The sequence below is a fragment of the Micromonospora endolithica genome, assembly GCF_003626595.1.
GTDB classification, from domain to species: Bacteria; Actinomycetota; Actinomycetes; order Mycobacteriales; family Micromonosporaceae; genus Micromonospora; species Micromonospora endolithica.
The window spans coordinates 1-54,142 of record NZ_RBAK01000022.1; the positions used below are offsets into that span (position 1 = coordinate 1).

A 54,142-nucleotide genomic window follows, 5' to 3' on the forward strand; every position below is an offset into this window, starting at 1 on the left:
CATCGACACCAACCTCGACCAGGTCGCGGTGCAGTCCCCCGCCAACTCCGGACAACTCGCCGCCACCGGCAAGCTCGGCGTCACCGCCGGCACCCACGCCGGCTTCGACATCTACAGCGTCGTGCGCGACGGCCGCACCGTCGCCAACAGGGCCTACGCCGTACTGGCCGGTGCCACCGCCAGTGGCATTCACACCGTGGACCTTCTCACCGGCGACGTCGACCCAGCCGGCGCGTTCCACGCCAACCTCACCGTCGTGGACCTCGCCATTCCCCTCGGCCAACGCTGACTCACACCGGATCCCGAGACCCGGGGCCAGCGGCGCCCCTGATGCGCACGCCAGTGCAGGGGAAGCCAAGTCAGATCAACTTCTCCTGCGCCCGGGTAGACGGGGAGCGAGGCGCCACGTCCTTTCTCTACGGCCTCGCCGTAATCGACCACCGACGCGGCGTCCGACTCGGCGTGTGGGACATCCATTCATCCGCGGTGCCCCACCCGCCGAGGTGGTCGCGGCGCTGCGCCGCGCCATCGCTGCGGTCTCCACCTGACGGATATGGGGTCAACCCGAACCGCGGCCTAAACCCGCACCTACTCCGAGGTCGAGGCGTCCTTACGACGACTCGTCGCGGCAGCGGCGCAGGTCCGACCATCCTAGAAGCCTCGCCACACCTGAGCGGTCACGAAGCGGACCCCCCGGTGCTCACATCCAGGTCGCCCTGGCGAGGCCTGGCGGCCAGCCGCACGAAGAGGACGACATCGCTGACGATTCATGCTCGAGAGGCACCCTCCAGCGACATGCGGACCTTGGCGTGCGACAGCAGCAACGCAGCGCTGGCCCGCACCGCCTCCTTGGCCACCTTTTTGAACACGTAGATGTACGTCTCCGCGGTGGTAACCGGGCTGGCATGACCCATGTCGTGCTGGATCATCTTCAGGTCCACCCCAGCCGCCGACGCCAACCCCGCGGCCGCGTGCCGCAAGTCATGCAACCCCACCGGCGGCAGCGCCAGGTGTTTGACCAATTTCGCGAACCGGCGGGTCAACCAGTCCGGGCTCACCGGCCGCCCGTTCGCGTGAACGAAGACCCTCCCCTTCGGGCCACCCCCGCCGCGGCGGCGCCGCTGCTCATGCCACAACTCCCACAACAGCGTCACCGTGGCCTCGTCAAGGGCCAGCGTCCGCACCCCGGCCGCTAACTTAGGTGGTCCGATGTGCTCCCGCGCACCGATGACGATGACCTGCTCCCGGATCGTCAGCTCGCCCGCGGCCAGGCTGATGTCCTCCCAGCGCAGGCCCGCCATCTCGCCTCGACGCGGGCCGCGCAGCGCAACCAGCCACCACAGCACGAACAGCGGATCGTCGCGCACCGCCTCAAGGAACCGCGCCAGATTGTTCAAGTCCCATACCGAGACCCGTGGACGCACACCGGTCTCCCGCCACACCGCCTCGCGCTCGTCATCCCAGACCACCACATGCGGGCGCGCCCCATTGGGCAGCCGCAGATTCCGGGCGGGATTGTGGCCGACGATGCCCCGCCGCCGCGCCTCCGGCAACGCGCTGCGCAGCACCGCCCGGATCCGGCTCACACTGCCCGCCGAGATCAGCCGCCCGCCCCGCACCACCTGACCGCAGATCACGTCCATGGCCCGCTGAACGGTCTTCACGCGCAGCTTGCTCAACCGATGGAAGCCCAGCTGCGGGATCAGATACCTTTCCACGATGCTGCGTAATTCAGCACCGTCGTGGGCCTCAACCGGCCCGACGGGACTCGAACCCCTAACCTTCTGATCCGTAGCCCCCGAACCGGCGAACGCCTGATAAATCCTCGCACCGGTTGTCGATCCGGGGCCAGGCTGTGCGACGGAAGGGTGCGGGGCCGGAGGGACCGGCCCACGACGCCCGACAGGAGCCCGACATGACGCAGTACATGATCTCGATTTACGAGCGCGAGGCCGAATACGCGACCGTCACGCCCGAGGCGTGAGGCTCGGTGGTCGACGCGCACGGCGCGTTCGTCAAGGCCGTCGCCGACCTCGGCGGCACGATCACCGGCGGCGGCGTCCTGCAGCCCACGACCACGGCCACGTCGATCCGCAGCGGCGAGGTCACCGACGGCCCCTTCGTCGAGACCAAGGAGGCGTTCGGCGGCTTCTACCTCGTCGAGGCCCGCGACCTCGACCACGCCCTCGAGATCGCTAAGCTCACGCCCGCCCCGTTCGGCGGCGTCGAGGTCCGGCCGCTCATGGACGTGAACGCCGGCCCGGCCCAGTGACCCCTGCCGCGAGCCCTCCACCGGGTGGGGTCGCGGACGCACTGGCGGACGCGCACCGTCGCGAGTGGGCCTTCGTGCTCGCCGCGACGGTGCGCGTCGCCGGCGACCTCGACTTGGCCGAGGAGTGCGCCCAGGAGGCCTACGTCGACGCGATGACCGCGTGGACGCGCTCGGGCGTGCCCGAGCGGCCCGGTGCCTGGCTCACGACGACGGCCCGGCGTCGCGCCGTAGACCGGCTGCGGCGGGAGGTCGCCCTGCGCCGCAAGTTGCCCCTGCTCGTCGAACCCGTCGAGGCCGACGCCTCGGGGTCGCCAGCCGGCAGTGACGCGGACGGCGACGAGGCGCTGCCCGACGACCGGCTGCGGCTGCTCTTTACGTGCTGCCACCCGGCGCTCGACCCGGCCGCACGGGTCGCCCTCACCCTGCGGCTCGTCTGCGGTGTGGCCACGCCCGACGTCGCCCGGGCGTTCCTCGTGCCGGAGTCGACGATGGCGGCGCGGATCACCCGGGCGAAGAAGAAGATCACCCAGGCGCGGATCCCCTACCGCACCCCGACGGCCGCGGAGCTGCCCGAGCGGCTGGACAGCGTGCTGGCCGCCGTCCACCTGCTCTTCAGCACCGGCCACACCGCGCCGACCGGCGAGCAACTCGTGCGCGACGACCTCTGCGAGCGCGCCCTCGACCTGGCCCGCACGCTCGTGCAGCTGCTGCCCGCCGAGCGCGAGACCCGCGGGCTGCTCGGGCTGCTGCTGCTCACGCACGCGCGCCGGGCCGCGCGGCTCGACGCGCAGGGCCGGCTCGTGCTGCTCGAGCACCATGACCGGCAGCAGTGGGACCACGTCATGATCGTCGAGGGGCTGCGCTGGACCGTCGAGTCCCTGCAGGCCCCGCGACCCGGGCGGTTCGCCCTGCAGGCCGCGATCGCCGGGGCCCACGCCGTCGCGCCGACGTTCGCGGCCACCGACTGGGCCCGCGTCGTGCACCTCTACGACCTGCTGCTGGCGGTCGAGCCGTCACCGGTCGTCGAACTCAACCGCGCCGCCGCGCTGGCGTTCGCTGAGGGGCCGGCGGCGGCGCTGGGGATCGTCGAGCGGCTCGCCGGCGACGCCCGGTTGCGCTCGTACCCGTACGTGCACGCCGTCCGGGCCGACCTGCTGCGGCGCCTGGGCCGGGGCGGTGAGGCGTCCGCCGCCTACCGCGCGGCGCTAGAACTGACCGCCAACGGGGCCGAGCGCGACTTCCTCCGGCGCCGGATCAGCGACCTCGACCCGGGCGCGGCGACCCAGGCGCCGAACCGGTGACCCTCCACCGCCGAACGCAATTCGGGGTGCAACGCGGCCCCCTGCCCGCCCCGTTGAGGCTCCGTGAAGTTCGAGGAGTACGTCGTAGCACGGGTCAGAGCCCCGGAGCGGTACGCTTACCTGTTGACCGGTGACCTGCACCGGTCAACAGGACCTGGTGCAGACCGCCCTGGTCGAGGCTCTGGTGCGTTGGCGGCGGATCGGCCGGGTCGACCACCCTCAAGGCCCGGCGGCGGCGCCACCTCTCCTCGCCGCGCAAGCTGCCCCGCTGGGGTCGCAACCCGTTCGATGATGTCGTACGGCGTCGACATAATCGCGAGATGCCCAACGGGATCGACGTCACCTTCCGCCTGACGCGCTCCGGCCTTCCTGCCGGGCAGGCAGCCACGTGGCAGACCGTCCTGACGGAGTTTGCCGCCGAGATACCCGACCCCGAGCAGGTCTAGGTGATCATCACCGACGAGTTCGAGAAGTTGGCTGGCGAGTACTGCGTGCAGGCGGTCGACCGGTCCAACGAGTCGGAGACCGCGGAGCAGTTATCGCGCCAGCCGCTCGGACGGTGCTCGCGCCGCCGCGCTCACCGTGCGGCTGCCGCACGACAAGGACGCGTAGTGGTCGGCAGTCCGCTCTACGCCCACGGCGTTCGAAGCATGCGGCACACGCTGCTTCACGAGGCGCCGAACGTGCGGCTGATCCAGCACGGCGACACCGCCAACGCGGTGCACCGTCGAACGTCGTTCACGCTCCCGTCAGACGACATCACCTGGGAGTATCTGTGGATCGCCGAGAGCAGCGTCGACGAGTTCCGGTGCGAACGGACGGACGCGTTCCCGCAGCAGGTCGTGGATGCGCTGGGTGGTCCCGTCCGCCTCCCACTTGGCGTAGTAGTCGTACACCGTCATCGCCGGCGGAAAGTCATGCGGCAGGTGCTCCCACGCGATCCCCGTCCTCGCCACATACGGGATCGCGTTGACGATCTCCCGCCGGTCATGCACCGGCCGGCTGATCCCCAAGCCCACCCGCGCTGCCCGCCACGCGGTCAGGACCGGCTCGATCAACGCCCACCGCTCATCCGACAAGTCCGACCGATACCCACGCCGCTGCACACCCACGCCGCGATCAACAACCCACAGCGGCCCACGCCACGACCGAACGTGAAATAACCGCTACACGGATCAGATGCCCTCTGAAGACTGTGCGCCACGATCCCGGCGGAGCGCGGAGGCGGCCCTTCGACAGAAGGGTGGGCGTCTCACCCGAGAACGCCACCCCGGAACCTGGGCCGTCAGCGACTTACGGCTACGCGGCGAATGGCGGCGGCGAGTGCGGTACGGCCGCCGCCAACGTGTACCCCCGTATTGCGTTCTACGGCGGAGCGGCGGGCGGTCTTCGCGGGCATCGCACAGGTTGTCAACGCCGAGCCCGACCGACGTCCCCCGCGGCGTATCCGATTATGCGCTGGACGTCGTGCTGCCTGGATCAGGGCTTGGGGTTCGGGCCGCAGCGGGGTGACCGGCAGGTGCGCACCGATGGGCGTGATTCACCTAGGTCAGATTTCTGGCAGGCACGGGATTCTGCCACGCGTCTGATTTCGATCGTTCTGGCTGAACCAAGACTCGCCTGACACTGCCGATGCGGTCTGAGAGGCTCAGGAACCGGTTGGCAGTGTCGAGCCGGGGGTCGGTCAGGCCGAGGCAGTTAGGAGGACGACCTCATGTACCACCGCGTTGTCAAGCGCATCGCCGCACGCAACTTCACTCGGGTCAATGCCCAAGACTACGACGCCCTGCTCAAGGACTGCGTGCCGACAGTTCACCATCGATTCGGCGGGGACCACGCCCTCGGCGGGGAGCGGCACAGCCGCGACGCTCTACGCCGGTGGTTCCAGCGGCTCGGGCGGCTCAACCCGACCTTGCGGCTCACTGTCGAAGACGTGTGGGTGTCGGGCACTCCGGCCAACACGACAGTGATCATCCGTTGGTCCGCCACGCAGGACATGCCCGACCACTCTGCCTACCAGAACCACGGCGTCCATATCGTGCAGATGAAATGGTTCAAGATCGTGGCCATTGACGCTAACGAAGACTCTCAGGCCGTAGCAGCCGCCCTGCAGATCATGGCGGCGCACGGCAACAGCGAAGCCCTGGCCGCGCCAATCACTGACTAGCGTGCGGTGGGGTCAGCCGTCTCGGTCGCGAGGGATAGATGTCCCACCAGACCGGCTCGTTGGCCAGCGGCCGTGATGCGCTCCCTGCCGCGGCGCGAGCGGAACTCAACGAGTGAGGTCACGCTGATCGCCCGTGAAACGTCGGGCATGCGTCCGGCTCCGGTCGTCGCGCCCACATCGACGTCGGCTCTTCGGCCTCATCCCGCTCTCTTCGACCTGATGCGAGCGGTCGCTGTCGTGCAGGATGCGCCTTCACGCCACGGGGCTACTGCGACGGCGCGTCCCCGCCGACCTTCAGCATGGGTTACAGTCTGACTGAAGGTTTCCAAGGGAAGGAGCAGGTGACGATGTCAGACGAGGTGCGGACCGCGGTCGTGTATCTGCCCGAGGGCTACAACGCTCTCGAGGCGATCGGGTTCGAGGAGGTGATCAGTCTGGTGCCGGGGTTCCGGACGATCTTCGTGGCGGATCGCGCCGGCCCGGTGGTGTCCGACAGCGGCGACGTGGTGTTGATGGCCGGCTACGGTATCGACGACGTGGACTCCGCTGAGGTTCTGATGGTGCCGGGCGGTCGGGTGGCGGCGTTGCTCAGCGACGAACGGACTCTGGAGTGGGTCCGCCGGATCGATTCGGGCACCCGTTTCACCACGGCGATGTGTGTGGGACGGGCCGTGCTGGCGGCGGCGGGACTGTTGGACGGGGTGCGGGTGGCGGCACAGCCGGTGCCGCTGCCCGCGCACGGGGTCATCGAGGTGCCGATGCGGCTGGTCGCCGACGGGAAGTTCGTCACCGGCGCGAACGCCGTGTCGTCGCTGGACCTGGGCCTGCATGTCGCCGCCCACTACGTGGATACTCCGACGGCCAGGGCGATGCAGGTGTCGTTGGAGTACGACGTCGAGGTGTGGGGTCCGCCCTTCGCGCCGCGAAGCCTGCCGGAGCCGGGTCCGGATGAGTTGGCCGCGCTGTTCGGGCTCGTGTCCACCGGTCCGCGGGCGGAGATCGTGCAGGAACTGTTCGCCCTGTCAGGTCAGCGTCCGCCTGTCTAGTCGGTCCGGGCCGCGCGGCGCATCGAGATGTGCCGCGCGGCAGGACGATTGCTCCGGCCACCACCGGATGCGCCGCTCAGGGCCGCGCGGACGCGGCAATGGTGTGAAGTAGGCGTGCCAGGTCGTCGCGCTTCTGGTCGGTGAGTCCGGCGAGTAGTTCCTGGTCGAGGGCGGCGGCGGTGTCCGCGGCGTGAGCGAGCAGGCGGTGGCCGAGGTCGGTCACCTCCAGTCGTGCGGGATGGCCGTGCCCGGCCAGTTGGCGCTGGACCGCCCCGAGTTCCTCGAGACGGTTGACGGTGGCGTGCATGCTCTGCGCGGTCACGCCGGCCCTGCGCGCGAGGTCGCTGTAGGAGAGGTCCGGGTTGGCGGCGAGGTGACCGAGAGCCCCGATGTGGCGCAGCGTCAGCTTGTGGGCGGCGAGATCGCGCTCGATACGTCGCTGCACCGTGCGGCCCGCCGCGATGAACAGCAGAGCTGTCGACGCCGCCAATCCGCGTGGCGCCGGGCGACCACTGTCCTGCGCGGCCGAGCTTGCCTCTTGCCTCATCGCACCTTCCCGTCGGCTTCCCATGTTCACCCCACCCTACCGTAAGTCAGAGTGTAAGCCTGACTTAAAGTAGCGGAGGGCGTCCGCCCGCCGTGCCTGCCTGCGCGGTCCTGAGCACGATAGACATCGAGGGGAACATGACAAAACTCCTGTTGAGCGTGCACGTCCTGGCGGGGATCATCTTCATCGGGCCGGTCACGGTGGCCGCGAGCCTCTTTCCCCGCCACAGTCGAGCCGCCCTAGGCTCGAGCGACTCCAGCGACGTCGCCGTTGTCCGGCTGCTGCACCGTATCTGCCGTGTCTACGCGGTGTTGGGCCTGGCGGTACCGGCCTTCGGTCTCGCCACCGCCCAGCAGTTGGGCGTACTCACCGATGCGTGGCTGCTCGTGTCGATCGGGTTGACCATCACCGCCGGGCTGCTGCTCGCGCTGCGCATCCTGCCGGGCCAACAACGCATCATGGCAAGCCTGGACGGTCCCCCCGCCCCTGACGCTGCCCGAGGCGATGCGGTCAACGGGGTGCCGGGGCTCGCCATGACGACAGGCGTGTTCTCCTTGCTCTGGGCGGTCGTGGTGGTGCTCATGATCGTGCGTCCCGGCTCCACGACGGGTGCCTGACATGGGCGCTGACCTGTCGCCGCTGCGCATCGCCGCCGCCGTCGAAGCCGGATCCCTGATCGTTCTGGTCGTCAACCGCCTCACCGTGCACCATCCCCTCGTCACCTCGGCCACCGGCCCGGTGCACGGCACCACCTACCTCGCCGTCATCGCACTGGCCCTGCTCGCCTCCACCGCTCCCCGGCGCGCCCGCTACGCCGCCCTCGTGCCGGGAATCGGTGGCTACCTCGCCCTACGCCTGATGGACCGGGTCGGCTCGACGACATCCGCAGCGCCGATGTCAGTGCCCAGCGATCCTGCCGAAGCCCGCCCTGAGGACCTCGGAGGCCTCTGCGCGGGCACCGCCGATCCCGCCGGGTCCGAGACAGACAACGACATGGCCATCACCGTCGACGCTCTGGTGAAGGACTTCGGCCACGGCCGCGTGGTGGGGCCGCTCACCTTCACCGTGCCCTCGGGCAGCATCACCGGGTTCATCGGTCCCAACGGCGCGGGCAAGACCACCACCATCAGGATGCTCCTCGGCTTGATCCGCCCCACCGGCGGCGACGCCACCGTCCTCGGCCAGTCCGTGCGCCAACCAGCCCGCTACCTCGCGTCGGTGGGCGCGCTCGTCGAGGGTCCCGCGAGTTATCCCGGACTGTCCGGACGACAGAACCTGCGGGTGCACGCCCGCCTCGGCGGCATCCCCGCCGCGAGGATCGACGAGGTCCTGGACATGGTCGAACTCACCGACCGGGCAGATGACCGCGTGTCCCGCTATTCCTTCGGCATGCGTCAACGCCTCGGCATCGCCGCCGCGCTGCTGCCACGACCCCGCCTGCTCGTGCTCGACGAACCCGCCAACGGCCTCGACCCCCACGGCATCGCCGAACTGCGCCTGCTACTGCGTCGCCTCGCCGACGACGGCACCACATGTCTGATCTCCAGCCATTTGCTCAACGAGATCGAACACACCTGCGATCATCTCGTGGCCCTGCACCAGGGCAAGATCGTCTTCGCCGGCCCCCGCCGTGACCTCATCACATCCCGCTTACTGCTTCGCCCCGAGGATCCCAGCGCCCTACCCGCCCTCGCCGAGGTCCTGACCGGCCTGGGGTACCAGGCGCACCGTCGGGCAGGTGCCATGGTCATCGACGCGCCGGCCGCAGACGCCCCTGGATGCAACCGGGCCGCCATGGACGCGGGAATCACCCTGGCCGAGCTGCGTCCCGAGGCGACCGGTCTGGAACAGGCGTTCCTCGCCCTCACCGCCGGCCAGCCGCAATCCCTGCCCGTAGGTCTGCGATGATCGGCACGTTCACCGCGACCTGGATCAAGCTCACGCGTCCCTTGCTGCTGCTCGCCGCTACCGGCGCCACGATCGGCTTCGCCGTCATGGTCACCGTCGGCACCTTCCTGACAGCCGCCCGACCCGGCGGTTCCCGCCTCAGCGACCCCCCCATGCTGTTGGCAACCATGGGCGGTGCCACCGTTCCGGGAGATCTGATCAGCCGCATGGTGATGGTCCTCGGCGCGTTGACCCTCACCGTCTGCGCCGCCCATGTCGCCGGCGAATACCGCACCGGGACCCTGAGCATCCAACTGGTCCGCCAGCCGCAGCGGGGCACCTGGCTGGCAGGGACCAGCCTCGCTCTGGCCACGCTCGTGGTAGCGCTCGCCCTGGTCGCGGCAACGGCAGTGCTCGCGACGGCCCACCTCGCCGCGGCCCGCTACAGCGTCGACACCGCCGCCTGGCGCCAGACACGCGGCTGGGCGAGCGTCGCCTCGTCCACCGGGCTGATGACACTGGCCCTGCTCGGCTTCGCCGTCCTCGGCACGGCCCTCGCGCTCGTCCTGCGTTCGGCCATCGCGGCCATCGGCAGCGGGCTCGTCTACGGTCTGGTCGAAGGACTCATCGCGGCCGTCTTCCCCGCCACCAGCGGCATCCTGCCCGGGCAACTCCTGTCCGCAGTCGCGTTCGGCGGCACGGACACCACCACGACCGCCACCGCCGCCCTGTGGGCCGCCGCCGTCACCGCCGCCGCAGCAGCCGCCGCCACCGTCGTCTTCCTCCGAAGGGACGTGACCGAGTGACACCAGTCCTCGTCCCGGCGCCACCCCGCGATGTCGGCAAGAACCTGTTCGCAGGACCCAGCCTGCGGTCGTCGAACCGATCGCTCTGAACGTCGCCGAGGGTCGTGCTGGCCCTGCTGTCGGCGTACGGGCCGCAGCGCAGCGCCGCGTACGTGACCGCGTACACAGCGGCCATCGACATCCGCAAGCTCAGCGGCGAGCTGACGGCCACGCCACCACCAGCACCCAAAAGTCATCGGCTACACATGCAGACGTGGCCGCGCCCCGGGGGAATCCGGATCCGATGTGCTAATGGCGAAGGATCCACCTTCGACGCTCACATCCGTGTACGGGAAGAGGTCAGGCGCGGGACAGCGGGCGCGCGTAGGGTCGACGGGTGGCGCGAGTGTTGGTAACGGGCATGTCGGGCGCGGGCAAGACCACGCTGCTGACGGAGCTGGCCCGTCGCGGTCACGAGACCATCGACACCGACTATGACAGGTGGACGTTGCCGGACGGCGACTGGGACGAGCCGCGCATGGCGGCTTTGCTCGCACAGCGCGCTGCCATTGTCGTCTCGGGGACGGTAGCGAACCAGGGCCGCTTCTACGACCGTTTCGACCACGTCGTCCTGCTGAACGCACCACTCGATGTTCTGCTCGATCGGGCCACGCAGCGGTCGACCAATCCGTACGGGAAGACAGCCGAGCATCGCGCAGAAATCACGCGCTACATGCGTGAGGTGCAACCGTTGCTCCGACGCGGCGCCACGGTCGAACTCGACGGCCAACGCCCGGTGGAAGAGCTGGCCGACATCGTCGAACAGTTACTCAGTCCGGCGTCCTGAACTACTGCGACATGGCTGCCAGCCGATGCCCACCATTTTTCTCTCCGTGAGTCGGATGTGGGTCGTCATAGCCAGCCACCGTCCCGGCGTCCCGAATGCTCCGCGCCCGACCCGCACATCTGCCCTACCCAACTCTGCGCCAAGACCCGATCGCCGACACCCGCCCACCGGAGCTCGGCAGAGCGGATGGTTCGGGTACACCTCGAGGATTGCGCCGACCCACCGTAGGTGTTGTTCTACAGTCGGTGTCGAGCGATCGTGACCCCATACGGCACAGGTTGAACCACGCGCAGATCCCACCCCTCGTCGGTCGTCGCCTACGTCGTTCGAGCGGAGAGGATCCGTCATGAGCGTGGGTTTGCTGGCTCAGATCACGGGATTGGCGCTGCTGGATGCTCTTAACCCGGCGACGATCGCGGGGGTGGCGTTGTTGTTACTGGCGCCCATGAGTCGACCCGTACGCGCGGCGGGGATGTTCGTGGTCGGGGCCTATCTCACGGTCTTCGGTCTGGGCGCCGTCGTCTATCTGGGTGCCGGGGCTGCTGCCCAGGCGGTTGGGGACGGGCTGGTGTGGCTTCGTCGTGGTGCGTTCGCGGCTGCGGCGTTCGCTCTTGTGGTGGCCGGGATACGGCGGCTACGCCCCCGGATCCGCCGGGCTGTCACTGTGCCTACATGGGTGAATTCGGGGACATCCGCCGGCCTCGGTGTTCTGATGACCGGCGCGGATCTTCCCAACGCTTTCCCCTACTTCATCGCCATTGAGCGGGTGGTGCGATCCGGCACCAGTTGGCAGGCGGGTATGGCGCTGCTGGCTGGGTATGCGCTGGTCTATTGTCTGCCCTGTCTGGTGCTGCTGGTTGTCGGCGCGCTGCGCGGAGATCGGTTGCGGGAACGGTTGAGAGGTGTGTACCGGCGACTCGGCGCGGAAAGGCGGCAGCCCCGTAACGTCTGGGTGGCTGCCGCCTACCTGTTGGGTGCCTGCGTCCTCGTTGCCATCGCAGGCACCGCCTGACCGGGGTGAGGGCTGCCCGCTGGTCGGCGGTCGGCGGTCGGCGGTCGGCGGTCGGCGGTCGGCGGTCGGCGGTTCGATCGTGGTGCCGCGCCGTTGGGTGTGCTAGGCAGTCCAGGTGCCGCTCGCGCCCGCGGTGATGTCAAGGACGGCTCCTGAGATGTGGCGGGCGTTGTCGGAGAAGAGGAACATGACCGCCTCGGCAACGTCGTCGACGGCAACGGTGGTGACCGGCAGGGCGTGCGCAGGTGCATGCGGCATCGCATCGCCGTGCGAGGCGGGCAGGTCCGGACTGGGTATCTCCGGTGCAGTGTTGGTGTCGACGAGGGTCGGCGCGACGGCGTTGACGGTGACGCCGTGTGGTCCGAGTTCGAGTGCGGCGCTTTTGACCAGGCCAATGAGGCCCCATTTGCTGGCGGCGTAGTGGGCGAGGTTCTCCATGCCTCGACGGCCGGCCAGTGACGAGATGGCGACGATTCGGCCCTGACCGTTGGTGGTGAGGTAGGGCGTCACGGCGGAGAGCGTGTGGAACGCGCCGGTGAGGTTGACGTCGATGACGGTTTGCCATTGTTGCGGGGTCATGTCAGACAGCGGCACCCATCCGGCGACGCCCGCGTTGATCGCCACGAGGTGCAGGCCGCCAAGGCGATCGACTGCGTCTCGTACGGCTTCTCGCATGGCGTCGGGGTGGCGAACGTCGACGGTGAAGACCGCGGTACGTCGGCCGAGCGCGCTGATCGTGTCGCGGACGGCCGCCAGGTCATCGGGAGTGCTTGGCGTGGCGAATTCGTCGGGGGCGACCGGTGCGGCGATGTCCAGAAGGGCGACGTCTGCTCCTGCCTGGGCGGCGGAGATCGCGATGGCGCGGCCGATACCGCGGGCGGCGCCGGTGATCAGGGCGACTTTCCCGGTGAGGTGCTGTCTCGTCACGTGTGCTCTCCTTCGGGCAGCAGGGTGTTGCTCGGGGGTTGGGTGGTTGTGGAGAGTTCGTCGAGGCGTTGGATGGGTGCCTGTGCGGCGATGAGTCGGTGCATGGTGGCCAGGTGGCGTGGCCGGTTGACGGAGACGGCGCCGACGAGGCGGTCGCCGTGGGCGTACGCGGCGAGAAAGCGGCGACCCGGGAGGGATCCGTCGATGATCGTGACGCTGTCGGCCCGGTCCGGCATGCCGACTGATCGGATCTTGAGGGGGCCGATGTCGGACCAGAACGTCGGCACGTGGGCGTAGGGTAGGCGGTCCGCGGGGGCGGCGAGGAGGTTGTGGGCGGCGTTGTCGGCTTGCTCGCGGGCGTTGCTCCAGTGCCCGACTGCTGTCCTGCGGTGGTCGAAGACAGGGTTGGGCCAGCAGGTGACGTCGCCTGCGGCGACGATGCGGCCGTCGGGGTCCATCCCCGCGACGGCGCTGTACCGGTCGCACAGCAGATGCGGGCGGAGCACAGCGCCGCTGCCACGCAGCCAGGCGGTCGCGGGCAGCATCCCGAGGCCGATGACGGCGAGGTCGGCGGGAATGGTGGTGCCATCTGTGGTGCGGGCGGCGATCAGCCGATGGTGGTTGTCGCCGTCGAAGGCGGCCAGGGTGGTACCGGTGCGGACGGTGACACCGGCGTCGGCGAGGGTGGAGGCGATGCTGTTGCCGACGGGCACGCCGAGTTGCTGGCCGAGTAGCTGCGCCTGTTGTTCCACCAGCGTGACGTGGCAGCCGAGGGTCGCGGCGGCGTGCGCGATCTCGGCGCCGATGAACCCGCCGCCGGCGATCAGGACGCGCTGCTGGTCGGCGGCGGCGATGGCGAGCCGCCGGCGCAGCGCCAGGGCGTCGTCGAGGGTCCGCAGGTAGTGAAGTCCGTCGAGGTGGGAACCGGGACCGTTCCACCGGCGGGCGTGGGCGCCGGTGGCGATGACCAGACCGTCGTAGTCGACGGCGGTGCCGTCGGCGGTGTGGATCCGGCGGTGGCGGGGATCGAGTGCGACGGCGGCGGCTCCGAGGCGCCACCGCAGGTCCATCGACGGCTCGATCGGCAGGGCTACGGCGGGTACGCCGTTGGCGGGGGCGAGGAGTACCTGCTTGCTCAAGGGAGGGCGGTCGTAGGGACGGTGTGTCTCGTCGCCGACCATGGTGATCTCTCCGGTGAAGCCATGTCGACGCAGGGCGTGTGCCGCGTGCAGGCCGGCCAGGGATGCGCCGGCGATGACGACACGGCGCAGTGGCGGGGTCATCGCTAGTCCGCGTCGAGGGTGATGGCCTGGACCGGACACGCGCGGGCGGCGGCGTGCAGCTGCCCGGCATCGACGTCGGTGACGTCGGAGCGGTACTGGAGTTCGCCGTCGTCGTCGAGTTCGAAGACGGTGGGGGCTTCGAAACAGCAGTGGCCGTAGCGTTCGCAGCTGGTCATGTCGACGGTGACCTTCAAGGCAGGGTTCCTCTCGTGCGAGGTGGACGGGGTGTCAGGCCGCCGTAGGGCGGTGTAGCCGCATGGGCACGTCACGGCCGGGCTGCAGGGTGAGCAGCGGCTGCGGAGTGATGACCAGGTCGGGATCCAGGTCCAGGCGGTAGCGTTGCGCGATGGTGGCGAGGATCAGCACGGCCTCGACGAGCGCGAAGCGGTTTCCCAGGCAGACGTGAGGTCCGCCGCCGAAGGGGAACCAGGCGTAGGTGGGCATCGTGGCCAGGTTGTCGCCGAGGAAACGTTCCGGCCGGAACGCGTCAGGGGTGTCGAACCAGCGCGGATCGCGGTGGGTGGCCCACTGGCTCATCCACACGTTGGTGTCTCGGGCGATCGCGTGTCCCCCCAGAGTCACGTCGGCGGCTGCCTTGACCTGGAACAACCAGGCCGGCGGGTAGAGGCGCAGTGTTTCCTTGACCACGGCCTCGGTGTAGCGGAGCGCGACGTAGTCGGACATCTCCGGCGGGCGGTTGCCGACCACCTCGGTGATCTCCTGGATCATCCGCTCGTACACGTGTGGGTTGCGGGCCAGCAGCTGGTACGCCCAGACCAGGGTGTTGCCGGTGGTCTCGTGGCCGGCGATGTACAGGGTCATCGTCTCGTCGCGCAGCTGCTTGTCACTCATAGGCTGCCCGTCGTCATCGCGCGCGTCGATGAGCATGCTCAACATGTCGTCCGGTCGGTCGCCGGTGGCAGCCTTGCGCTCGGCGATGATCCGGTAGAGCACCTGTTCCACCTGGCCGATCGCGGCCTTGAGTCGCCGGCGACCCGGTGTGGGCACGCTCGGGGGGATGAACATGGTGACCCCGCGGAACTCCGCGCCGATCTCGCGGGACGCGACGTCCAGCGCGTCGCCGACGGTGGCCGCGTCACCGGATACGTCCGCTCCGAAGAGGGTCTTCGCCGCGATGCGTTGGGTCAGCGCCAGCATCTCCACTCTGATGTCGCGCGTCTCGCCCGGCCGCCAGCCCTGCAGCATCTGCTCGGTCAGCGTGACCATGGTGTCGGCGTAACCGGCGATGCGACGGGGGTGCATGCCGGGCTGCATCATCTTGCGTTGCCGACGCCAGAACTCCCCGTGGGTGTTGATGATGCCCTGACCGGCGAACAGGGTGAAGGCGTATCCGGAGTCGACGTCCATCGAGAAGGTCTTCTCGACGTTGAGGAACACGCTCTGGATGTCGTCCGGGTGGGCCACGAAGACGCTGTCCATGTTTCCGAGCCGCCACCGCACGATGTCGCCTCGTTCGCGCAGGGCGGTGAAGAAGGACAAAGGGTCTCGGGCGAAGCGCGGCAGGTGCCCGATGCCAGGCAGGCCACCGGGCATGACGGGGATAGGGGGCTTGCCTGGGGCGGAAGTCATCGGAGGACCTTCCTTCCGGGAACGCGATAGGCGGAGTGAACGTTCTGCATCTCATGTGAGACTTCAAAGTCTCACATGAGATGCTGGCGGGTCAAGCGGGTGCGACGATCGTCGCGGTGACACAGGTTGGCCTGCGGCGATCTGGCAGGATCGGCGGACGGCCGGCCGGCGTGGGCGCGCTGCGCGACGCCGAGGCGACAGCGGACGGGATAAGGGAAGAAGCGGTGCGGTGCGGGTCTCGATAGACGCGGTGGTGGATGCGGGAGCGCGCGTGCTGGCGCGGGACCGGGCGGCGCCGTTGAGTGCCGTGGCGCAGGCCGCATCCATCAGCCGTGCGACCTTGCATCGCATGTATCCCAACCGGGATGTCCTGGTGGAGGCGATCGTGGAACGCGCCTGCCGGGAAGCGCGAGCCGTGTTCGACCTGGTCGACATGGCCCACAGCCCCGTGCCGGATGCGATCCGAGACCTGGTGCGGCGGCTGATGCCCATCGCTCACTTGTGGGCGTTGGCCATCAACGAACCGCTCATGGATCAGGTGCCCCGTTTCGCCGAGGACGCCGCGGAACTTGAGCAGCGGCTGGTCGAGCTGATGAGGCGCGGTCAGCGAGACGGGGTCCTTCGCACCGACCAGTCCGCTCGATGGATGACGTTCTTCTTCGGCATGGCTCTCACTGCCGCGCACCACGCGGTGGCGTCGGGCTTCCTTGCCCCTCGTGAGGCACCGGACCTCGTCGTCAGCTCCGTTCTGCACGGCATATCCGGTTCGCCTGCACCCTGATGTGCCCTGCGTGTCACTTACGGCCTGCCGGCTCGGCGCAACGAATGGCGTCGTCGCCACCGTTTCGTGGCCCGCTTGGTCAGGTCGCGGGTGCGAGAAGCCACTGCCATGGCGTGTACCACGGCGTGTTCGGCCCAGGTGAACTCCAGTGCCAACAACGTGAGGCCAACGACGATCACCGGTAACGCGAACTCCAGCAGTGGTACGAGCAGAGCCACGCCAACAGCGGTCAGAGTGCCGCCGGCGACAACGACGACGGCCCGAGCGGCGGCGGGGCGTTGCCGGTGCCGGCGTCGCCGCTGCTGGATACGGGCACGAAGTGCCCGTCGCGCGTCGGCCTGCCGGGCGCCCTCCCGATAGGCGGTGTTCACGTGTCCGCACGCCTGTTCAGGACCACCGGTGTTGCGCCGCGCGGTTGCAGGAGCGGCACGGCCTCCACTTCTATCGGGGTCTCGAAACCGGCCCACATGTCGAGGCGTGGGGCGAGCAACGCCACGATGAGCTCGCCGTGGTCGAGATGGAACATCGCGATCTGACGACTCGGGCCAGTCGGCCAGGCAGTTAGGTCGCCCTGCCGCTGTTGCGGGTTCACCAAAAGCGTCAGCGGGTCGCGGGCGGATGCATCGAGGTCACCAACCACGGGCAACGCTGGCGTACCTGGGAGGCGGTGTTGACCATTTGAGGCCGTGGAGGTTGCGGACATCGTTGCTCCTTCCGGTTCGGCTACCAGCCATCGGGCACTGCATCTGGACGGCACCGGCATCGCCATGGAAGTCCGCCCTGCCGTCGCATCATCGGAGCGCAGCCTGGATGAGCGATGGCGTCGGGGCATCCGCTGTGCTGGATCTGCCGGGCTCATCCCTGGGAGACGACCGGCCCGGTCTCGTCAGTGAGGGCGAGGAGGAGCGCTCGGGTGTCCTCACGTTCGGCCTTCGTCGACGTGTTGCCGAGAAGGTCGCTCATCGTGCATCCGTCGAGCATCCCCATGATTACGGCCGCGCGCTGAGGATGAAGACCGTCGTCAGCGAGGGCCTGGCGCCACATCCGGTCGTGCACCTGGGCGCGTTGCAGGACATCGGGCACGCCGAGTAGGGCGGTAAGGACAGCCGGATTCCGCCACAGTTCGTCGACCATTTCGGGTGAATCATCAAAGGTGGCGCGGATGTGGGCCCGAAACAACCCCCCCGGCCGGTGGTCGTTCGGGTCGAGGTGGCGGCGCACCGCCGCGTCGAAGCGCGCCAGCCACTCCTCGACGAGACCCACAAGCAACGCCTCTTTGCTGCGGAAGTGGTGCAGGAGGCCGCCTTTGGACACTCCGGCCTCCCGCGCGATGACCTCAAGACTCACCGCGGCGCCATGGGTGGCGATCGTCTTGGCGGCCGCGTCCAGCAACGCCCTCCGGGTACGCACAGCATCGCGCTGCAAGGCCTGTGTCATGTCCATCACTCCTTGCCTCGGAACACCTCTTAACGTACCGTCCAGACGGTAGATTAACAACCGTCCAGACGGTCGGCTAAAGCGGGAGTAATCGTGGCAGTTCAGCAGCAGAGCCCTTCACGGGCCACCAGCAGACAGTGGGCCGCCCTGTGCGTCCTCGCCTTGGCGGTGCTGCTGCTGGCCGTCGACGGCACGGTGCTGTCGCTGGCCATTCCCGCCCTGAGTCAACAACTGCAACCCTCAGCAACGCAGCTGCTCTGGATCGGCGACGCCTACTCCTTCGCCCTGGCCGGCCTTCTGGTCACGATGGGCACCCTCGGCGACCGCATCGGCCGCAAGCGGCTACTCCTCATCGGCGCAACGGGCTTCGCAGGCGCCTCCCTGCTCGCCGCGTTCGCACCGTCGCCCGGCTGGCTCATCGCCGCCCGGGTACTGCTCGGTGTCGCCGGCGCGACCCTCATGCCCTCCACGCTGTCCATCATCCGCAACATGTTCACCGACGCCCGCCAACGCACCACCGCCGTCGCGGTCTGGGGCGCGATGGCCACCGCTGGCGCCGCCGCCGGACCACTCGTCGGTGGGTTTCTCCTCGAACACTTCTGGTGGGGCTCGGTCTTCGTCATCAACTTGCCGATCATGGCGCTCCTGCTCATCCTCGGCATCCCCCTGATTCCCGAATCCCGCGACCCTCACCCCGGCCGCTTCGACCCGCTCAGCGCCCTGCTGTCCGTGCTGGGAATCGTTCCCGTGGTCTACGCGGTCAAAGAACTCGCCAGCCACGGCGTCACCCCCACCGCCGGCATCACCGCCGCAGCAGGAATCGCGGCGATCATCATGTTCGTTCGCCGGCAACGCGCGCTCACCACACCGCTGATCGACGTGACCCTCTTCCGCCGGCCCGCCTTCACCGGCGCCGTCAGCGCCAACCTGCTGTCGATCTTCGCCCTCAGCGGGCTGCTGTTCTTCGTCTCCCAGTACCTGCAACTCGTCCAGGGCTACAGCCCGTTGCAGGCCGGAGTGCGGCAGCTACCACTCACCCTGGCCAGCCTCGCCGTCGCCGTGGTGATCGGCGCCCTCGCCGCCCGCATCGGCCACGGCCCCCTGATCGGCATCGGACTCGTCATCGCCGCCGGCGGCCTGGTCCTGCTCGCCGCCGCCGAAGGCACCGGTTCCTACCCGTGGCTCGCCACGGCGTTCGTGGCCATCGGCCTCGGCGTCGGCGCCGCTCTCACCCTCACCACCGACGCCGTCATCTCCGCCGTCCCACCCAACAAGGCCGGCGCCGCCTCCGCCGTCTCCGAAACCGCCTACGAGTTGGGGGTAGCACTCGGCATCGCCATCCTCGGCTCCCTGCACACGGCCCTCTACCGCACACACCTCACCGTGCCGGCAGACGTCCCGGACCCCACCGCCGAAGCCGCCCGAGAGTCCCTCGCCTCCGCCACAGCCGTGCCCTCGACGCCGCTTCTCGATCTAGCCCGCGACGCCTTCGTCAGCGCTATGCAGGCGACATCGCTCATCGCAGCCCTGCTACTGGCAGCCGCTGGCCTCCTCGCATGGAAACTGATCTCCGCCGACAAGGGCAGCGACCAGAACGTCAGCTTCGGGAGCACTGACGATCCTGAGCGATGACGGCCCCACGCCAGCGGCGGGCCGCACCCCTACCCACGACCTGCGCAAGATGTTCGACGCCATCGTCTACGTCAACCGCACCGGCATCGCCTGGCGCTACCTGCCCCACGACTTCCTGCCCCACCCGACGGTCTACGGCTACTTCGTCACCTGGAGCAAGGAAGGCATCTGCACCGAGCTGAAATACCAGCTCACCGGCATCGTTCGTGACCACCACGGCCGGACCATCGCACGTGGAGGCGCGGCGGCGGCCAACTGGCGCGCGACGGTCTATACATCGACATTGGCCGATACCTGCAACTGCTCAGAGGCTGTCCGTTCACCAGATGCAGGACCTGCCCGTGACGTCCCGGTCAGCGGGTTACCGGTGGGGTGAGGGCCTTACGGAACATAATCATATCGTCACCGGTCTCGTAGTAGTCGCGCACGCGGGCTTCCTCGTCGTAGCCGCAGGTGCGGTAGAAGGCCCTGGCGCGGTCGAAGGCGGGCAGCGCGGAGGTCTGGATGAGCAAGAGTCGTTGGTGGCGGGTGCGCAGATCGTTCTCCACGGCGTGCAGCAGCCGGGTGCCGCGGCCCTGGCGGTGGTGATCGCGGTCGACGCCGATCATGGTCAGTTCCCAGGTGCGGTCGGTCGCCGGCAGCGGTTCGTAATAGGCGACGCCCACCAGCCGGCCGTCGTGCTCGTCGACGAGGCACGCGTGGCCGTCGGCGGCTGCGGCGGTGAAGTAATCGGTCATCATCTGCGCGACGATGCCGGATTCCTCGGCTGGGAACAGGTCGGCGGCGACGGCCAGGTCGACGATCGTCGGGGCGTCCTGAGCAGTGATGGTTCTAATCATCGGGCGCCTCCATGGCTGGCCGGCGGCGTGTACGGGGCCGCATCCCCGCGAGAATGTACCACCCGGTACAAACCGTTCGTTAGGATTCCGTTGTGCGTATGGAACCCACGACCACCAAGGGCAAAGCGACCGTGCAGCGGGTATTGGACGCGGCGTGCGTGCTGTTCGCCCGTCAGGGCATCCGTGCGACAACGCTCAACCAGGTGGGGAAAGCGTCGGCGACCGGGCGAGGTCAGCTCTACCTGTACTTCGCCGACAAGGCCGATCTGGTGGCGGCGGTCGTCGGCCAGCAGGTCGATCGGGTACTGGCTGCCCAGCAGCCGTTGCTGGGCAGCATCGGCAACGCGGCAGACGTACGGCAGTGGTGTGCCCTGGCCGCCGAGCAGTACACCGCTGATGACCCGGTGCGGTGTCCGATCGGATCGCTGGTCTACGAACTCGGCGAGGACGACCCTCTCGCCCGCACAGCGCTCACGGCTGGTCTCGCGCGATGGCGTGCCGCCCTGTCATCCGGCTTGCGCCGAGTCGGCGAACGCGGCGAACTGGCCCCGAGCATCACCCCGGACGACGCGGCCACCACCCTGCTGGCGGCCTACCAGGGCGGCGTGCTACTTGCCGCCGCTACCAACGACGTCACCGTGCTACGCCAAGCCCTCACCACCATCGCCTCCTGCCTACTCCCCCCACCACCGCCAACCAGCACACCGCCGGCGGGAGCGGCCTAAGCCTGCCGCACGAACAGCTCTGGCCGGTGTGGCGTGCGCCCCCACGCCCGCGCCTGCCGCAAGCGCAGGCACGGCAACGGGTACTTCGACTGCTTCGCCGCTGACAGGTTCGGCGGTTCGGCACGCGCGGGGCGGCAGCGCCACGGCGGCTTACCGTCCAAGGCCACCGCCGGGAAGGCCCAAGAGGAGTGGCTGAGCCGGCTCCGCTCGGGTGGTCGGTGCAGCGGCCCGCAGCTTGCAGGTTGCCATCCACGCGCCTGTCCCGTCGCCGCAAGGCGGCCCAGCCGGTCCGAAGACTCGTCGGTGACCAGTGTTCCGCTTGCAGCTGATCCGACGAGCGGAAGCAGTCGCAGCACTACCGGTTGGCGGAGGCGTCAGTGGCAGTCGGGAGTCGTGAACGCTGCGGCAGCCCATGTTGGGCTCAGGCTCCTCGAGCACCTCCAGCGTGCTTCGGGCCGCGTCGCCGGACCCTGCCTTGCCTGCCGAGACATCGGCCACACGTCGATGTCGAGTTCGATGGCGACGGTCCCGGGCGACGACATATGCCGGAGTGCGGGCTTCGAAGCGGCGCACCGGTCGGGCCCGCAGACCTGTCTGACAAACGAAGTACGGTCGATCTTGCCTTGTCGGGTTAGCTGGACGGCGTACCTCCTGGACCTGGCGTGCTGCCGGTTGTGACCGCTGCGGCTACCGGCAGCCGCGGTCGTGGTTGGTGCAGCAGGCGTCGGTGCAGCCTGCCGTGCAGCCGTAGCCCGCGGAGGCGATATCGGGTGCCGGCAGGGCGCAGTCGTCGCAGTGCTCGCCGCGCCAGGCTTCGGCGCCTTCGCGCAGGGCGACGGCGGCGATGACCAGTGCCGCGATGGGGTCGGCCCACCACCAGTCGAGGGCGGCGTTAGTCAGCAGTCCTACGAACACAATTGCGGACAGGTAGGTGCAGAGCATCGTCTGCACGGAGTCGGCGATGACGGTCGCCGAGCCGAGTTCACGGCCGGTGCGTCGTTTGGCCCAGACCAGCAGCGGCATGACGATGACGGAGGCGGCGGCGATACCGATACCGATCGGCGATGTCTCGGCCCGCTCGCCGCCGAGCAGGCTGCGGGTGGCGTCGACGGTGACCCAGGCGGCCAGGGCGAAGAACGACACGGCGATGAGTCGCAGTGCCAGGCGTTCGCGATGCTCGGGCACGCGGGAGCGGAACTGCCAGATGATGACCAGGGCGCTGGAGACCTCGACGAAGGAGTCGAGGCCGAAGCCGAGCAGCGCCGTGGAGGACGCCGCGGCGCCGGCGGAGACGGCGACGGCGCCTTCGAGCAGGTTGTAGCCGGCAGTGGCGTAGGCCAACTGCAGGCTGCGCCGGTTGAGCAGCGCGCGCCGCGCCGTGCCCGGTGTGTTGCGGGTCGGTGCGCTCACCGGGTCGCCGCCGAGGTGTCGATGCCGTAGGCGGGGCAGAGCGCCACGGCAGCGCCGGTCGCCGCGAGGACGCCTTCGGCGGCGTGCAGCAGATCCATCAACTCCGGGCGGGTGAGAGCGTAGAACGACTGCCGGCCGTCGGCGCGGTAGTCGACCAGGCCGCAGTTGCGTAGACAAGCGAGGTGCTTCGACACGGTGGATTGGGCCAAGCCGAGCTCGCCGGTCAGGTCCACGACCCGCGCCTCACCAGCGGCCAGCCGCGCCACGATCCGCAGCCGCGTCTCGTCGGCCAGGGATCGGAACAGCGCCACCGCCGGGCCCATCCCTACTGCCGCTGCTCCCGGCACGCACTCGCCGCCTACCATTCCCATGCCGCGATGATATGCGATAGGGGCGATGGTCCTGGTGATATCCTGGACGTGCGCCACCATGGACGCATGAAGTTCGCGGGCCAGATGCGACACCGCTGCCCGGGCGCCTAGCGACGCCCGGGCAGCGGGTGCGTCAGAGCCGGTCGAGGATCCTGTTCATGGTGTCAATCTCGGCCTGCTGATCGTCGACGATCTGCTGGGCGAGGGCTTTAGCGTCGGTGTTGGCGCCGTTCTTGGTCTCGTCCTTGGCCATGGTGATGGCGCCCTGGTGGTGGGCGATCATCATGGTGAGGAACTGCTTGTCGAAGTCGGTGCCGGTGGCGGCGGCGAGCGTGGCCATATCGGCGTGGCTCATCATGCCGGGCATGTCGTGGTCCATGCCGGGCGTCGAGTTGGGGCTCGCGCCGTGGTGCATCCCACCGGTGGCGCCGACGCTCGGCGTCGAGGTGCCCCACGCGGCCAGCCAGCGGGTCATGGTCGCGATCTCCGGGCCCTGGGCGGCCTTGATCTGAGCGGCGAGTTGTTTGACCTGCGGATCGGTGGCGCGGGTGGCGGCCAAGTCGGCCATCTGCACGGCCTGCTGGTGGTGCGGGATCATCATCTGCGCGAACATGACGTCGGCCGAGTTGCCCGCGCCAGGGCTGCTCTGGCGGCTGGTCACGCTGGGGCTGGCCGTCGTGGCGCTGTGTCCGCCGGCCGTGTTGTGCTCGCCGGCGCCGCAGCCGGCGAGAGTGACGGCGGCGGTGAAGCCGGCCGCGGCCAGAACGGCCCGGCGTAGGTAGGTGCGAGTCATCGCGGAAGGTGCCTTTCGTGTCGGCTGAGACTGCGGAACAGGAAGAGGCGTGTCCGGCGGGGCATCTGCACGCCGGAGGACGCGGTTCCTATACGCGCAGCACCGACACTGCGGCCAGGTGCAGGCCGATCCGGGGTTGCGGCGGCGCCCGGCAGCTCGGCGCACGGTGACCCGGACGCGGACCCGGGCGAACGAGGCTCGTGCGGGCGATCAGGAGGACGCCGAGGGCCACCGCGAAAGCGACGGCGGTGACGATGGCCAGGCAGACCTGCCATCCGGGCAGGTGCCCGCCGCCGTGGCCGGCCGGCTCGACCGCGTCGTGACGGCAGTCGTCGCCAGCATATCCATCGTAAGCGGCGGGTACCGCCAGTACGGCGGTGGCGTGACCGGTGTGCGCGCCGTCGGGCCGCATCGAGGAAGGGTCGTGGCCGAGGGTGTGCATGGCGGCCACGCCGATAAGGGTGCAGGCCAGCAGCACGAACCGCCCCAGATGCGTGATCCGCGCTGCTGGCCGTGTCACGTGCTCCACGCTACCGCCCCGCCGCCGGGCTCATGCCCCGCCGATCCATGAAAGCACGCCATCGCCAACCATCGCCACCCGTAGCCCGAGAAGCAGCTCACCACCGATCCTCCGAAAGGACGGCATTCCTGCAGGTAGTGACGCCCCAAACAGCGCCTGCTCCAGCGGCACCGGCCAACGCAGTCATCGCGGCGTCTCCCGGCAGGCGGGTTCGTAGTCCACCGGGAGAGCGATGATTTGACACTGCCATTCCGGCTGGCAACGAAGGTGACTCGAGAGTCGCCTGGCTGCCCCCGGGAGGAGCCCCTGCCGATCGCCCGACTGGTCAAACTGATTCGACAATCAGGTGCCAACCATGTCGGCCAATTCCCTACAACGCGCCCGTTCTCTATGATTCGGACGCAGCCCCGAACATCGGACACAATTGGCATCCGCGACATCACTCTCCGTTACCTGCACCTGCGGCCACGACCTTCACATTGCGCACGAGGGGAATCGCAGTGAGTACGGATAATGCCACACGGATCATTCGCAGGACGGTGAGTCAAGCAATCACCAGCATGAGCCGCGACCCTCACGCACCTCCGGCACTCACCGAGAACGCCCATGTGGTCGGCGCGCTGCTCAACGACATCATCACCTGCGTACTTACCGATGACACCTGGCCGGGTCCACTGGTCCTGGTGTCCTTGTGCCGGACGCTACATATCGACCGCACCGGACTCGATGTTCTCGCCCACCATGTACTAAGCGCGTTGATCGCGCAGCACCCCGGTCCCGAAGCTCTGGTACGGGCCGGAGCCACCTTCGCCGCCGCCACCCGCCACCTACCCGACATGGGCAACACCCACCCGCGCAGAGGCAACCACCGCACTACACCCGAGACACTGATCAGCGCCCACCTGCCGATGCCCCCCACCTGGACCTGCAGCGGGTGCGCCCACCACTGGCCGTGTGCCACCAAGCAGAGTCAACTGCTGGTGGAATTCGGCGGCGCACGCGCTGCCCTCGGCATCTACCTCGGCGCCTGTCTCAGCGCCGCACTCTTCGACCTGCCACATGTCGACCGACAGGAACTGCAACACCGCTTTCTCGGTTGGCTCCCACGCAACTACTGGGGCTAGTCAACGCGAGCGGATGAAGATCACGCATCGACCGTGCCTGGCCCCAGGATGGTGTGCGACGAAACACCCGACCGGCACCCCTGAAGTTTGATGGGCCACCTTGGGTCGACCCCCTTACCAGGGCAGTGGCTGACCATCCCCGGCAGAAACAGCCAGTGGCGGCGTCGTCTCGTCGGGGAGGAGAGCTGCCTAGGCAATGCTTGCCGCCCCTCCTCGACTGGACACCCGCCGCCGCCCATGTCGCTGGCTGTCCACCCCGGGCAGACCCTTGCCGCTCCCGGCCAAGTTTCGACGATCAGATCCCCGGAGCCACAACCTCACCAGAAACGTAGGCAGGATCAACCCAATGACCGGCCCAACGGCTCAGGGTCTGTCACTACCCTGCGCCGACGCGTGTTGCCCAGCTAAACGGACGGCGCATCCCGCGGCTCCGACTCGAAGGGTGCAACATCCTCCCCGGTCGCTTGTCGTGGCAAGCCGTTGAAGGGCTCGCCGGTGGAGAGCCGGATGGGTGGCGGATCCGGCCAGGTGGGGTCGGACTCTCGAACCCTCACCACCGTCAGCGCGTCCCAGGGAGCGTGCATGTTCCATGCATCCCGGAGCTCCCGCTCGCGGCGCTCCAGAAGCCGGATCCGATCGTTCACCTCATGTAAATCGCGGTCATGACGGGCCGACAACTCGCCCATCCGGGACTCATAGCTGAGTCGCTGTCGGGCCATCATTTTCTCGATCTCCTCGATCAGGTTGCGAGCAGTCGCAACCTCAAGTGACACGGTCTCCGCCTCGGCCTTCTTGGACTCCGATGTTGACTTGCGCGCCAATGCCCGGTCGACAGAGCGGTTCAGCCGCTTCACCCACACCGTGCCGACGATCCCACCACCGGCCGCGATCACCGCGAGGATGATCGACGGAAGCCACTGCGACCAGTTCACGAGTCCACTCCTGATCCGGAGCGATCAATGCGCCGTAGGGTCGCCAGGTGGACGGCCATGACGATGGCAAGGTGTAGGTACACCCCGTGGGCGTAAATCGCCGGAGCCGCCCCCTGCCGGTCCTGCACGAGCCAGACGACGACCGCCCCACCGAAGGACACGGCGACGAGCAGGTACCAGAACAGCATGAGCAGCAGTCCCGCCTCTGCCCAGCGACTCCTGCTACGCACGGTGCCCCAGGCCAAGGCGACTCCACCAAGCCCGAACAGGGCCCCCAGGCTAATCGGGGCGCCGGGGATCTCCCGCAGCAGCACAAAGGTGGCGCTCTGCTGCTGCGCCTGACCGATCAGAGCGAAACCGGGAGCAATGTAACAGGCCGCGGCGGCGTGCAGATGCAGGAGGTTCAGCCTGTTCCGCTCGGAGCGCTGGGCTTGCGCATCGACACGCCCGACATAGGTTTCGAGCACGTCGAGGACGTGAACCAGTGATCTAGTGGGTGTCTCGCCTGCCGCGTCGAGTTTCGCGCCATCGGGCGGATCTCTCGGTGGCTGAGTCGACGGCGGTGGCGTCTCCCGTCGCATGGCCGACATCGAGCGGATCACCACGAGGACAACAGTCGGCAGAAACAGCGACCGACGCCGCTGACGTGGAACGCGGGTCATTACACACCTCGAATCCAGAACGAACCTCCAGGTCGGAGGCTGCCGGGACCGGCGTGCGATGGCGGCTCCGGTCAAGACCGACCAGTTGCAGCACCACGCTGAGCATTATCTCGACTATAGCCGCATCGATTCGACGAAAGCCCAGCTCAGGGGCATCTTGATCTATATTCAAGCTGCCCGTCGTAGGTCGCTGTCGTGGATGCGACACCGGTGTTCGATCATCATCGCGCCGGCAGCGGCGTCCCCGACTCTGGCGGGCATCGATCCACCGGCGAGCCTCCACCCCGTAGCCGTCGTCGGATTCGCTGCACCGATAGTTGACATCTGAGATGGATTGCCCGGCGGGCGGGCCGGAAGTATGTCGCTGTGCCAACGGCGAACACCTCGACTCCGGGCGTGGAGGCAGCACCGTTGTGGAACGCTGCCCACATGAGAGTCAACCGCAGCGTCGGCATGCCGCGCCGGACCGCGATGACGTGCCGCCTGCCGCGACCATCGGTGCGCCGCATGCCCACCCTGACTTGACCGGGGCGGACGGCGGACATCCGCAGCTGCGGGTGACGGTTCCGTAGTAGTCCGTCGCCCCGTCACCGCAGCCAGCGAAGGACGGACGGCGAGGAGGCTGGGCCTGCCCACTCCGAGCCTTCGGGTGGTGTGGCGGGCGCGGCGTGAAGAAGCCACTCCCATGAACACGCCCGCCGCTCCGACGTACATCACGGTATTTAGTTGCGCCGCGATCTGCGGCTCCCTAGCCGCGAGTCACTCGAGCGGGTGATCACGTGACGACCGCTGGGCCAGCGACTGACCGGCCGGAGTTTGCTGAGGTTCGCGCGCCGAATCAGCCAAAACGCTAGTTCAGGCCCGGTCGAGGGTCACGTCAACCACATCAAAACGATCAAACGACAGATGTAGGGCCGGCCGAGCCTCGACCTTCTCCGCAAACGCGTCCTGGCCACCCCATGATCCGACGCGAAGATCAATCACAGAAATGTGCGCCAGAGTCAGTTTCAGTCGGAACCAGCAATCAGGGCGGCCCGGCTGGTTGCTCGCCGCCGGGTCCCCGACGTATCTGCAAGCTGTTCATCGGCGATCACGCTACCGGCGCCGTTGTGATCAGGTGGCACGGTGTGGGCTCGGACCGGATCGGCCGGGTGAAAGGTGGCGACGTGGCCCGCTACGCGGTGCTTCTCGCAGCGGCTGTCGTCGAAGGTGCAATAGCAACATTGCATGGCCGGTGGTGGTACATGCGCCGCTGTACGGCCATCCCGGTGACACGTAGCGGACAGGCCGCGCCGCCAATCGTGCCTTCCACAGACGGTGGATCCGAGGCTGATCGGGACGATCGGCGACAAGACGCCCCTGATCGACGGTGGTCGTGTCACCAGATCGTCGCGGTGGCGCGGGCTCTGGTCAGCGAACGCGCCACCATCCCGCCAGCGCTGAAGGATTGAGACAACGCCAGCGGGCCGGCGTGAGTGCACGGCGCGCAGCACTGGAACACGGTCGTGCCCCTGTCGGGCAGCTTCCCGGTAGAGGCGCGGACACCGGCGCGTTGCACCGGCCGCCAGGTTTGTGAGCACGGGGATGGGGGACGCAAGGTACCGGGTGAGATCCCACAGGGGGCCGGCGGGTCGCAGCCACCCGCCGCCCCCTGTCCCATCACCCGTGGGGAGCGCCAGGCAAACCGCCGCGGGAGCTGGGCGAGTGATCGCCTACGCAGTCTGGGCCGCGCAGCTCAGACGGCAATTTGCAGGCGTGCTCGCGTCGCTGCGGCGTCCCAACGAGCGCATCGCACTGTTGACCTGTATGTCGATCCGACGTTTGCGTCCGAGTCGGGTGCTGCGGTCAGCTCGCGGTCAATTCGCTTCTCGCCCCTTTTGGCGATATGCGGTCTCCTCTCACTTTGGCTGAGTGTCTTTGAAAGGTGGACATGGCTGGTCTGGGCAAGGCGACCCAAGCGGGGGCAGCCCCATCTGCTCGGCGGCGGACCCATCGACTGCTTGCCGGACAGTCCCTTCCCCTCAACCACTATGCCGGCGCACAGGATGCGCAGGTTGCGGGCGTGAGCCCGCAACCTCTAGGCGACCTCCCGCTCGCCGACCTCGGGGCTGTCCAGAGACCGCGCTTCGAGGCCCCTGAAGAGGGTGCTTCGCCGGCACTCGTGCGGTATCGACTCGAGGAGCCGCCAACCGTGATACCAATACTGAGAAGATAGACGAAGCCGGCAGAAACGGGCGCCCATGTCGACAAGGGCAACGGCCCTGCTGCGAAAATCGAGGCAACCGCAGCGGGCAAGCCTGCTGGAGCTCTTCTTCGACCTGGTGTTCATCTTCGCCCTCAACCGGGTCTCACATCGGCTGTTCGAGGACCTGAGCGAGCGGCGAATGGTCATCGCCGAGGCCGGAGAGACGCTGCTGTTGCTGCTGGCCTTTCTGGTGCTCTGGTTCGTCACAGCGTGGGTAACCGACATCTACGACCCCCACAACCCGCAGATCCAGTTCCTGGTGTACGTGGCCATGCTCGGCGCCTTGATGATGGCGGTCGCGGTGCCGCAGGCGTTCGGCGACGGCAGCCTAGTCTTCGCCGGCGCGTACGTCGCCATTCACCTCGTGCGGGGTCTCGTCATCGTACCTGCACTGCGCGGCCACGAGGCTCAACGCCGAGCGGCGGGGGTGCTCCTGTGGTTCGGGATCACCGCCGTGCCGTGGATCGCCGGAGCGATCCTGCCGGAACCGGCGCGTGGCCTGCTGTGGACGCTGGCGATCACCATCGACTTTGCGGGACTGCTACTTTTCTACCCAGCGCCCTGGACTTTGCCCGCTCCACGTCAGTGGCCCGTCGTGGCTGAGTACATGTCCGAGCGGTACCGGATGTTTTTCATCATCGCCCTCGGCGAGCTGATCCTCACCACAGGCTCCGCCTACAGCGACACGTCCTTCCGTGAAGGCGGAGCCGCAGTAGCCTTCACCGTCTCGTTCACCACCACTGTGCTGCTGTTCCGGGTTTACCTCTTCCGGGCCGGTGAGCTTCTCCCCGAGGCCATCACCGCCGCACCCGAACCCTCTCGCCTCATCCGCGAGGCTTTCCTCGCGCACATACTCATGACGACCGGCATCGTCGTCATCGCCGTCGGCTACGAACTCGTGATCAAGCACCCGTCCGGGCACGCCGACCCCGCCTGGATACTCGTCATCCTCGGCGGACCGATACTATTCCTGGCCGGGCGATCCCTAGCCGAACACTCCGTCTTCAACCGGGTGTCCCGCTCCCGGCTGATCGGCGCGCTCGTGCTCGCCGGCGCCTGCCCAGTTATGATCCACGCGCCGCCGTTGGCCACGGCCGGCACGGCTGTTGTGGTTTTGGCTGGCATCGCTACCGCCGACGCATGGCGCGCCAAGGGACGACCACCCGAACAGCCGTCCCCACCCCCAACCCGCTACGGATCCTGAAGACTGCAGCACCCGGGCGTGTTGGGGCCGTTGACCTGGGGCCGATGACACTGTAAGCAGCGGACGACAACCGGCTACGACCCGCACGAAGGGTCACGATGCGGCCGGCGGCCGCACCGTGACCTGAACCAGCACAACATCCCGGTGCTGCGCGAGCCGAGGTCGGGAAGGTCGGCCACGACGGCGGCCATGTCTCTCTCAAGCGACCCGTCCGGGCCCGGCGCGGCCGGGACGCTCCCGACGGGTCGTCCACCCTTCACTGCCGGCCGGAGATGGTGATCGGCGTGACGAAACGGTCCGAATGGACCCCCTGCGTCTGCGGGGCACTCCACGACGACCCACCACTCACCGTCCACGGCGCTGCTGCTGCCGGACGGCGACGTCCGACAGCTTCCGCCGGCCCGGGTGGCACTGTGGCTGCTCGCCATCGCGATCGACGTCCTCGGCAACACCCGGCTCGGCCTGCGCCACCTCGCCGTACGCTCGGCCGAGCACTGGGCCGACAGGTACAGCCTCGTCATCATCCTCGGACTCGGTGAGGCAGTGATCTCGATGGGTAGCGCGGTGGTGCACACGCCCATCGCGATCCGGATTGTGGTGGCGGGCTTCCTCGGCACCGCCCTTCTGGCGGCACTGTGGTGGGCGTACTTCGGCTGGGACAGCAGCGAGGGGGAACGGGCGCTGGCCGCCGCCGCCCGTACCCGGACCATGCTGGCCCGCGACGCCTACACGTGACCACCTGCCGATGGTGGCCGGGATCGTGCTGGTGTCACTTGGCCTGCGTAAGACTATGTCGGTGCTGGGGAGCCGGGGCGTCTTCGAGTTCGGGTCGCCGCTGTACCCGCTGACACACGCCGCGCTCTTCGGCGGCGTGCTGTCGCCGTGATCATGTACGCGCCGCGGGGTTGAGCGGCGTCACCCCGCGACCCACCACAGCCCACGGTTCTCCCGCCAGCTGGGCCTACTGGCCTCGGCCTGCCTGGCCGTCACCGCATTCGAGGTACGTCGCGGTCACGAGCGGGCTGCCGCCCAGCCGGTGCCGTCGCGGTGACACCTGGGCCGGACAGCATGGGCTTCGATTCCGTCGATGTCATCGACGCGATGTGTGGGTAGCCCCGATTCTTCACACCGATGTCGCCGATCCATCACCTCAACAGCGCGCCGGTGTCGGCCTGCGGGAGTTGGCTGTCGAGCGTCCTACCCACGTTCCGGAAGTGGAGTGAGATCACGTGCCTACCTCTCGTCGTACCTTCCTGGCCGGGGGCACCGCCGCCGGTGTCGGCCTCGCCGTGGCCGGCGCCGTCCCGTCTCTGGCCCAGGCCGATCCGGGTCGGCCGCACCGCCCCGGCGGGTCCGGCCGCGTGCCCTTCCCGCCGCTCGTCGACGACCCCGACGGCATCCTGGCCCTCCCCGCGGGCTTCAGCTACGCCATCGTCACCAGAACCGGCGTCACCCGGCTGGACCGGGGTCAGGGTCTGACCCCGTCCGACCACGACGGCATGGCCGTCTACAACGCCGGCCGTGGCCGCTACACCCTGATCCAGAACCACGAGATCGACCCGGGTGCCGAGTTCGGCGTACCGCACGTCAAGGGCACCGTCTACGATCCGGGCGCCGTCGACGCCGGTGGCTGCACGGTGATCACGACCGACCGCGCCGGCCGCAACCTCGGCGAGTTCGTCGCCATCTCCGGCACCGTCTCCAACTGCGCCGGCGGGCCGACCCCGTGGGGAACGTGGCTGACCTGCGAGGAGACCGAGGATCGGGCCGGAGACCAGTGGGAGGAGGGCGACCGGACCGGTGTCTTCCAGAAGGACCACGGGTACGTCTTCGAGGTCTGGGCCGACGGCACCGCCGATCCCCGGCCGATCAAGTGCCTGGGTCGCTACGCCCACGAGGCACTGGCGATCGACAAGGACCGCACCCACATCTACCTCTCGGAGGACGCTGACGAACCCAACGGGCTCTTCTACCGTTGGACCGCGCCGCGCGGCGTCAAGCTGGGTCCCGGTGTGCTCACCCGCCTCGCCCCGAACGCCGGTGTCCTCGCCGCGATGCAGATCATCATGAATGACGGCTCGGTGCTCCCGGACGTCGCCTACCTGACCTCCGCCCAACTGGGCCGGTCCTTCCCCGTACGGTGGATCGAGGTTCCCGAGCGCGACGCGAGGACCACACCCGTGCGCGAGCAGTTCACCGACGCCCAGGTCACTCGCGGACGCAAGTTCGAGGGCGTGTGGGGCACCGACGAGGGCGTGTACGTCGTCAACTCCTACGCGTGGGAGGACGGTGAACTCCCGGCGGACGCAGCCCCGCACGACGGCATGGTCTGGTTCTACCACTACCGAACCCAGACCATCCAGTTGGTGACCTACTTCCCTCACCAGAGCACAGCGGAGGAGGGCTCGCCGGCCAGGTTCCCCGACCTGACGTTCGACGGACCGGACAACGTGACCGTGACCCCGTGGGGAAGCCTCGTGCTCGCTGAGGACGGCGCCGGCGCCTCCCACGTGCTCGGAGCCTTCCCCGGTGGCCCGGCATTCGCCATCGCCCGCAACCAGCTCAACGACTCGGAGTTCTGCGGCCCGACCTTCACCGACGACGGCAAGGTGCTCTTCGTCAACATGCAGGACCCCGGCCTCACCCTGGCCATCACCGGCCCGTGGAAGGAATACCTACGCTGACGCTGAGGCTGGTCGGGCCCGGCTGGTCTGGGGATGGAGGCAGCCCGCGTCTCCGGCCACGCCAGCACGGGGGTGCCGTCGCGGTCATCCGGACGTTGCCGACGCCGCCCCCGCAGTCCGCACGGTCGCCGCTCTCTCGCGCAGCAGGCATGTCCGGTGGAGCGCACGTATCAGCCGAAGGCTCGTCCGGCTCTCCACCATCACGCGCCTCGAACTCGGTCACTCGGAGCGCTCCGGAGAAGCGGGACGCCTACAACTCGCTGCCCCGCCACTGTCACTGATGCCGGTCGAACACCTCACACCCGCAATCGAGGACCGCGCGCTGGAAGTGCAGATGCTGCTCGCCGACCGCGGCCAGCACCGCGCCCCGTCAATCCACGACCTGCTGATCGCAGCGACCGCCGAAAAGACCGGACTAACCGTCCTGGCCGTCGACAAAGACTTCGACCTCATCGCCGCACTCACTGGCCAGCCGATCGGAACCCTGCCAGGCTGAGCATCGAGGATTACCTCATCTTCCGGATATCGATGTCTCCATCAGACCTGGGACGGGACACACCGACATACCGACACAGCGCTCCCCGTGCCACCAACCCGCTCGCGTCTATACGTCGCTGGTAGACGGCTACGGAGATTCGCGTAGAGCGTTCTCGCCCATCAAGGCTTTTATGTCGATATGGTCGTTTTGCCTTCTCGACCGTCGAGAGGGAACTGAAACGATCAGGGGCGAGAACGTGAGAAGAATCCGGCGAATCTCTGCCACCGGCGCGATTGCGATCGCCGTCAGCGCTGTGGCGCTGTCCAGCGCGCCTCCGGCGTTCGCGGCGCCCGGCGACGCGAGTGCCCGCGGTGTCGTGGTCGACCTGTCCGCAGCCGTGGCCGGCGTTCCGATCATCACCGCCGACGCGGTCATCGGCAGCGCCACCGCACCGCCCGGCGGCGGCACGGACACCGACACCGCCCTGGCGATCACCATTCCCGGCGCTTTGGGGGTGACCGCTGCCGGCACGGTGGTCGAGGTCAGCGCCACCCGGGGTGAGACCGCCTCGTCGGCGAATGCCGAGATCGCCGATCTAGCCCTGGCCGTCCTCGGCACCCCGGTCATCGACGCCGAGGTCATCTCCGCGGCGGTCGCCTGCCCGCAGACCGGCGCGCAGACCGCGGACACCACCTTCACCGGGCTGGAACTGTTCGGCGAGCCGATCGAACTGCTGCCCAACACCCCCGGCGTCACCGCCAGCGCTGCGGTCACGGTCGTGGGACTGACCGGAGCGGCCTTGAACGCGACCCTGACCAACGTCGAGACCGTCACCGACGACGGTGCGATCGCCATCGCCGTGCAAGCGACCCTACGGCTGACCGGCACTGTGGTCGGCGGGCCGCTGCTGGACATCCCGGTCGGCACCGTCATCCTCGCCGAAGCGCGCTGCGAACGCCCGCTCGGCCCCTCACCCACCCCCACGCCGACCGTGACGCCCACTCAACCGACGCCGGCGCCCACTCAGCCGACCGCGCCCCCGACCCAACCGACCCAACCGACCCAGCCGCCCACCACCAGCCCTGACCCCATCCTCCCGGTGACCGGCGACGACACGACCACGCTGTGGTGGCTGCTCGGCATCGGCGCCGTGATGGTGACCGCCGGTGGCGCCGGCATGCTGATCACCCGCCGCAACAGCCCAACACTCGACGCCTGACCAACGCAGCTGCAACTTGTGAAACTGACAGGGGTTTCCGGCGATCACGCCGGAGACCCCTGTCGGGCCAGGCTCCGGATCATCCCGGACCTTGAGGCTGTCGCGTCTTTCGATTCAGGAGTCCCGCGACCACGGCGTAACGCGGCTGCGGCGGCCAACGCTTCCTTGATGAGATGAGCGAGCATCGTCGCGCGCTGGTGGACGCCAAAAGCCTCGATGCGATTCTTGATCGCGAGCCGAACAGATACGCGGCCGAAGCGCCAGGGATCGCGGCGTTGATCGATGCCGTGACGAAGGAGGCGCCGCTCAATGCCGAACGGGAAGAAGTCGCCGTAGGCGCCTTCCGCGCGGCTGTCCGAACCGCCACGGCCGCCGACGATGCGCAGAGCGGGTAGGTGACCGCGCCGCATCACGCCCTTGTAGGACCAGCGCGGCTAGTTGGCATTGACGTCACCTTCCGGCGCTGCTCGCGCCCGAAGCAAGAGGGTTGTCAGCTCGGCAGCCCTCGGCGGTGCTCAGCTCTAGGTAAGCCGGGCGCCCGCGCGTCGGGTTGGTACGTTGCCGCGCCGCAAGCCTTGCGACCCGCACGCCGCGATAGGCTGGAGACCGCCGCATGCTGAACACCTACGGCATGCAATCTCCAGCATCGACCGGTCTCGTTCGATTCATTCGGCGGCCCGCCCGCTGCTCCGACACACGGACGGCCCGGCACCAGCGTCAGGAATGCCACCAGATGTCGACAATGAATGAGGCTCGTCGTTTCCGCCGCGGCCAAGCCATTCGGTGTAAATGGCGGGCTAGGACGCTTGCGGTGGTTTCGACAACGACGGCGGCGGTAGTCATGCTGCTTTGGCCCCCCAGCGTGCGAATCATTGCGCTGTTAGGCGTGAGCCTGATCGCAGTTGAAATCGGCACCAAGCTGAGAGCTGTCTTTACGCAGGCGGCCGTCGTCGCGCCGGACAGCGTTGACTACCGGCTCGCCGGTGGCCAGCACCGCGTCGTCCAACCAGTCAGGATATTCGCCTGCCCGTCCGGCGAGGGCGCTCCAGAGCGTGCCCGACGAGCCACGGTGGGCACGTCTGGACCCCTGCCGCGGAGGCGCAGACGCCGTTTCAGCGCCTACTAGTGTTCCGCTCGTCGACCCAGTTGGCATCGGGCGCGGAGCCGATTGCGTGGTAGCGGTGTCGTGCCTGCTTCGCCCGGCCGGTCAGGTAGGTGGCGGCGGCGTCCACCCACGGCGTGGGAGCGAATTCGAACCGGTCAAGCGCGGCGCTGCTTCCCGCTGCCGCCAGGACTTTCGCCAGGTGGATGCCGGCCTCGGCGGGGTGGACGGCGGGGCGAGGTAGGGCGAGAAGGTCACCTATGGGGTCGGCGGCGAGCTGGGGGCGTATGGAGAGTCGGCAGCAGTGGGCTGCGAAGATCTTGAAGACGGCTCCGCTGCGCTCGGCTGCGTCGACGGCGGCCTCGGAGTCGGCGACGGCAGCTGCGTGGTTGCCGCCGCGGGCGTGCAGCAGGGCCCGTACGCGCAGGATGTCGGAGTCCAGTTGGTGCCCTCGGGGCACGAACGAGGCCAGGTCGCCGTCGAGTGCGGTGAGGTCTCCGTCCCAGTATCGGTGGATCAGCCGGAGCGCGGCGAGCCACGCGTTGTCGCTTTCGGTGCGCCGGGGGTCGGCGGCGTCGGCCGCCTCGCGCAAGAGGCGTTGCGCGGTGCGCAGGTCGCCGAAGGCCCAGTGGTACGAGATGGTGTTGAAGGTGAACGACAGCGGCACGGGTAGGTCGTGGCGGCGGGCCAGGGTTTCGGCGGCCTGGAGATCCTGGAGGGCTCCGCGGTTACCAGCGTGAATTCCCACGATGCCACGGTGGGCGAGGACCGTCGGCTGGGGGTCATTGTCCTGATCGTGTTGCTGGTGGGCGGCTTCGGCGGCGGAGGTGGCCAGGGCGGTGTCGCCGCCGATGGCCAGCAGCGCCGACCCGACCGACAGGACCCGCAGCGTCGACGCGGTGGGCGGCTGTGCCATTGTCTGGCTGACGGCGTGGCGGATCTGCCGCAGGGCGGCGCGGCCCTGCCCTCTAGCCCAGGCGAGCCATCCCAGGACGAGTTCGGCTTTGGCGGCAGCGGCGGGATCGCCGTGGCGGACGAGCAGGTGGCATGCCTCGCGCAGCACAGCCTCTCCGCCGGTGCCGTGGTGGTAGAGGGATTCCCCCAGATCCAGCAGGACTCGGGCGCGCAGCGGGCTGTTCTCCGGGGCCAGCGTGGCGGCGTACCGGAGGCGTTGCATCGCGGTGGAGTGGTCCCCACGGGTCAGGGCGAAGGCTCCTGCCGCGCGGATCGCCTCCGCCGCCCGGCTGCGGAGCTGGTCGTCGATCTGGTCGCCGGAGGCTCGGACGGCCTGCTCGAAGTGGTGGGCGATCTCGCCGAGGGTCGCACCTCGGCCGTGTGGGAGGGCGTCCCACCATTGCGCGGCCACGTGGTGGCCAGCGGCGCGGAGGCGGTCGTCGAGTGCGAGGTAGCCGACCTGACGCAGGGCGGCATGGGTGAAGCAGAATTCCTCCTCGCCGGCGATCGTCGAGTGCCACCGGCGGCGCAGGAAGCCGAGACGACACAGCAGGCGCATCGTGGTCTGTGGATGCGGGGTGTCGTGGTGGCCCGGTTCGATGGACTGCGCCATGGCCTGAACCGCGCCGGTCCACACAGTGTCGCCGAGGATCGCCGCCATTCGTAGCATCGTGGTCTCGACGCCCGACAGCGTTGCCCAGCGGGCTCTGATGACGTCCTCGAGCGCGGACGGCAGTGCGGTCGCGTCATCGTCGTTGGACGCGGTGGTGTGGATGAGTTGCTCCAGGAAGAGCGGGTTGCCGCCTGCCTGGCGTAGGACCCGGACGGTCTTCTGCTCCGCGGTGCTCGGGCCGAGGTGGGAGATGATCTGGCGGGCCGCGGGCTCGTCGAGGCCGGCGAGTGTGATGGACGTGGCGTTCGCGCTGTCCGCAGCCCACGCCGGCCGGGTCACGACCAGGTCGGGTCTGCTGGTGCACAGAAGCAGCAGGGGGCGGTCGATGACGGCGAACGCCAGGTCCTCGAGGAAGTCGAGCAGTTCGGGTCTGGCCCAGTGGATGTCCTCGACGACCAGGAGGGCAGGGCGTTCCGCGCGGGCTCGAAGGATCTGCCGCCAGGTCTGGCTCACGTCGCGGCCGTCGACGCGGCCACTGTTCTCGCCAATGTCCAGTGCATCGGTGAAAACCGAAGACACCCGGGCTCCCCAGGCGCTGGCGAAATAGCGGCGGGCCTTGGCGGCGGCCGCCTCGGCGGCGTCGGACACAAGGATTCCGGATTCGGCGGCGAACATCTCGGCCAGCGGCGCGAACGCACTGGCCGGGGGTTCGGGGCGGCATCTGGCCGTCCACACGGTCTCCACGCCGGGCGGCAGATCGGCGAGCAGTTCGCTGATCAGCCGGGATTTGCCGATGCCCGGCTCGCCGAGGACGGTGACGAGGTGCCCGGTGCCGCTGTCGACCACCCGTTGCATGGTGCCCACCAGCAGGGCGAGTTCGGTTCGCCGGCCCACGAAGCCCGACGCGGACCCTGCGCGCGGGCGCGCAGCACCGGCGAGGCGACCGGGATCGTCGCTGGTCTCCAGCAGTGACTGGTGGATGCCGCGTAACCACGTGCCCGGCTCGGTGCCCAGTTCGTCGCGGACGGCGGCGCGGAAGCGCGCGTAGGACGCCAGCGCCTCGGCGTGGCGACCGCATCGCTGCAGGGCCAGCAACAGCAGGCCCTGGGTCCGCTCGCGCAGCGGGTCGGCCTTGGCGGCGGTCTCCACCTCGGAGATGACCTCAATGTGGTGTCCCAGCCGCAGGCCCCACTCCCACATGAGCTCGTGGGCCATCCGCCGCTGCTCCTCGAGCACGGCGACCTCGGTGAGTCCCTGGAGCGCGGGCATGCCCTCGAGGACCGGCCCGCGCCAGAGGCCGGTGGCCACCCGCAGAACACGGACCGCGGTGGGTAGGTCGCCCCGGGCGGCATGCCCGCGGGCGAGTGGCAGCATCGAGGCGAAGGTGTCCGCGTCGAGCCGACCGGCTGGTAGGACGAGGCGGTATCCCGCCAGTGCGCTGTCCCAGCGCAGGTCGATCCCCTGGCTGGATCCCGCGCCCGCCGCGTCCACCAACAGCCGCTTGCGTAGCTCGTGGACCCGCTGGTGCAGGGAGTGTCGGGCTCGCATGGCCGGTTTCCCGGGCCACACGGTCTCCGTCAACCGCTCGACGGAGGTCGGGCGGGGATGGTGCAACGCGAGGCAGCCGAGCACCGCACGCTGGTGGCGACCGCTAAGGGCTATGGACTTGCCGCCGCAGAGCACTTCCAGGGGACCGAGAATCCGCACCTCGACGCCGTCAGCCTGTACTACGGAGCCGAGAGACCTCTCGCCGGACACAACCCCATCCTCCCCCGCCCACCTGTGCATGCGCGAGGCGAGAGGTCCGCAATCTTCTCACGCATCCAGACCGGGCCACGCCACCGTCGCAGACCTCGCGCTCGCCAGGCGACGACGGCCACAGCGGCACACCGTGAGCGCGTCGTGAGTGGGCTACGCGACGCTCACCGCGATCGCGCCGACGCGGGCAGCACCCCGCAGCTGACGTGCCTTGCTGTACCGACGGCACCTCGACAGCTGCTGCTCAACCGCTCTCGCCGAGGCGACGTGTGCTCACGACAAGGAGACCTGATGGCAAGAACTGTCCAACGCGCGATCGCGACGGCCGCCGTGGCTGCGGTGCTGGGCGTGCTGGTCGGCGTACCCGCTCACGCCGCTCGCGCTCCCCGGCAGCCCACCTTCACCGCCGTGGCGCAGCACCAGCAGACCCTCCTGGGCATTCCCACCCGCACCATCACGGTCGGCTCCGCCGACATCGCCCTGTCCATGCGCGAGGCGAACGGTGCGCCCTTCGTGGCGGCACGGACCATCTCCGCTACCGGCTCCTCCGGTTGGTCGGTGCGCGGCGAAGCGCGCACCGACTGCGCCAACAACCTCACCCGGGACAACGGAGTCCCGTTCTCCCGGTGCGTGGTCCGGCTCAACCTCGAACGCCCCGGCAACTGGAACGTCTCGGCCTCCGGCACGGTACGCGGGGTGCAGTTCCAGATCGGGTACACCCGCAGCACCGGATACTCCTACGCCAACTACCGCCTCAGCTACGACATCGAACTCGCCGATCACGGCTACACCGTCTTTACCCCCACCGGCCGGGTCGTGCCGATCAGCGCCAACGGTGTGTCCAGCGTGTCCCGCTTCACCGCCCTGCGGGAGAGCGACCCGCTGGTGGGTCAGTACACCGCCAGCGCCACCACCAAGGCGACCGTCGGCACCAACGGCGCCATTCGCGTGATCGCCGACCGCTCCGCGATGGGATACCGCAAGAATCAGCAGGTCGTCCGCAACATCAAGTACCTGCGTCAGGACACTCGGGCCAAGACCTACACCTACAGCGGTGAGGTGCTCGCGTACTGCCCCTCCGGATTCCGGTGGATCCCCGTCAACACCTACTTCACCCTGCACACCGGTAGCAGCACGAAATTGGCGGTCTACGCCACCAAGCCCACCGGCAGCAACAGCGCACCCTGCGTCGGCTTCCTGGATCTGTACAAGTAGCCACCGTCGGGCAGCCGTCCGAGCGGGCCCGGCCCAGCAACGATGCCGTCAGGCTGCCGAGAAATCTTCGCCCTCCGCGCGCCGCGCGCCGCGGGATGTGGAGAGATGTCAACGAAAGGTTTAGCTCATGTCGAGAATCAAGCTCCCCACAGCGATGATCATTGCTGCGGTCGCGGTCGGCTCAGGCATCGTCGCCAACCCCGCTGCCGCCGCACCCATCATCTACTGGCAGGTCGAGAAGGTCCGCACCCAGGTCGGTGTGACACAGGGGGCCGAGGAACTGCTCTACCGGGTCAGGCCGGTGGGACAGCGAACCCAGCCCCAGCCGGTGGTACGCACCATCGTCAGCGAATGGCGCACCGAGGACTCCACATCCGCCACCGGTGTCGTCGACTGGGCGGTCGGCGTCGACGGCGAGGCCGGCGCGCTGGCCGAGGTGGGTGTCTCCCGCAACGTCCGCGTGGGGGAGAACCAGGGTGTCGGCGGTCGGGCGGAACTGTCGGGATCGCTGTCCACCACCGTGTCACGCTCCTCCACCCGCGGAGCGACCTCCACCTTCTCCTTCTCGGTCAACGGCCCGACGCTCGAGGCGCGACGGGGGTTCCACATCTTCGGCTACACCGTCGGGAACCGACACCACCTCAAGGCACGGCGTTGCACCGCGGTGCCCGGTGGAGGCACCGGCAACGACCTCTGCGGCGGGTGGCGCACGACGACCCTCTACCAGCCCACCGGCATCGGCCTGCGCTTTCAGGGACTGGGCTGGAGCGACACCCACTTCTCAGCGAAGAAATGCTGCCAGGGTGATCCGCAACCGAAATGGATCACCAACCGCGATCCCCGGTTGGTCGGCGCACAGGTATGCCCCACCGTGACCGGCGTCGCCCTCGACGTGAAGACATCCCGGTACAGCTTCACCTGCGCCTTCGCCGCCGGCGAGATCACCGGCACGTTCTCGATGACCTCGGTCAAGGACAACACCTACCCCTACGACGTCGACAGCTTCGTCGCCGAGCTCCGCGGCAACGTCACCGGCAAGATCCGCGTCGTACGGGAGCCGTACCGCGGCAACGCAACCGTTCGCCACCTCACCATGACCTCGATCGGAGCGGTCACCGCACGGTCCTGGTGGAGCGGCAACCGGGGCACCTTCAAGATCACGGCTTGGGAAGGCAGCTGAATCGAGGGCGGCTGGTGGACGTCGTCCACCAGCCGCCCTCCCGGCACCGCCGATCCGTCCACGCACGCCGCGGCAGCCCAAGTAGACAATGATCGGCCGAGACTCAGTGATGCGGCGGATAGCCGGGCGCGGCAACCGCCGGCCGGGAACGTTCACGCCTCCCTGATCGGAGGCTGCTGGTGGACGCCGTGAGAGCTGCCCCTCGGTTCGGCCACACCGTCTGGGGTCCCGTCTAGGCGCGGATCGGTGCCCGCAGAGCGCGATCGGACGGGCGGCCAGCAGGGCTTGCGGTGAGCAACGCGATTCTGGGGTGGCCGCTCACCACCCGCTTGGTGCCCACTGCTGTACGGACCGGGCGGCGATGTCAACGACGGCAGGCGAGCGTTACCCGCCGTAAGGAGCATGGGGCGGGTTGTGCAGATCCGGCGTCGAGCCCACCTGCGACGGCTTCGAGCGGACGCCGTCAGCTCAGGTTGGCGAAGGTTTCGACCTGCCGCGTCTTGCCGGCCACGATGAGGATGTCGCCCGCGTAGATCGTGGTGTCGGCGGCCGCGTAGGTGAAGTCTTCCCCGGGACATTTGATGGACGCCGCCGACGCCGACGCTGAGCGGAGTTCTCGGAAAGTTCACGCCCCGGGAGAGTGGCAAGCCCTCGACCCGGACGGCGGGGAGCACTGCGTGAACACTGCGGCCGCACCTGCCCGAAGGCCTCCGGTACGGGGGAGCCAGCTTTCACCCACACCCCAACCACACTGCTGTTGCGAGCGTGGGTGTCGGTTGCGGCGTCGGGGACTCAGCCGGCACGTAGTCGGTCGGCGAGGTCGCAGACCGCATCGACGTACCGGTCGTCGGTCACACACGGCCGATGACCCCGGACCGGGGGCCACACCGTGTCGTGTCCCCGGGCGTCGAGATCTTGCGGATCTCGCAGCCTGCGATCCACCGTCGATGGCCGTCGTGACGCACCGTCGTGCGAACCATTCAACGTGAAGATCCAGCCACCGATCGGGTCGGTGTCGCGCCACAGGTTCAGCCACCGCCAGCCGATCCGGTTGCCGACCTCGTGCAGGACGTCCGCGCCCGCGTACGCGGGAAACAGCGTGCTGTAGAACCGCCTGAGCGGGGAGCCGTGGGTCACCAGAGCGATCCGCGGTAACACGTGCGATTCGAGTTGCAGGATGCTCGCCACGGCGAGCACCGACCCATGACTGTGCGCCGCGATCAGCACACGATGTCCCTGCTCCACGAGCAGGGTCACCCGGCGCGCGAGTTCGGGCACGGCCCGCTCGGCATAACAGGGTGGAGCGAAGGGCTGTGCGACGCGCGGCCAGAACATCCCCAGATCCCAGAGCATGCCAATGTACCGGCGGAACGCCAGCGTCTGGTACGCGAACAGCCCCCCGATCAGCAAGCCGACGAAGAGCAGCGCCATCAGGTAGCTGCCGAACTGTGTGCCAGCGCTGACGAAGTCGGTCGGCAGGTGCGCCAAGTCCTGGGCGGCCACGGCCGGCTGCAACTCCACCAGGGCCAGGGCGGTGAAGCCCAGACTCAGTATCGCGACACAGAGGTACGTCATCGCGAGTGTGCTGATCCGCTCGGTGAACTGTGCCCGGGCGATCGCGTCACGCACCATGTCTCGCCGTCGGGCGGTCTGCTCATCGACCGACGGGAAGTCCCAGGCGACGATGCTGTCCGCTTCCCGCCTCCGCTGGCGGTGGGAGATCAGCACCACGACCGCGCCGGTTACCAGGGCTCCGAGAATCGAGACGAAGAAGCCGAACATCGTCCACTTGTAGGGCAGCACCGGGCTGGTGGGCAGCATATCGGGGGTGGGCATGTCCCGGTCAAGATAGTCCGAGACCCGGTAGTTGAACTCGGTGGCGAAGCAGACCGCCAGTCCCACGGCTAGCCCCGCGAACAGGGGCGCGCCCAGGCCGCTGATCGTCGTCTGTCGACCCGGTTGTCGGTCACGGCCGACCAGGGCTGCGATCCCGACCAGCGCCAACAGGGCACCCTGCGCCACGAAAACCACGACGACCGCTTCCGCGTATCCCGGCAGCCCCGCCGCGGCGGGCCACCCGGTGCGCCCGAACGCGGCCAGGCCGAGGACGACGGCTGTCACCCCGGCGCTGGCCGCCAGCAGAGCGCCGGCCACGGCGCCGACCGCGGCGGCGCCGGTCGGGTCGTCGACCCCGCGTGGCAGGCAGAGCAGCAGCACACAGCCCACCACGATGGTCAAAGTTCCGACGACGAGCAGGATGTCGAGGACGCCGTGGCCAACGGCCGACCACGACGGCGCCAGGAGGCTGAGGTCGAGCACCGCAAGACCCGCCGCCATGTGGATGGTGCGAAGTTGATCCACTCCGGATGAGGCGTGGCGGGTACCGATCGCGCCGAGTGCCGTGTCGGTCGCCTGATCCGGTGGCGGGATGAAAGTCCCGTACCAGTGTCCGCATCGCGAGCCGGCCAGCCACAGAGCCCAGATCGCGGCGACAGGTACCAGTGCCAGCAGCGCCACGCGCAGCCCGACCGGTTGACCAACCAGCCAGGACAACCAGGTACGGCCGCTCAGGCAGCCGCTTCGGGACATGCATTTGTAGGCGAGAAGGTCCAGTGCCACGCCGACGAAGGAGAGCACGTACAGCGCCGTGAGGCTCAGACCAAGCAGGCGGCAGCCGATCCAGACGATGGCGCCACTGATCCGGGCCTTCGGCCGCATCCACGCCGCCGCGTTGCACAGCATGAACGGCAGCAGGAACAACAGTGAGAGCGTCCTTGCCGCGGCCCCGCTCGGTAGCTCGCTCCACCGGTACGTTTCCAGCAGCACGCCACAGGCGCCTCGGGAGTCGCCGTAGCCGGTACGCGGACGGTAGAAGCCGCCCTTTTTGTCGCCCGCGACCAGGTGCACATGAGGTCGATCGAGAATGGCGTCCGCCTCTGCCCCCGATACCCCGTGCACCCGCAGCTCGATGACATCCCCATCACCACCGGGCGGCTGCCGAGGCGACCGCGACCGGCAGCGGTGCGGCGAATCATCCGGCATCTTGACCTCTCACCTGGGGATGGACCGCGGACGGGAATCACCCGCCTACCCGATCGGAGACCCAACACTCGTCGAGCTGCAACCAGGTGTCCGGGCACCTGCATCAGCAGAGTTCCTGGTGGTGGCGATCCCGAACCCGCTGCGGGGGGGGTCGCCGCCTACACGCATGTGTCGGCGCCACAGTCACCAGGACGACGGCAGGGCGATCATGCCGGTCGGGCACTCCTACGGCTGGTCGGTAAGTGCGTGGCCGGGAACGACCGGGGCAACACGGCGGCCCTCGTTGACGTCTCCAGGGTTCGTCCCCGAGCCGGAGTTGGGGCGGCGGACCTGTTCGGGCGGCTCCCCGGCAGCGCCCTCGCCGAGCCGCTCGTAGAGATCACATGCCCGGTGGGCAGGTCGACGTCCGGGTCCGGCAAGAGTTGTTTCCTCAGGTCCGCGCGTGTGGGAAGCGCGGTTGGCGATGTCACGGGCAGGCGTCCGTACACCTAGAGGGGAACACCTCCGACGCCGCCGCCAACAACGCTTCGTCGTTACGTCGCATGTCCGTCTGACGCGCCAATGGGTGTGAGGCGCCACACTCCCTGTTACCGGAACAATGTTTCACTATAGTTGTGGAACATTGTTCCGGTAAGTTGCAGATGCAGGTGCCCTAGGGAGAGGTGCCGCGCCCAACGCGCGCCACACAAGCCGCCAGCTCGGCCTGCTGTCAGGGTCTGGGTCCAATCGCCGCCCACCGCCGCCTGGCCCGCGACCATGGGACTTACCCCAGCACGTCCGAGGCCATGATCCCATGGCCGCCCTCGGCGGCATGCTCCGCCGTCCCGCCGAGGCGAAGCCGCCAACCCCCGACAACGCCCCATCTCAACACACCCGACTGACAGCAATGCGAATTCCGCTCTCATTATGCTTCTACGCCATGCGATCTCCCCTCGGGCGACTGGCTCGAACCGCACTGCCGGCCGGCTTCCTGCTTGGCTTCCTCGACTTCGTGTGGATTAAGTACCTGCCTTTCCCTCTGGGTGAACTGGGTAACTCCAGCGCCGTCTGGGCCGTGGCCGCCTTCCTCTATGCCTTCTGGCTTCGCTCCCGCTGGTGGTTGGGGGCCTTCGGCGCCGTCGCCGGCCTGGTCGTCGCGGTGCCCAGCTACTACCTCGCCGCGGCCCTCATCCAGGGTGACGACCTGGCCGTGCTCGGGCAGCCAACGTCCATCCTCTGGATGTGCTTCGGCGTCCTGGCCGGAGTGGTCTTCGGCGTCGGCGGAACGTGGGCACGGGAGCAAGGCTGGCGGCAGGTCGTCGGGGTCGCCCTACCGGGCGCGGTGCTGTTCGCCGAGGCGGCGTTCTTCGCCCGTCGGATCGGTGACCCGAGCTACGGCTCCGAACCGTCGGCACACGCCGCGATCCGAGTCGCGCTCGGCGTCCTGATCATCATCCTCACCGCCCGTACACACCGCCACCGGCTGTTCGCCCTTGCTACGGCCCTGCCACTGACCCTGGCCGGCTTCGCGGCGTTCCTGGTCGGCTTCCGCTGAACGCCGCCCCGGACGGCACCCGTCGCGCTCCCGCTCATCGGCGCTCGCCGACCGGCGCCCCGGCGTTGGGGTAGCCGGATCGCGGCGATCCGGCCACTCCGCCCGGGTCGAAAGCATCAGACCACGCCGACGGTCACCGGCCGGGCGACCAGACCGGAACCGCCACCGTCGGCATGTCCACCGGCATCACCGCGAAGGTCGGCACCGCCGGGCACGTCATCCTGATCCTGCTGATGTTCATCGGCCGGCTCCGCCCCGTCACCGCCGCCGCTCTTGCGCTGCGCGAGCGGACCCGCCGTTACGAGCTGCCGGAGGAGCGACCCTTCGTGGGGCTAGGAACTCGGACAGCAACCACATCGCCGTGCTTGGTCTCGGCCGCCTCGGAGGCTCCGCGGCCGTCGAGCTTGCCTCAGGCGGCCGTCCGATGCCCTGACGCGGCTCGCCGGTACCGTCGAAGCACTGGCCGTGCCTGGTGTACTTTCTCAGCCCTCAGCAGGCGGGCTGAGGGCCGCAACCTGCCGGAACAGGCCCAGCGTCCCCGCCGTGGCCACGACTCCCGAGCGCGGCAGGATCACCTGCCGGCTGATCCCGGCCTGTCTGTCTCGGCGCTCGTGTCGGTGGGAAGAGTCTGGCCGTGGCATAGGCCCGACTCGCCGCAGCGTAGATGGCGTCGATGTCCGTGTCGGGGGGAAACCGGTCGGCGAGTTCGAGGTCGACGAGCCCTTTTATGGTGGCCCAGGCGGCACGAGCCATGTCTCGGTCACCGTCGTAGGCGGCGACCAGCGGTGCCGCTGCGCGGTCTTCCAGGCCGACGGGCAGTTGCGCTCGATTGAGGGGTCGGTCGTTGATCAGCCGGTGCATGTGGGGGTGGCTCAGCGCCCATGTCCGGTAGGCGCGGGCGATCGTGGTAAACGTCGCGGGCACATCCTGCAAGGCGTCGGCCTGCTCGGCCAGTCCGGCGGCGGCGAGGGCGTCCTCGATCCTGGCCTTGTCCGGGACGTGCTTGTAGACCGACGGGCCGCGGATCCCGACTGCGGCGCCGAGGCGGCGGATGGTGATCGCCTCGGCGCCCTCGGTCTCCAGCAGGTGCCGCGCGGCGGCGATCAGCTCAGCACGTCGATCTGCCCGCACGGTGGGCGCGGCATCGGCGGTCATCGTGGGAAGTCAGCGGTCTCGACACGCTGCTTAAGCGCCTGGTTGAAGGCGTCGAATCCGGCACGAGTGTTCTTCAGTGTGCCCTTGAGCAGGGTGACGAGGATGCCTGAGAAGCGTTCGCTGTGGGTCAGGTGGGTGGTGCCGTCAGCGTTGGCGGTGAGGACGAACGAATGCTCACCGTCGAACAGCCCACTGAAGCCGAGCTTGCCGAGCCAGCGCAGCTCCTGGCCCGGGTTCGCGACCAGTACGGTGGGCTTGAATCTCATGCCGCGCCCCCCGGGAGGGCTCAGGTGCACGACAAGCTTGGTGCCGACCCGAGGGGTGCCCTCGACGCGGCGCATAAACGGGTTCCAGTCCGGATAGGCGGCAAAGTCGGTGAGAACCTCCCACACTGCCTGCGGACTGGCGACGATGTCGATCGTGGTAGTGATGGCTGCGCTCATCATCTGTTCCGTCCTAAGCATGGGTAACGCCCGTTAGCCTACAACGTAGCTAACGGCGTTAGCTGCATCATAACCGTCCTTTTTCAGCCCTGTTGTGGCCGCGGCGCGACGGGCGGGCGGAACGTCGCGGCCGTCCGAAAGCCCCTCTCATGCTGGGCCAGGCCGATCTTCAGCTTGACCACGTGCAAGGTATGGCCCTGGATGTCGTGCAGGTCGCTGATGAATTGCACGTGCTCTCGGACCACCGCGAACTCCGCCTCACATTCCCGGGTCTGTTCGAGTTCCCGGATGAGGTCGTAGAACCGCTCCCCCAACGATCGTGAAGACGGTGGAACGACGGTGAGGACGGTCGGGATGAGGACGTAGGTGACCAGGGCGTGACCGATGTCATCCCGCTGCACCAGCAGCCGCGCCGGCGGCGGCGGCGGCGAACAGCCCGACCACCGCCAGTAGGCGTTGGGGCTACTGGTCACCGGGACCCCAGTGGCCACACCGCTGCCCGACGTGCAGGCACGGCAGCGCTACCCGGGCCAGGTCGTTGGCCGCCCACCGTTCGAAGGCCACCACGGCCGCCGCAGCCTCCGGCGCCAGGACGGCCAGGTGCCAACAGGTACGCGCATCGGTGTAGAGGAGAACCACGGCGGCGAACACCACGAGCGGTGGTTAGGTGACGAGATTGAGCCGGCGCAGCCTTCCCTGCCTCGACTCGGTGAGCGTGGCGATCTCGCGGTCACCGCATCGGTATCCGGCAGTCAAGGGCCGCGGCCCGCAACATTGCGTCACAGGCGGTGATGACGTGGTGCCACTGACAGACCGGTGTCGCCCGCGATGTCATGGGTACATGCCCACCTCACCCGTCATCGAAGTCGACCGGCTGAACCTCACCTACGGTGACTTCCACGCCGTGAGGGACCTCTCCTTGGAGGTGCGGCCCGGAGACTGTATGCCCTGCTGGGACACCAGGAGCCGTCCTTCGGGACCGTGCGCGTCTTGGGGCGCAGCCCGCAGGAGCGACGCGTCGTCCGTCCCCGAATGGCGTCATGCTCCAGGACGGTGGTTGCTCCCCAGACCTCACGGTCCGTGAGTCCGGCCGCCTCACCCGGCGCGCCGACGACGTCGACCGAGTGCTCGACCTCGTCGATCTCACCGGCCTGGCCGGCCGCAGGGTGTCGCAGCTCTCCGGCGGCGAGAAGCGGCGGCTGGACTTCGCCACCGCCGTCTACGGCATCCCAGAGTTGATCTTCCTGAGCGAGCCGACCCACGGGCCTGGACGTCCAGTCCCGCGACGCTGTCTGGGCGACCGTCGACCGTCTCCGCGAGAACGGCGCCACCATCGTGCTCACCACCCACTACCTGAAGGAGGCGCAGCAGCAGCGCCGACCGGATCGGGCTGATGCACCAGGGCACCCTCCACCGGGAAGGTACGGTCGCCGAGCTGGCGCAGGACCACGCCGTTGAGCTGCAGGGGTCTGGAGGCCGGACCGACCCCCGCCTCGACGACGTCTTCCGCGCCTTCAGCAACTGACCCGCGACCTCGACAGGAGTTCCACGGTGTTGTCCATCGTCGCAGGCGAACTGATCCAGATCTTCCGCAACCGGCTCGTACTGATCACCAGCCTCATCATCCCGGTCGTCGTCAGCGCGTTCTTCGTCCGCCAGCACGAGACTTACGCCACCCTCGGCTACATCGCCGCGACCGTGATGTTCACGATCACCTTGTTCGGGCTCTACGCCACCGCCGTCACCACCCTGGCCTCCCGGCGGCAGAACCTCGTCCTCAGAAACTGCGCTCCACCGCCGAACACGACGCCGGCATCCTCGCCGGCCTGCTGCTGCCCGTACTCGTCCTCGCCCTGATCCAGGTCACCGCGATCCTGACCGCCCTGGCCGTGGTCACGGGCGCACCGGCCAACGTCGCTCTGCTGTTCGTGGCGTTCCTCGCGACCCTGGCCATGATGATCGGCCTGGCCCTGGCCACAGCCGGGCTGACGAAGTCCCCCGGAACACGCGCAGATCACTACCTTGCCCGTTACCCTCGGTGTGATCGGCCATGGCCAGCTGGTTCGACATCTCCGGGACCGAGAACCTCGCCTGGCTCAGGCGGCTGCTGCCCGGCGGCGCGGCCACCGAGCTGACCATGAACGCCTGAAACGGCGGCGTCGCCGTGACCGACTCCCTGCTTCTGCTCACGCCCACGGTCGGCTGGGTCGTCATCGCTGTCGCCCTCGCCACCCGACTCTTCCGCTGGGAGCCCCGCCGATTGCCACCGGGACCCGCGAGCACTCCCACCAACCGATACTGGCGCAAGATCCTGCTCCTCCTGTTTCAACCCATGTTGGGGATCGTCGCAGAGAGAGAACTCCCTCTTCTACGTCCTCGGCAGAGCCGTGCTCGCGGAACTCGCCCTCGGCGAACACCTGAGCACCGTGTCGACATCCACTAGACGTCCAATACAAGAAGGTAGGCGCGCGTGACCTCCCAGCCTTCGGCGCCGGTTGCCGACGCCGAGCCAACCCGTCCTCCGCGACGGCGGTGGCTCTGGGTTGTCGCCGGCATCCTCGCCGCCGTGGTAACCGCCCTGAGCCTCGGTGTCGCCGGCCTTCAGCTCGGCCTGCCCTGGCAAATGGGCGACGGTGACCGCAACCACATCTACGAGGGCGACGCCGGTTCGCAGCGCTACCAGGTCCACCTCCCGCCCCAGCACAAGGGGACGGCCCGGCTACCGGTCATCATGGCGATTCACGGCTGCGGCATGACGGGCTACGGATGGAACTCGATGAAATCCACGACGCAATTCAACCGCCTGGCTGACCAGAAGGGTTTCATCGTCATCTACCCCACACAGCTGATCTCCCGCAACCCGATCGCCTGCTGGAACTCGGCCGACCCACGGCATCAGCACCGGCACACCGGCGAACCCGCGCTGCTCGCCGGCGTCGCCCGGCAGGTGGTCGATAAGTACCACGCGGACCCCGCACGGGTCCACGTGGCCGGCGCCTCGTCGGGCGCGGGAACCGCGGTCATCCTCGCCGCGACCCACCCCGACGTCTTCGCCACGGTCACCTCCGTCGCCGGCGGCGAGTACGGGCTCAACCAGGTCGACCCCGACGATCCCGACTCGACGTCGCCGCTGGACACGGCACGTCAGGCCTGGGCACAGATGGGCGACCGGGCGCGCCGGGTGCCGCTGCTGGTCATCCAGGGCGAGCGGGACAAAGTCGTGCCGCCCTTGGTCGCCACCCGCCTCGTCGAACACTGGACCGCCCTGGGTGACCTCGTTGACGACGGGCTGCCCAACGACAGCCTCGACCTGACCGAGGAGACCGTGTCGGTGCCCGCCGCGGCGGGGCGACACGGGTACACGCACACGACGGTCTCGGCGCGGGACGGCTCATCGATCGTCGAGGCGTACCGCGTCCAGGACATGGGGCATGTGTGGCCCGGCCCGGACGGCGACGGCCGCTACACCGATCACGCGGGCCCCGATGTGAGCACGATCGTGTGGGAGTTCGCCGCGCGCCACCCGATGCCGTGAGGACCCGTCGGCCCGGCCGCGATTACCGGGGCCCGGTCGTCTTGCCGGTCCTCGCCGATCCGCGCTTCTACCGCGACCAGATCGTCGGTGCTGGTGAGCAGCCGTTTCTCAGCGGCGACGCCATGGTGGCCTGGATCGACGTCCGGGACATCGCGGCCCTCGCCGCGCGGCGCTGCTCGAGGAAGGCATGCCGGCCGACCACGCGAGGGAAGTTTCCCGACCGAAGAACCCAGCGCGTCGCCCGCGCGTGCCCTGCAACTGAACCTCGATACCGCCGATAGATTGGTGGGGGCAAGTCAATGTTTGCGCACCTGCCTGAGAAGCGTGATCAACCGCTGCCGTCGACCTTGCGAGGAACTGCCGGTGGGCTTGTGCACCAATAAGCAATCACCCGCTACGCCTTCGGTGCGGTTGCGACTGCTCGGGGGCTTCGTCTTGCTCAACGACGACACTCCTGTCCGACTGTCGCCCGGACCGCAGCGAGTCGTGGCGCTGATCGCGGCACGCGGTCGGACAGCCCGGAGCGATGCGGCGCGGGTGCTGTGGCCGCGGCGGTCCGTACCGCAGGCGCAAGCGGAACTGCGCACCTTCCTGTGGCGGCTTCGTCAGCTACCCTTCCGGACTGTGCGCACCGACGCGCAGTACCTGTGCCTCGATGCGGCTGTCAGCTGCGACCTACATGAACTCCGCGTCGAAGCAGAGGCCTGGCAGCAGTGGGCAGCCGACCGCCGACAACCTCAGCGACGTCGCCTCGACGGCCCCGGCACAGCCGTACACCTACACGAACTGTGTCGTGACCTGTTGCCTGGGTGGTACGACGACTGGGTCCTCGCCGAGCGCGATGCCCTGCAGCGCATCCGCGTGCCCCTCCTGCGCCACCTGGCTCGCACGTACAAAGAGGCAGGTGAATACGGAAACGCCCTGCAGGCAGCGCTGCACCTGGTGGATATGGATCCACTTGATGAGCAGGCGCAAGACATGCTCATCCGAATCCACGTGGCCGAGGGCAACCTCGTCGAGGCACGTCGCGCCTACACGGCCTACCACAGTCGCCTCACCGCCGAGCTCGGAATGACGCCGCCGGCTGCGCTGCGGCGGCTCGCCTACCCGCCGGCCAACGAGTAGCCGACGCTGCGGCCCGAGCCGAACCGGTAGTGGACGCATCATCGACTGAGACTGTGCAGCGCCTTGCTGTCTGAATCGCAGTGGCTATTGTCGACGGGAATCACGCTCATCTCGCGCGAGGTGTACCCGCCTCCGAGATTGACTCTTAACTCCCTTCTGTTTCCTACCGTCACTCTGGAAACTTGCGCGGCACACCGTTGCCGCTGGGGATAGAAACCGCCGGCGTGACGCCATTCGGCACGTGCGGGAAGCCCGTCGCGCTGACGGGCACTTTCGTCGGGAGACTGTCGTGGAATCGCACATATACCAGCGCGACGGGAAGATTGGCTTTACGTGTGCACACCGAGAACGGAATGGACGATCGGATTCACCGGTCAGGGAGATCTAAGACCGTCGCCCGCCCCGCATCAGGCCCGATCCGTGCAACAACTACTCGCGCTACCACCCGCTTCCACCACGCGATATTGATGAGCTCCGACAGCTGCCGATAGATCGCACCGGACAAAAGGTTCTTCGGTAAACGCCTGTTTTCACGCGACGCGATCGGGGGTCATCGCTGCGCCTGATTGCCGGACCATGCCATCGCCGCCCGGACATCGCCGGATACTCCCACGCGGCGAACGGAGAATGCTCGACTTCATGCCCTCGAAGCGATCATCGGAGGACACCACGGTGGGAGGGTCTACACGGTGCGCTTGACACAGCCATTTCCATCCTGCTTAGCAGTTGGTTCGAAGTGGTGCAAACGAGGATGGATTGAGTGATCACCGCGATTCGATAAGGGCAGTAGTTCAGGTCGACCGCTTCCAGATTTCAGTGTGGCGATCGCTCGTTGCCCACACGAGACGGCCGGCGGCGTACGCGATGACCTGCACGTTCACGCAGTGGCTTTGTGCTGCCGCAGTAGTAGGGCTTCTGCTCGGCGACCCGGTCGATCGGGATCAGCATGCCGTCCAGGATCGCGTACGCCAGCATCCGGGTACGTCGCATCGCGGTGTTCAGGTCGTCGGATGCCGAGCTGAGCAGCGTTATCGCCTCTTGGACGTGGCGCCAGGCGGTGGCGACGCAGATCTCGAAGCCGGGAGCGAGTCGGGTGCAGCGGTATGGCGCCGAGTCCGTGGCGTGCCGCTGCCCTCCTACACCTCAGCGGTAGGCACCGCGACGTCCACGCGGGCCTACCGAGCGATTGGCTCGACACCCGATGGGGCACTGACTTCCCCCGCCACATAGCACGTCACACTCTTCGCGACGAATAGATCCTCGATCACCCGACCAGCGTGACCTGGCGGGCCGGCGTCATCAAGGTTTGGTCGGAGCCCTCTGGCAGCATCTGGTCGAACCGTCCACCGACGTCGATTACTGCAGGCAGAGCAGTGCTGCCGAAAGGAGGCCGCGACCGGTCACAAAGAGCGCGCAGCGGCTGTAGCGCTGTGGCTGAGGCGGCCCACGAAAGTCGCAAGCTCCAGCCGGTCAGTCGCTGCCCCCAGCCGTCGCCAAGGCGGCCACCCGCTCGAGTGACTCGCGGCCAGGGAGCCGCAGATGGCGGCGCAACTTACTGCCGTGACGTACGTCGGAGCGGCGGGCGCCATCATGGGAGTGGCTTCCTCATACCGCGCCCGCCGCTCCCGTCACTCGGCATCAGGTTTGATGGTGTGTGTCCGTGGTTGGCGGGTGACGCGGGGCTGATGGTCGGGTCTGATTGGTGCGAGCCGGACCCAGACGGCTTTGTGGCCGTCGTGGAGGTCAGTGACGCCCCAGCTCTGGGC

At 68.4% G+C, this 54,142-nt stretch carries 51 protein-coding genes and 3 pseudogenes; 30 read left to right on the forward strand and 24 right to left on the reverse strand.

What is annotated here, in order from left to right; all coding sequences use genetic code 11:
* The coding region (locus tag D7223_RS31240; protein ID WP_120733109.1) for a DUF4394 domain-containing protein at window positions 1-289 on the forward strand (289 nt) is incomplete at its 5' end.
* 478 nt (window positions 290-767) lie between these two features.
* Here the strand turns inward: D7223_RS31240 and D7223_RS31245 are convergent.
* Window positions 768-1,718 carry a site-specific integrase gene (locus D7223_RS31245; RefSeq protein WP_120733111.1) on the reverse strand — a complete coding sequence of 317 codons (951 nt, stop codon included), beginning with the start codon at window positions 1,716-1,718 and terminating at the stop codon, window positions 768-770.
* 272 nt (window positions 1,719-1,990) lie between these two features.
* Here D7223_RS31245 and D7223_RS31250 point away from each other — a divergent pair, with 272 nt between their 5' ends.
* The 3 genes from D7223_RS31250 to D7223_RS34060 all read left to right on the forward strand — a co-directional run bounded on the left by D7223_RS31250 (window position 1,991) and on the right by D7223_RS34060 (window position 4,019).
* Window positions 1,991-2,272: a YciI family protein gene (locus D7223_RS31250; RefSeq protein ID WP_238162305.1), complete on the forward strand. Its 282-nt coding sequence runs from the start codon at window positions 1,991-1,993 to the stop codon at window positions 2,270-2,272.
* A 74-nt stretch (window positions 2,273-2,346) separates the two neighbouring features.
* Window positions 2,347-3,573, forward strand: a complete 1,227-nt coding sequence (locus D7223_RS31255; protein WP_120733186.1) for an RNA polymerase sigma factor — start codon at window positions 2,347-2,349, stop codon at window positions 3,571-3,573.
* A gap of 320 nt (window positions 3,574-3,893) precedes the next feature.
* The gene (locus D7223_RS34060) at window positions 3,894-4,019 is read left to right on the forward strand and encodes a hypothetical protein (RefSeq protein ID WP_272948779.1); all 126 of its coding nucleotides are present in this window, start codon (window positions 3,894-3,896) and stop codon (window positions 4,017-4,019) included.
* Between the two features lie 372 nt (window positions 4,020-4,391).
* On the opposite strand, the pseudogene D7223_RS31260 reads toward D7223_RS34060, so the two are convergent.
* Window positions 4,392-4,679: pseudogene (locus tag D7223_RS31260) on the reverse strand (transposase); the annotation flags it as partial.
* Window positions 4,680-5,287: 608 nt separating this feature from the next.
* Here D7223_RS31260 and D7223_RS31265 point away from each other — a divergent pair.
* On the forward strand, window positions 5,288-5,740 hold the full coding sequence (locus tag D7223_RS31265) for a nuclear transport factor 2 family protein (protein WP_120733113.1): 453 nt from the start codon (window positions 5,288-5,290) through the stop codon (window positions 5,738-5,740).
* Between the two features lie 347 nt (window positions 5,741-6,087).
* On the forward strand, window positions 6,088-6,786 hold the full coding sequence (locus tag D7223_RS31270) for a DJ-1/PfpI family protein (protein ID WP_158610952.1): 699 nt from the start codon (window positions 6,088-6,090) through the stop codon (window positions 6,784-6,786).
* Window positions 6,787-6,862: 76 nt separating this feature from the next.
* On the opposite strand, the gene D7223_RS31275 is transcribed toward D7223_RS31270, so the two are convergent.
* The gene (locus D7223_RS31275; RefSeq protein WP_120733117.1) at window positions 6,863-7,333 is read right to left on the reverse strand and encodes a MarR family winged helix-turn-helix transcriptional regulator; all 471 of its coding nucleotides are present in this window, start codon (window positions 7,331-7,333) and stop codon (window positions 6,863-6,865) included.
* Between the two features lie 137 nt (window positions 7,334-7,470).
* On the opposite strand from D7223_RS31275, the gene D7223_RS31280 reads away from it, so the two are divergent.
* The 5 genes from D7223_RS31280 to D7223_RS31300 all read left to right on the forward strand — a co-directional run bounded on the left by D7223_RS31280 (window position 7,471) and on the right by D7223_RS31300 (window position 11,864).
* A complete protein-coding gene (locus tag D7223_RS31280; RefSeq protein ID WP_120733188.1) occupies window positions 7,471-7,950 on the forward strand; it encodes a hypothetical protein in 480 nt (159 codons plus the stop codon).
* A 1-nt stretch (window position 7,951) separates the two neighbouring features.
* Window positions 7,952-9,241: an ATP-binding cassette domain-containing protein gene (locus D7223_RS31285; protein ID WP_202864723.1), complete on the forward strand. Its 1,290-nt coding sequence runs from the start codon at window positions 7,952-7,954 to the stop codon at window positions 9,239-9,241.
* Window positions 9,238-10,026, forward strand: a complete 789-nt coding sequence (locus D7223_RS31290; protein WP_120733119.1) for a hypothetical protein — start codon at window positions 9,238-9,240, stop codon at window positions 10,024-10,026. Before D7223_RS31285 ends, D7223_RS31290 begins: the two co-directional genes overlap by 4 nt.
* 376 nt (window positions 10,027-10,402) lie before the next feature.
* Window positions 10,403-10,852 (forward strand): AAA family ATPase, encoded by a 450-nt coding sequence (locus D7223_RS31295; RefSeq protein WP_120733121.1) that lies wholly within the window; start codon window positions 10,403-10,405, stop codon window positions 10,850-10,852.
* Between the two features lie 346 nt (window positions 10,853-11,198).
* Window positions 11,199-11,864, forward strand: coding sequence for a GAP family protein (locus D7223_RS31300; protein ID WP_120733123.1), 666 nt, complete (start codon window positions 11,199-11,201; stop codon window positions 11,862-11,864).
* 102 nt (window positions 11,865-11,966) lie between these two features.
* Here D7223_RS31300 and D7223_RS31305 read toward each other — a convergent pair whose 3' ends face one another.
* Genes D7223_RS31305 through D7223_RS31320 form a run of 4 tightly spaced genes read right to left on the reverse strand, consistent with a single transcriptional unit; the run spans window position 11,967 to window position 15,664 of the window.
* Entirely contained in the window at window positions 11,967-12,791 is an 825-nt protein-coding gene (locus tag D7223_RS31305; protein ID WP_120733125.1) for an SDR family NAD(P)-dependent oxidoreductase, read from the reverse strand.
* Window positions 12,788-14,074 (reverse strand): NAD(P)/FAD-dependent oxidoreductase, encoded by a 1,287-nt coding sequence (locus D7223_RS31310; protein WP_120733127.1) that lies wholly within the window; start codon window positions 14,072-14,074, stop codon window positions 12,788-12,790. Before D7223_RS31310 ends, D7223_RS31305 begins: the two co-directional genes overlap by 4 nt.
* A 2-nt stretch (window positions 14,075-14,076) precedes the next feature.
* On the reverse strand, window positions 14,077-14,250 hold the full coding sequence (locus tag D7223_RS31315; protein WP_202864724.1) for a ferredoxin: 174 nt from the start codon (window positions 14,248-14,250) through the stop codon (window positions 14,077-14,079).
* 52 nt (window positions 14,251-14,302) lie between these two features.
* Window positions 14,303-15,664: a cytochrome P450 gene (locus tag D7223_RS31320; RefSeq protein ID WP_120733131.1), complete on the reverse strand. Its 1,362-nt coding sequence runs from the start codon at window positions 15,662-15,664 to the stop codon at window positions 14,303-14,305.
* A 229-nt stretch (window positions 15,665-15,893) separates the two neighbouring features.
* Between D7223_RS31320 and D7223_RS31325 the strand changes: the two genes are divergently transcribed.
* Window positions 15,894-16,445 (forward strand): TetR/AcrR family transcriptional regulator, encoded by a 552-nt coding sequence (locus D7223_RS31325; RefSeq protein ID WP_120733133.1) that lies wholly within the window; start codon window positions 15,894-15,896, stop codon window positions 16,443-16,445.
* 367 nt (window positions 16,446-16,812) lie between these two features.
* Here the strand turns inward: D7223_RS31325 and D7223_RS31330 are convergent, their stop codons facing one another.
* Together D7223_RS31330 and D7223_RS31335 are read right to left on the reverse strand one after the other, a co-directional pair.
* On the reverse strand, window positions 16,813-17,148 hold the full coding sequence (locus tag D7223_RS31330; RefSeq protein WP_147252661.1) for a hypothetical protein: 336 nt from the start codon (window positions 17,146-17,148) through the stop codon (window positions 16,813-16,815).
* A 152-nt stretch (window positions 17,149-17,300) separates the two neighbouring features.
* Window positions 17,301-17,882: a TetR/AcrR family transcriptional regulator gene (locus D7223_RS31335; RefSeq protein WP_158610953.1), complete on the reverse strand. Its 582-nt coding sequence runs from the start codon at window positions 17,880-17,882 to the stop codon at window positions 17,301-17,303.
* A gap of 93 nt (window positions 17,883-17,975) precedes the next feature.
* On the opposite strand from D7223_RS31335, the gene D7223_RS31340 reads away from it, so the two are divergent.
* Both D7223_RS31340 and D7223_RS34390 read left to right on the forward strand, forming a co-directional pair.
* Complete coding sequence (locus D7223_RS31340; protein WP_120733138.1) at window positions 17,976-19,514, forward strand: MFS transporter; 1,539 nt, start codon at window positions 17,976-17,978, stop codon at window positions 19,512-19,514.
* Window positions 19,504-19,890 (forward strand): transposase, encoded by a 387-nt coding sequence (locus D7223_RS34390; RefSeq protein WP_420330360.1) that lies wholly within the window; start codon window positions 19,504-19,506, stop codon window positions 19,888-19,890. The genes D7223_RS31340 and D7223_RS34390 overlap by 11 nt, the downstream gene beginning before the upstream one ends.
* Here D7223_RS34390 and D7223_RS31350 read toward each other — a convergent pair.
* Window positions 19,868-20,353: a GNAT family N-acetyltransferase gene (locus tag D7223_RS31350; protein WP_120733140.1), complete on the reverse strand. Its 486-nt coding sequence runs from the start codon at window positions 20,351-20,353 to the stop codon at window positions 19,868-19,870. The genes D7223_RS34390 and D7223_RS31350 overlap by 23 nt on opposite strands.
* 98 nt (window positions 20,354-20,451) lie before the next feature.
* Between D7223_RS31350 and D7223_RS31355 the strand changes: the two genes are divergently transcribed.
* Window positions 20,452-21,078 carry a TetR/AcrR family transcriptional regulator gene (locus D7223_RS31355; protein ID WP_120733142.1) on the forward strand — a complete coding sequence of 209 codons (627 nt, stop codon included), beginning with the start codon at window positions 20,452-20,454 and terminating at the stop codon, window positions 21,076-21,078.
* Window positions 21,079-21,765: 687 nt separating this feature from the next.
* Here D7223_RS31355 and D7223_RS31360 read toward each other — a convergent pair.
* The 4 genes from D7223_RS31360 to D7223_RS31375 all read right to left on the reverse strand — a co-directional run bounded on the left by D7223_RS31360 (window position 21,766) and on the right by D7223_RS31375 (window position 24,172).
* Window positions 21,766-22,488: a cation efflux transmembrane domain-containing protein gene (locus D7223_RS31360; RefSeq protein ID WP_120733144.1), complete on the reverse strand. Its 723-nt coding sequence runs from the start codon at window positions 22,486-22,488 to the stop codon at window positions 21,766-21,768.
* On the reverse strand, window positions 22,485-22,859 hold the full coding sequence (locus D7223_RS31365; protein WP_186832309.1) for an ArsR/SmtB family transcription factor: 375 nt from the start codon (window positions 22,857-22,859) through the stop codon (window positions 22,485-22,487). Before D7223_RS31365 ends, D7223_RS31360 begins: the two co-directional genes overlap by 4 nt.
* A gap of 133 nt (window positions 22,860-22,992) precedes the next feature.
* Complete coding sequence (locus tag D7223_RS31370; protein ID WP_120733146.1) at window positions 22,993-23,652, reverse strand: DUF305 domain-containing protein; 660 nt, start codon at window positions 23,650-23,652, stop codon at window positions 22,993-22,995.
* 88 nt (window positions 23,653-23,740) lie between these two features.
* The gene (locus D7223_RS31375; RefSeq protein ID WP_147252660.1) at window positions 23,741-24,172 is read right to left on the reverse strand and encodes a DUF6153 family protein; all 432 of its coding nucleotides are present in this window, start codon (window positions 24,170-24,172) and stop codon (window positions 23,741-23,743) included.
* A gap of 560 nt (window positions 24,173-24,732) precedes the next feature.
* Between D7223_RS31375 and D7223_RS33815 the strand changes: the two genes are divergently transcribed.
* Window positions 24,733-25,296 (forward strand): hypothetical protein, encoded by a 564-nt coding sequence (locus D7223_RS33815; protein WP_238162308.1) that lies wholly within the window; start codon window positions 24,733-24,735, stop codon window positions 25,294-25,296.
* 404 nt (window positions 25,297-25,700) lie between these two features.
* Here D7223_RS33815 and D7223_RS31385 read toward each other — a convergent pair whose 3' ends face one another.
* Together D7223_RS31385 and D7223_RS31390 are read right to left on the reverse strand one after the other, a co-directional pair.
* Window positions 25,701-26,228: a hypothetical protein gene (locus D7223_RS31385; protein WP_120733149.1), complete on the reverse strand. Its 528-nt coding sequence runs from the start codon at window positions 26,226-26,228 to the stop codon at window positions 25,701-25,703.
* Window positions 26,225-26,890, reverse strand: coding sequence for a hypothetical protein (locus D7223_RS31390; protein WP_147252659.1), 666 nt, complete (start codon window positions 26,888-26,890; stop codon window positions 26,225-26,227). Before D7223_RS31390 ends, D7223_RS31385 begins: the two co-directional genes overlap by 4 nt.
* Window positions 26,891-29,130: 2,240 nt before the next feature.
* Between D7223_RS31390 and D7223_RS31400 the strand changes: the two genes are divergently transcribed.
* The 7 genes from D7223_RS31400 (at window position 29,131) to D7223_RS31425 (ending at window position 35,115) form a co-directional block, all read left to right on the forward strand.
* Complete coding sequence (locus D7223_RS31400) at window positions 29,131-30,339, forward strand: low temperature requirement protein A (protein WP_120733155.1); 1,209 nt, start codon at window positions 29,131-29,133, stop codon at window positions 30,337-30,339.
* Window positions 30,340-30,744: 405 nt separating this feature from the next.
* Window positions 30,745-31,074 carry a low temperature requirement protein A gene (locus D7223_RS31405; RefSeq protein WP_158610954.1) on the forward strand — a complete coding sequence of 110 codons (330 nt, stop codon included), beginning with the start codon at window positions 30,745-30,747 and terminating at the stop codon, window positions 31,072-31,074.
* A gap of 10 nt (window positions 31,075-31,084) precedes the next feature.
* Complete coding sequence (locus D7223_RS32915) at window positions 31,085-31,225, forward strand: hypothetical protein (protein ID WP_158610955.1); 141 nt, start codon at window positions 31,085-31,087, stop codon at window positions 31,223-31,225.
* Window positions 31,226-31,568: 343 nt separating this feature from the next.
* Complete coding sequence (locus D7223_RS31410; RefSeq protein WP_120733160.1) at window positions 31,569-33,023, forward strand: alkaline phosphatase PhoX; 1,455 nt, start codon at window positions 31,569-31,571, stop codon at window positions 33,021-33,023.
* Window positions 33,024-33,045: 22 nt separating this feature from the next.
* Window positions 33,046-33,519, forward strand: a complete 474-nt coding sequence (locus D7223_RS34170) for a PIN domain-containing protein (RefSeq protein ID WP_337589468.1) — start codon at window positions 33,046-33,048, stop codon at window positions 33,517-33,519.
* A gap of 295 nt (window positions 33,520-33,814) precedes the next feature.
* Window positions 33,815-34,720, forward strand: coding sequence for a hypothetical protein (locus D7223_RS31420; protein ID WP_120733162.1), 906 nt, complete (start codon window positions 33,815-33,817; stop codon window positions 34,718-34,720).
* Window positions 34,721-34,893: 173 nt separating this feature from the next.
* Window positions 34,894-35,115 carry a hypothetical protein gene (locus tag D7223_RS31425; RefSeq protein WP_120733164.1) on the forward strand — a complete coding sequence of 74 codons (222 nt, stop codon included), beginning with the start codon at window positions 34,894-34,896 and terminating at the stop codon, window positions 35,113-35,115.
* Between the two features lie 485 nt (window positions 35,116-35,600).
* Here the strand turns inward: D7223_RS31425 and D7223_RS34065 are convergent, their stop codons facing one another.
* Window positions 35,601-35,726, reverse strand: coding sequence for a hypothetical protein (locus D7223_RS34065; protein ID WP_272948780.1), 126 nt, complete (start codon window positions 35,724-35,726; stop codon window positions 35,601-35,603).
* Window positions 35,727-35,832: 106 nt separating this feature from the next.
* Window positions 35,833-38,937 carry an ATP-binding protein gene (locus D7223_RS31430; RefSeq protein WP_158610956.1) on the reverse strand — a complete coding sequence of 1,035 codons (3,105 nt, stop codon included), beginning with the start codon at window positions 38,935-38,937 and terminating at the stop codon, window positions 35,833-35,835.
* Between the two features lie 501 nt (window positions 38,938-39,438).
* Here D7223_RS31430 and D7223_RS31435 point away from each other — a divergent pair.
* Window positions 39,439-40,362 carry a hypothetical protein gene (locus D7223_RS31435; protein ID WP_147252658.1) on the forward strand — a complete coding sequence of 308 codons (924 nt, stop codon included), beginning with the start codon at window positions 39,439-39,441 and terminating at the stop codon, window positions 40,360-40,362.
* 127 nt (window positions 40,363-40,489) lie between these two features.
* Window positions 40,490-41,542: a hypothetical protein gene (locus tag D7223_RS31440; RefSeq protein WP_147252657.1), complete on the forward strand. Its 1,053-nt coding sequence runs from the start codon at window positions 40,490-40,492 to the stop codon at window positions 41,540-41,542.
* A 792-nt stretch (window positions 41,543-42,334) separates the two neighbouring features.
* Here the strand turns inward: D7223_RS31440 and D7223_RS31445 are convergent.
* Window positions 42,335-44,584, reverse strand: a complete 2,250-nt coding sequence (locus tag D7223_RS31445; protein WP_147252656.1) for a hypothetical protein — start codon at window positions 44,582-44,584, stop codon at window positions 42,335-42,337.
* A 919-nt stretch (window positions 44,585-45,503) separates the two neighbouring features.
* On the opposite strand from D7223_RS31445, the gene D7223_RS31450 reads away from it, so the two are divergent.
* Window positions 45,504-46,118 (forward strand): DUF6518 family protein, encoded by a 615-nt coding sequence (locus D7223_RS31450; protein ID WP_120733173.1) that lies wholly within the window; start codon window positions 45,504-45,506, stop codon window positions 46,116-46,118.
* Between the two features lie 489 nt (window positions 46,119-46,607).
* On the opposite strand, the gene D7223_RS31460 is transcribed toward D7223_RS31450, so the two are convergent.
* The 4 genes from D7223_RS31460 to D7223_RS31475 all read right to left on the reverse strand — a co-directional run bounded on the left by D7223_RS31460 (window position 46,608) and on the right by D7223_RS31475 (window position 48,370).
* The gene (locus tag D7223_RS31460) at window positions 46,608-47,273 is read right to left on the reverse strand and encodes a TetR/AcrR family transcriptional regulator (RefSeq protein ID WP_120733175.1); all 666 of its coding nucleotides are present in this window, start codon (window positions 47,271-47,273) and stop codon (window positions 46,608-46,610) included.
* The gene (locus D7223_RS31465) at window positions 47,270-47,716 is read right to left on the reverse strand and encodes an SRPBCC domain-containing protein (RefSeq protein WP_120733195.1); all 447 of its coding nucleotides are present in this window, start codon (window positions 47,714-47,716) and stop codon (window positions 47,270-47,272) included. Before D7223_RS31465 ends, D7223_RS31460 begins: the two co-directional genes overlap by 4 nt.
* An 83-nt stretch (window positions 47,717-47,799) precedes the next feature.
* Window positions 47,800-48,189, reverse strand: a complete 390-nt coding sequence (locus tag D7223_RS31470; RefSeq protein ID WP_147252655.1) for a sensor histidine kinase — start codon at window positions 48,187-48,189, stop codon at window positions 47,800-47,802.
* A complete protein-coding gene (locus D7223_RS31475) occupies window positions 48,179-48,370 on the reverse strand; it encodes a hypothetical protein (RefSeq protein ID WP_120733179.1) in 192 nt (63 codons plus the stop codon). The genes D7223_RS31470 and D7223_RS31475 overlap by 11 nt, the downstream gene beginning before the upstream one ends.
* A gap of 374 nt (window positions 48,371-48,744) precedes the next feature.
* Between D7223_RS31475 and D7223_RS34395 the strand changes: the two are divergent.
* The 4 genes and pseudogenes from D7223_RS34395 to D7223_RS32920 all read left to right on the forward strand — a co-directional run.
* Window positions 48,745-49,110 (forward strand): annotated as a pseudogene (locus D7223_RS34395) (ATP-binding cassette domain-containing protein); the annotation flags it as partial.
* A gap of 157 nt (window positions 49,111-49,267) precedes the next feature.
* A complete protein-coding gene (locus tag D7223_RS33265) occupies window positions 49,268-49,573 on the forward strand; it encodes a hypothetical protein (RefSeq protein WP_202864726.1) in 306 nt (101 codons plus the stop codon).
* Window positions 49,574-50,282: 709 nt separating this feature from the next.
* Window positions 50,283-51,251 carry an extracellular catalytic domain type 1 short-chain-length polyhydroxyalkanoate depolymerase gene (locus D7223_RS31490; protein ID WP_120733181.1) on the forward strand — a complete coding sequence of 323 codons (969 nt, stop codon included), beginning with the start codon at window positions 50,283-50,285 and terminating at the stop codon, window positions 51,249-51,251.
* A gap of 624 nt (window positions 51,252-51,875) precedes the next feature.
* Window positions 51,876-52,376, forward strand: a complete 501-nt coding sequence (locus D7223_RS32920; protein ID WP_158610957.1) for an AfsR/SARP family transcriptional regulator — start codon at window positions 51,876-51,878, stop codon at window positions 52,374-52,376.
* A gap of 830 nt (window positions 52,377-53,206) precedes the next feature.
* On the opposite strand, the pseudogene D7223_RS31500 reads toward D7223_RS32920, so the two are convergent.
* Window positions 53,207-53,471 (reverse strand): annotated as a pseudogene (locus tag D7223_RS31500) (IS5/IS1182 family transposase); the annotation flags it as partial.
* Between the last annotated feature and the right edge of the window lie 671 nt (window positions 53,472-54,142).

Bases quoted from the DNA above. Each gene is read 5' to 3' on its own strand.
- D7223_RS34060 (WP_272948779.1), top strand. From the start codon at position 3,894: ATGCCCAACGGGATCGACGTCACCTTCCGCCTGACGCGCTCCGGCCTT.
- D7223_RS31265 (WP_120733113.1), top strand. From the start codon at position 5,288: ATGTACCACCGCGTTGTCAAGCGCATCGCCGCACGCAACTTCACTCGG.
- D7223_RS31270 (WP_158610952.1), top strand. From the start codon at position 6,088: ATGTCAGACGAGGTGCGGACCGCGGTCGTGTATCTGCCCGAGGGCTAC.
- D7223_RS31275 (WP_120733117.1), bottom strand. From the start codon at position 7,333: ATGAGGCAAGAGGCAAGCTCGGCCGCGCAGGACAGTGGTCGCCCGGCG.
- D7223_RS31280 (WP_120733188.1), top strand. From the start codon at position 7,471: ATGACAAAACTCCTGTTGAGCGTGCACGTCCTGGCGGGGATCATCTTC.
- D7223_RS31285 (WP_202864723.1), top strand. From the start codon at position 7,952: ATGGGCGCTGACCTGTCGCCGCTGCGCATCGCCGCCGCCGTCGAAGCC.
- D7223_RS31290 (WP_120733119.1), top strand. From the start codon at position 9,238: ATGATCGGCACGTTCACCGCGACCTGGATCAAGCTCACGCGTCCCTTG.
- D7223_RS31300 (WP_120733123.1), top strand. From the start codon at position 11,199: ATGAGCGTGGGTTTGCTGGCTCAGATCACGGGATTGGCGCTGCTGGAT.
- D7223_RS31310 (WP_120733127.1), bottom strand. From the start codon at position 14,074: ATGACCCCGCCACTGCGCCGTGTCGTCATCGCCGGCGCATCCCTGGCC.
- D7223_RS31315 (WP_202864724.1), bottom strand. From the start codon at position 14,250: ATGACCAGCTGCGAACGCTACGGCCACTGCTGTTTCGAAGCCCCCACC.
- D7223_RS31320 (WP_120733131.1), bottom strand. From the start codon at position 15,664: ATGACTTCCGCCCCAGGCAAGCCCCCTATCCCCGTCATGCCCGGTGGC.
- D7223_RS31330 (WP_147252661.1), bottom strand. From the start codon at position 17,148: ATGTCCGCAACCTCCACGGCCTCAAATGGTCAACACCGCCTCCCAGGT.
- D7223_RS31335 (WP_158610953.1), bottom strand. From the start codon at position 17,882: ATGACACAGGCCTTGCAGCGCGATGCTGTGCGTACCCGGAGGGCGTTG.
- D7223_RS31350 (WP_120733140.1), bottom strand. From the start codon at position 20,353: ATGATTAGAACCATCACTGCTCAGGACGCCCCGACGATCGTCGACCTG.
- D7223_RS31355 (WP_120733142.1), top strand. From the start codon at position 20,452: ATGGAACCCACGACCACCAAGGGCAAAGCGACCGTGCAGCGGGTATTG.
- D7223_RS31365 (WP_186832309.1), bottom strand. From the start codon at position 22,859: ATGGGAATGGTAGGCGGCGAGTGCGTGCCGGGAGCAGCGGCAGTAGGG.
- D7223_RS31370 (WP_120733146.1), bottom strand. From the start codon at position 23,652: ATGACTCGCACCTACCTACGCCGGGCCGTTCTGGCCGCGGCCGGCTTC.
- D7223_RS33815 (WP_238162308.1), top strand. From the start codon at position 24,733: ATGAGCCGCGACCCTCACGCACCTCCGGCACTCACCGAGAACGCCCAT.
- D7223_RS31390 (WP_147252659.1), bottom strand. From the start codon at position 26,890: ATGACCCGCGTTCCACGTCAGCGGCGTCGGTCGCTGTTTCTGCCGACT.
- D7223_RS31400 (WP_120733155.1), top strand. From the start codon at position 29,131: ATGTCGACAAGGGCAACGGCCCTGCTGCGAAAATCGAGGCAACCGCAG.
- D7223_RS32915 (WP_158610955.1), top strand. From the start codon at position 31,085: ATGGTGGCCGGGATCGTGCTGGTGTCACTTGGCCTGCGTAAGACTATG.
- D7223_RS31425 (WP_120733164.1), top strand. From the start codon at position 34,894: ATGAGCGAGCATCGTCGCGCGCTGGTGGACGCCAAAAGCCTCGATGCG.
- D7223_RS31430 (WP_158610956.1), bottom strand. From the start codon at position 38,937: ATGCGAGCCCGACACTCCCTGCACCAGCGGGTCCACGAGCTACGCAAG.
- D7223_RS31435 (WP_147252658.1), top strand. From the start codon at position 39,439: ATGGCAAGAACTGTCCAACGCGCGATCGCGACGGCCGCCGTGGCTGCG.
- D7223_RS31440 (WP_147252657.1), top strand. From the start codon at position 40,490: ATGTCGAGAATCAAGCTCCCCACAGCGATGATCATTGCTGCGGTCGCG.
- D7223_RS31445 (WP_147252656.1), bottom strand. From the start codon at position 44,584: ATGCCGGATGATTCGCCGCACCGCTGCCGGTCGCGGTCGCCTCGGCAG.
- D7223_RS31450 (WP_120733173.1), top strand. From the start codon at position 45,504: ATGCGATCTCCCCTCGGGCGACTGGCTCGAACCGCACTGCCGGCCGGC.
- D7223_RS31460 (WP_120733175.1), bottom strand. From the start codon at position 47,273: ATGACCGCCGATGCCGCGCCCACCGTGCGGGCAGATCGACGTGCTGAG.
- D7223_RS31465 (WP_120733195.1), bottom strand. From the start codon at position 47,716: ATGAGCGCAGCCATCACTACCACGATCGACATCGTCGCCAGTCCGCAG.